Source organism: Floridaenema evergladense BLCC-F167, assembly GCF_041929205.2.
Taxonomy (GTDB): domain Bacteria; phylum Cyanobacteriota; class Cyanobacteriia; order Cyanobacteriales; family Aerosakkonemataceae; genus Floridanema; species Floridanema evergladense.
In genome coordinates this window covers 6,376,011-6,433,256 of sequence record NZ_CM171625.1, presented here as the reverse complement: position 1 = coordinate 6,433,256, position 57,246 = coordinate 6,376,011, and the positions used below count along the sequence as shown (strand labels likewise).

58 protein-coding genes and 1 pseudogene (1 of these 59 cut by a window edge) are annotated in these 57,246 nt (G+C 40.4%); 21 read left to right on the top strand and 38 right to left on the bottom strand.

The window, feature by feature from the left end; genetic code table 11:
* Nucleotides 1-127 precede the first annotated feature (127 nt).
* The 6 genes from crtB to ACE1CA_RS30605 form a co-directional block, all read right to left on the bottom strand.
* The gene (gene crtB, locus ACE1CA_RS30630; protein ID WP_413276500.1) at nt 128-1,057 is read right to left on the bottom strand and encodes a 15-cis-phytoene synthase CrtB; all 930 of its coding nucleotides are present in this window, start codon (nt 1,055-1,057) and stop codon (nt 128-130) included.
* Entirely contained in the window at nt 1,041-2,483 is a 1,443-nt protein-coding gene (gene pds / locus ACE1CA_RS30625; protein ID WP_413276499.1) for a 15-cis-phytoene desaturase, read from the bottom strand. Before pds ends, crtB begins: the two co-directional genes overlap by 17 nt.
* A gap of 127 nt (nt 2,484-2,610) precedes the next feature.
* Nucleotides 2,611-3,042: a DUF29 family protein gene (locus tag ACE1CA_RS30620; protein WP_413276498.1), complete on the bottom strand. Its 432-nt coding sequence runs from the start codon at nt 3,040-3,042 to the stop codon at nt 2,611-2,613.
* Nucleotides 3,043-3,101: 59 nt separating this feature from the next.
* Nucleotides 3,102-3,443 carry a DUF5615 family PIN-like protein gene (locus ACE1CA_RS30615; RefSeq protein ID WP_413276497.1) on the bottom strand — a complete coding sequence of 114 codons (342 nt, stop codon included), beginning with the start codon at nt 3,441-3,443 and terminating at the stop codon, nt 3,102-3,104.
* Nucleotides 3,444-3,446: 3 nt separating this feature from the next.
* Complete coding sequence (locus ACE1CA_RS30610; protein WP_413276496.1) at nt 3,447-3,773, bottom strand: DUF433 domain-containing protein; 327 nt, start codon at nt 3,771-3,773, stop codon at nt 3,447-3,449.
* A gap of 174 nt (nt 3,774-3,947) precedes the next feature.
* A complete protein-coding gene (locus ACE1CA_RS30605; protein ID WP_413276495.1) occupies nt 3,948-4,874 on the bottom strand; it encodes a DUF4351 domain-containing protein in 927 nt (308 codons plus the stop codon).
* A gap of 186 nt (nt 4,875-5,060) precedes the next feature.
* On the opposite strand from ACE1CA_RS30605, the gene dnaK reads away from it, so the two are divergent.
* From dnaK to ACE1CA_RS30580, 5 genes are all read left to right on the top strand, one after another.
* A complete protein-coding gene (dnaK, locus tag ACE1CA_RS30600) occupies nt 5,061-7,166 on the top strand; it encodes a molecular chaperone DnaK (protein ID WP_413276494.1) in 2,106 nt (701 codons plus the stop codon).
* A 124-nt stretch (nt 7,167-7,290) separates the two neighbouring features.
* Nucleotides 7,291-8,283 carry a DnaJ C-terminal domain-containing protein gene (locus ACE1CA_RS30595; protein WP_413276493.1) on the top strand — a complete coding sequence of 331 codons (993 nt, stop codon included), beginning with the start codon at nt 7,291-7,293 and terminating at the stop codon, nt 8,281-8,283.
* Nucleotides 8,284-8,349: 66 nt separating this feature from the next.
* Complete coding sequence (sufU, locus tag ACE1CA_RS30590; RefSeq protein WP_413276492.1) at nt 8,350-8,832, top strand: Fe-S cluster assembly sulfur transfer protein SufU; 483 nt, start codon at nt 8,350-8,352, stop codon at nt 8,830-8,832.
* A gap of 46 nt (nt 8,833-8,878) precedes the next feature.
* The gene (locus ACE1CA_RS30585; protein WP_413276491.1) at nt 8,879-9,394 is read left to right on the top strand and encodes a Ycf51 family protein; all 516 of its coding nucleotides are present in this window, start codon (nt 8,879-8,881) and stop codon (nt 9,392-9,394) included.
* Between the two features lie 407 nt (nt 9,395-9,801).
* Complete coding sequence (locus tag ACE1CA_RS30580; RefSeq protein WP_413276490.1) at nt 9,802-11,910, top strand: mechanosensitive ion channel family protein; 2,109 nt, start codon at nt 9,802-9,804, stop codon at nt 11,908-11,910.
* A 72-nt stretch (nt 11,911-11,982) separates the two neighbouring features.
* On the opposite strand, the gene ACE1CA_RS30575 is transcribed toward ACE1CA_RS30580, so the two are convergent.
* Complete coding sequence (locus ACE1CA_RS30575) at nt 11,983-12,435, bottom strand: hypothetical protein (RefSeq protein WP_413276489.1); 453 nt, start codon at nt 12,433-12,435, stop codon at nt 11,983-11,985.
* An 88-nt stretch (nt 12,436-12,523) separates the two neighbouring features.
* Nucleotides 12,524-14,536, bottom strand: coding sequence for a histidine phosphatase family protein (locus ACE1CA_RS30570; RefSeq protein WP_413276488.1), 2,013 nt, complete (start codon nt 14,534-14,536; stop codon nt 12,524-12,526).
* Nucleotides 14,537-15,082: 546 nt separating this feature from the next.
* On the opposite strand from ACE1CA_RS30570, the gene cysK reads away from it, so the two are divergent.
* Both cysK and ACE1CA_RS30560 read left to right on the top strand, forming a co-directional pair.
* Nucleotides 15,083-16,042, top strand: coding sequence for a cysteine synthase A (gene cysK, locus ACE1CA_RS30565; RefSeq protein ID WP_413276487.1), 960 nt, complete (start codon nt 15,083-15,085; stop codon nt 16,040-16,042).
* 223 nt (nt 16,043-16,265) lie between these two features.
* A complete protein-coding gene (locus ACE1CA_RS30560; RefSeq protein ID WP_413276486.1) occupies nt 16,266-17,936 on the top strand; it encodes a DUF3352 domain-containing protein in 1,671 nt (556 codons plus the stop codon).
* 188 nt (nt 17,937-18,124) lie between these two features.
* Here the strand turns inward: ACE1CA_RS30560 and ACE1CA_RS30555 are convergent, their stop codons facing one another.
* Together ACE1CA_RS30555 and ACE1CA_RS30550 are read right to left on the bottom strand one after the other, a co-directional pair.
* Nucleotides 18,125-19,357: an acetate kinase gene (locus ACE1CA_RS30555; RefSeq protein ID WP_413276485.1), complete on the bottom strand. Its 1,233-nt coding sequence runs from the start codon at nt 19,355-19,357 to the stop codon at nt 18,125-18,127.
* Between the two features lie 74 nt (nt 19,358-19,431).
* Nucleotides 19,432-20,070, bottom strand: a complete 639-nt coding sequence (locus tag ACE1CA_RS30550; RefSeq protein WP_413276484.1) for a histidine phosphatase family protein — start codon at nt 20,068-20,070, stop codon at nt 19,432-19,434.
* A gap of 554 nt (nt 20,071-20,624) precedes the next feature.
* Here ACE1CA_RS30550 and ACE1CA_RS30545 point away from each other — a divergent pair.
* From ACE1CA_RS30545 to ACE1CA_RS30520, 6 genes and pseudogenes are all read left to right on the top strand, one after another.
* On the top strand, nt 20,625-23,063 hold the full coding sequence (locus ACE1CA_RS30545; RefSeq protein WP_413276483.1) for a phosphoketolase family protein: 2,439 nt from the start codon (nt 20,625-20,627) through the stop codon (nt 23,061-23,063).
* Between the two features lie 171 nt (nt 23,064-23,234).
* Nucleotides 23,235-24,416, top strand: a complete 1,182-nt coding sequence (locus ACE1CA_RS30540) for a transaldolase (protein ID WP_413276482.1) — start codon at nt 23,235-23,237, stop codon at nt 24,414-24,416.
* A 100-nt stretch (nt 24,417-24,516) separates the two neighbouring features.
* On the top strand, nt 24,517-27,048 hold the full coding sequence (locus ACE1CA_RS30535; RefSeq protein ID WP_413276481.1) for a glycogen/starch/alpha-glucan phosphorylase: 2,532 nt from the start codon (nt 24,517-24,519) through the stop codon (nt 27,046-27,048).
* A 54-nt stretch (nt 27,049-27,102) separates the two neighbouring features.
* The gene (locus tag ACE1CA_RS30530; protein ID WP_413276480.1) at nt 27,103-27,747 is read left to right on the top strand and encodes a histidine phosphatase family protein; all 645 of its coding nucleotides are present in this window, start codon (nt 27,103-27,105) and stop codon (nt 27,745-27,747) included.
* Nucleotides 27,748-27,832: 85 nt separating this feature from the next.
* Nucleotides 27,833-28,004 (top strand): annotated as a pseudogene (locus ACE1CA_RS30525) (ATP-binding cassette domain-containing protein); the annotation flags it as partial.
* A 183-nt stretch (nt 28,005-28,187) separates the two neighbouring features.
* Entirely contained in the window at nt 28,188-28,427 is a 240-nt protein-coding gene (locus tag ACE1CA_RS30520) for a hypothetical protein (protein WP_413276478.1), read from the top strand.
* 63 nt (nt 28,428-28,490) lie between these two features.
* Here ACE1CA_RS30520 and trpD read toward each other — a convergent pair whose 3' ends face one another.
* The 3 genes from trpD to hisG form a co-directional block, all read right to left on the bottom strand.
* Nucleotides 28,491-29,585 carry an anthranilate phosphoribosyltransferase gene (trpD, locus tag ACE1CA_RS30515; RefSeq protein WP_413276477.1) on the bottom strand — a complete coding sequence of 365 codons (1,095 nt, stop codon included), beginning with the start codon at nt 29,583-29,585 and terminating at the stop codon, nt 28,491-28,493.
* Between the two features lie 232 nt (nt 29,586-29,817).
* On the bottom strand, nt 29,818-31,665 hold the full coding sequence (locus tag ACE1CA_RS30510; RefSeq protein WP_413276476.1) for an ABC transporter ATP-binding protein: 1,848 nt from the start codon (nt 31,663-31,665) through the stop codon (nt 29,818-29,820).
* 141 nt (nt 31,666-31,806) lie between these two features.
* A complete protein-coding gene (gene hisG / locus ACE1CA_RS30505; RefSeq protein ID WP_413276475.1) occupies nt 31,807-32,451 on the bottom strand; it encodes an ATP phosphoribosyltransferase in 645 nt (214 codons plus the stop codon).
* 138 nt (nt 32,452-32,589) lie between these two features.
* On the opposite strand from hisG, the gene rppA reads away from it, so the two are divergent.
* Entirely contained in the window at nt 32,590-33,276 is a 687-nt protein-coding gene (gene rppA, locus ACE1CA_RS30500; protein ID WP_413277962.1) for a two-component system response regulator RppA, read from the top strand.
* A gap of 42 nt (nt 33,277-33,318) precedes the next feature.
* Here the strand turns inward: rppA and ACE1CA_RS30495 are convergent, their stop codons facing one another.
* From ACE1CA_RS30495 to ACE1CA_RS30455, 9 genes are all read right to left on the bottom strand, one after another.
* Nucleotides 33,319-34,578 (bottom strand): serpin family protein, encoded by a 1,260-nt coding sequence (locus tag ACE1CA_RS30495; RefSeq protein ID WP_413277963.1) that lies wholly within the window; start codon nt 34,576-34,578, stop codon nt 33,319-33,321.
* An 83-nt stretch (nt 34,579-34,661) separates the two neighbouring features.
* A complete protein-coding gene (locus ACE1CA_RS30490) occupies nt 34,662-35,660 on the bottom strand; it encodes a 1-acyl-sn-glycerol-3-phosphate acyltransferase (RefSeq protein WP_413277964.1) in 999 nt (332 codons plus the stop codon).
* A gap of 27 nt (nt 35,661-35,687) precedes the next feature.
* Complete coding sequence (locus ACE1CA_RS30485; RefSeq protein WP_413277965.1) at nt 35,688-35,993, bottom strand: (2Fe-2S) ferredoxin domain-containing protein; 306 nt, start codon at nt 35,991-35,993, stop codon at nt 35,688-35,690.
* Nucleotides 35,994-36,110: 117 nt separating this feature from the next.
* The gene (locus tag ACE1CA_RS30480) at nt 36,111-37,259 is read right to left on the bottom strand and encodes a serpin family protein (RefSeq protein WP_413277966.1); all 1,149 of its coding nucleotides are present in this window, start codon (nt 37,257-37,259) and stop codon (nt 36,111-36,113) included.
* A 152-nt stretch (nt 37,260-37,411) separates the two neighbouring features.
* Nucleotides 37,412-38,623, bottom strand: a complete 1,212-nt coding sequence (locus ACE1CA_RS30475) for an aspartate aminotransferase (RefSeq protein WP_413277967.1) — start codon at nt 38,621-38,623, stop codon at nt 37,412-37,414.
* Nucleotides 38,624-38,934: 311 nt separating this feature from the next.
* Complete coding sequence (locus tag ACE1CA_RS30470; protein ID WP_413277968.1) at nt 38,935-40,026, bottom strand: iron-containing alcohol dehydrogenase family protein; 1,092 nt, start codon at nt 40,024-40,026, stop codon at nt 38,935-38,937.
* 189 nt (nt 40,027-40,215) lie between these two features.
* The gene (locus tag ACE1CA_RS30465; RefSeq protein ID WP_413277969.1) at nt 40,216-41,064 is read right to left on the bottom strand and encodes a hypothetical protein; all 849 of its coding nucleotides are present in this window, start codon (nt 41,062-41,064) and stop codon (nt 40,216-40,218) included.
* A gap of 229 nt (nt 41,065-41,293) precedes the next feature.
* Nucleotides 41,294-41,641: a hypothetical protein gene (locus ACE1CA_RS30460; protein WP_413277970.1), complete on the bottom strand. Its 348-nt coding sequence runs from the start codon at nt 41,639-41,641 to the stop codon at nt 41,294-41,296.
* A 167-nt stretch (nt 41,642-41,808) separates the two neighbouring features.
* Nucleotides 41,809-42,564 carry a peptidylprolyl isomerase gene (locus tag ACE1CA_RS30455; protein ID WP_413277971.1) on the bottom strand — a complete coding sequence of 252 codons (756 nt, stop codon included), beginning with the start codon at nt 42,562-42,564 and terminating at the stop codon, nt 41,809-41,811.
* 392 nt (nt 42,565-42,956) lie between these two features.
* Here ACE1CA_RS30455 and carA point away from each other — a divergent pair, with 392 nt between their 5' ends.
* From carA to ACE1CA_RS30430, 5 genes are all read left to right on the top strand, one after another.
* Nucleotides 42,957-44,120, top strand: coding sequence for a glutamine-hydrolyzing carbamoyl-phosphate synthase small subunit (carA, locus tag ACE1CA_RS30450; protein ID WP_413277972.1), 1,164 nt, complete (start codon nt 42,957-42,959; stop codon nt 44,118-44,120).
* A gap of 225 nt (nt 44,121-44,345) precedes the next feature.
* Nucleotides 44,346-44,702 (top strand): STAS domain-containing protein, encoded by a 357-nt coding sequence (locus ACE1CA_RS30445; protein WP_413277973.1) that lies wholly within the window; start codon nt 44,346-44,348, stop codon nt 44,700-44,702.
* A gap of 111 nt (nt 44,703-44,813) precedes the next feature.
* Nucleotides 44,814-45,233 carry a Mini-ribonuclease 3 gene (locus ACE1CA_RS30440; protein ID WP_413277974.1) on the top strand — a complete coding sequence of 140 codons (420 nt, stop codon included), beginning with the start codon at nt 44,814-44,816 and terminating at the stop codon, nt 45,231-45,233.
* 206 nt (nt 45,234-45,439) lie between these two features.
* On the top strand, nt 45,440-46,495 hold the full coding sequence (gene rlmB / locus ACE1CA_RS30435) for a 23S rRNA (guanosine(2251)-2'-O)-methyltransferase RlmB (RefSeq protein WP_413277975.1): 1,056 nt from the start codon (nt 45,440-45,442) through the stop codon (nt 46,493-46,495).
* Between the two features lie 69 nt (nt 46,496-46,564).
* Complete coding sequence (locus ACE1CA_RS30430; protein ID WP_413277976.1) at nt 46,565-46,846, top strand: DUF1816 domain-containing protein; 282 nt, start codon at nt 46,565-46,567, stop codon at nt 46,844-46,846.
* A gap of 66 nt (nt 46,847-46,912) precedes the next feature.
* Here the strand turns inward: ACE1CA_RS30430 and ACE1CA_RS30425 are convergent, their stop codons facing one another.
* The 3 genes from ACE1CA_RS30425 to ACE1CA_RS30415 all read right to left on the bottom strand — a co-directional run bounded on the left by ACE1CA_RS30425 (nt 46,913) and on the right by ACE1CA_RS30415 (nt 48,957).
* Complete coding sequence (locus ACE1CA_RS30425) at nt 46,913-47,773, bottom strand: alpha/beta fold hydrolase (protein ID WP_413277977.1); 861 nt, start codon at nt 47,771-47,773, stop codon at nt 46,913-46,915.
* Between the two features lie 40 nt (nt 47,774-47,813).
* Nucleotides 47,814-48,548: a DsbA family protein gene (locus ACE1CA_RS30420; RefSeq protein ID WP_413277978.1), complete on the bottom strand. Its 735-nt coding sequence runs from the start codon at nt 48,546-48,548 to the stop codon at nt 47,814-47,816.
* A gap of 157 nt (nt 48,549-48,705) precedes the next feature.
* Entirely contained in the window at nt 48,706-48,957 is a 252-nt protein-coding gene (locus ACE1CA_RS30415; protein WP_413277979.1) for a UPF0175 family protein, read from the bottom strand.
* Here ACE1CA_RS30415 and ACE1CA_RS30410 point away from each other — a divergent pair.
* On the top strand, nt 48,956-49,465 hold the full coding sequence (locus ACE1CA_RS30410; protein ID WP_413277980.1) for a CdiA C-terminal domain-containing protein: 510 nt from the start codon (nt 48,956-48,958) through the stop codon (nt 49,463-49,465). The two genes, ACE1CA_RS30415 and ACE1CA_RS30410, sit on opposite strands and share 2 nt — an antisense overlap.
* Nucleotides 49,449-49,691: a hypothetical protein gene (locus ACE1CA_RS30405; RefSeq protein WP_413277981.1), complete on the top strand. Its 243-nt coding sequence runs from the start codon at nt 49,449-49,451 to the stop codon at nt 49,689-49,691. Before ACE1CA_RS30410 ends, ACE1CA_RS30405 begins: the two co-directional genes overlap by 17 nt.
* Nucleotides 49,692-49,736: 45 nt before the next feature.
* Here ACE1CA_RS30405 and ACE1CA_RS30400 read toward each other — a convergent pair whose 3' ends face one another.
* From ACE1CA_RS30400 to ACE1CA_RS30340, 13 genes are all read right to left on the bottom strand, one after another.
* Nucleotides 49,737-50,084, bottom strand: a complete 348-nt coding sequence (locus ACE1CA_RS30400) for a type II toxin-antitoxin system PemK/MazF family toxin (RefSeq protein WP_413266657.1) — start codon at nt 50,082-50,084, stop codon at nt 49,737-49,739.
* Nucleotides 50,081-50,323, bottom strand: coding sequence for a hypothetical protein (locus tag ACE1CA_RS30395; protein WP_413277982.1), 243 nt, complete (start codon nt 50,321-50,323; stop codon nt 50,081-50,083). The genes ACE1CA_RS30400 and ACE1CA_RS30395 overlap by 4 nt, the downstream gene beginning before the upstream one ends.
* Before the next feature lie 136 nt (nt 50,324-50,459).
* Nucleotides 50,460-50,603 (bottom strand): type II toxin-antitoxin system HicA family toxin, encoded by a 144-nt coding sequence (locus tag ACE1CA_RS30390; RefSeq protein WP_486517592.1) that lies wholly within the window; start codon nt 50,601-50,603, stop codon nt 50,460-50,462.
* Nucleotides 50,603-50,695, bottom strand: coding sequence for a hypothetical protein (locus ACE1CA_RS30385; RefSeq protein ID WP_486517989.1), 93 nt, complete (start codon nt 50,693-50,695; stop codon nt 50,603-50,605). Before ACE1CA_RS30385 ends, ACE1CA_RS30390 begins: the two co-directional genes overlap by 1 nt.
* 78 nt (nt 50,696-50,773) lie before the next feature.
* Nucleotides 50,774-51,124: a hypothetical protein gene (locus ACE1CA_RS30380; protein WP_413277983.1), complete on the bottom strand. Its 351-nt coding sequence runs from the start codon at nt 51,122-51,124 to the stop codon at nt 50,774-50,776.
* 243 nt (nt 51,125-51,367) lie between these two features.
* Nucleotides 51,368-51,739 (bottom strand): DUF2283 domain-containing protein, encoded by a 372-nt coding sequence (locus ACE1CA_RS30375; protein ID WP_413277985.1) that lies wholly within the window; start codon nt 51,737-51,739, stop codon nt 51,368-51,370.
* A 4-nt stretch (nt 51,740-51,743) separates the two neighbouring features.
* On the bottom strand, nt 51,744-51,878 hold the full coding sequence (locus tag ACE1CA_RS30370; protein WP_413277986.1) for a hypothetical protein: 135 nt from the start codon (nt 51,876-51,878) through the stop codon (nt 51,744-51,746).
* Between the two features lie 48 nt (nt 51,879-51,926).
* Nucleotides 51,927-52,073, bottom strand: a complete 147-nt coding sequence (locus ACE1CA_RS30365) for a hypothetical protein (protein ID WP_413277987.1) — start codon at nt 52,071-52,073, stop codon at nt 51,927-51,929.
* 265 nt (nt 52,074-52,338) lie between these two features.
* Nucleotides 52,339-53,262 (bottom strand): RpnC/YadD family protein, encoded by a 924-nt coding sequence (locus ACE1CA_RS30360; RefSeq protein WP_413277988.1) that lies wholly within the window; start codon nt 53,260-53,262, stop codon nt 52,339-52,341.
* Between the two features lie 220 nt (nt 53,263-53,482).
* Entirely contained in the window at nt 53,483-53,749 is a 267-nt protein-coding gene (locus tag ACE1CA_RS30355) for a hypothetical protein (protein WP_413277989.1), read from the bottom strand.
* Between the two features lie 345 nt (nt 53,750-54,094).
* A complete protein-coding gene (locus ACE1CA_RS30350; RefSeq protein ID WP_413277990.1) occupies nt 54,095-55,690 on the bottom strand; it encodes a hypothetical protein in 1,596 nt (531 codons plus the stop codon).
* A gap of 214 nt (nt 55,691-55,904) precedes the next feature.
* Nucleotides 55,905-56,804 (bottom strand): S1 family peptidase, encoded by a 900-nt coding sequence (locus tag ACE1CA_RS30345; protein WP_413277991.1) that lies wholly within the window; start codon nt 56,802-56,804, stop codon nt 55,905-55,907.
* A 57-nt stretch (nt 56,805-56,861) separates the two neighbouring features.
* Nucleotides 56,862-57,246 carry the 3' portion of a S1 family peptidase gene (locus ACE1CA_RS30340; RefSeq protein WP_413277992.1) on the bottom strand. 326 nt of this gene lie beyond the right edge of the window, so the window shows 385 of its 711 coding nt (coding positions 327-711); its start codon lies off the right edge, out of view — the gene reads right to left on this strand; its stop codon occupies nt 56,862-56,864.

Here is a 57,246-nt window from a genome sequence, read left to right as displayed (position 1 = left end):
TTTAGTCGTGCATTCTCTGAATGGAAGCACTGAAGTGCTGACAACGAACCTTCTAGTTATTGGTGTATTTGTGTCGGTAAAATAGCAAATATAAGCTCAACCAAATTAACTGGTTGAGCATTGACTTTTAGAGGACTTTTGAGCGTATCCCGGCGATCGGCAAACATAGTAGCTTTGTGGGATTAGAAACATAAGCTCTTTGCCGGAAAACATCGTAGTTATTCCGTTCGATCGCATTTAAGATTCTTTGATATAGCATCAAAGCTGCCCAAATAGGCCAACGAGAATCAGCACTGAGGGCACGAATGCCCTTTTCTGCTAATACAAAATACTTGCGTGCCCGTTGAATTTGGAAACGCATTAATTCTCGCCAACGATCGTCAACTACGCCATTCAATAAATCAGCTTCGGTGTAATTAAACAAAGCTAATTCTTCTAAGGGTAGGTAGATGCGTCCCCGACGGGCATCTTCTCCAACATCGCGGAGAATGTTAGTTAATTGGTTGGCTATTCCTAATGCGATCGCTTCTTCTGTAGGAATATAAACTTCCCGATCTTTGTTCCAAGGAGCAGTGTAATTCGTAGTATCAACACCAATGACAGCCGTAGACATTAACCCAACTGTACCAGCGACCCGATAACAGTAGAGATTGAGTTCTTCAAAAGTCTGATATCGACTGCGGTATAAGTCCATTCGTTGACCTGCAATCATATCCCGAAATGGTTGAATGTCCATCGGGTAACGTTGCAGGGTATCAACTAAAGCCACATCTTGATCGTCTTGGGGAACGCCAGCAAAGACTGATTCTAGCTTTTGTTCCCAGCGATCGAGAGTTTCGTCGGTAGTATTAACTGATTGGGGGCCGTCTACGAGTTCATCTGTCCGACGGCACCAAGCATAAATAGCCCAAATTGCCCGACGCTTGGCCTCCGGCATTAGTAATGCGCCTAAATAAAATGTCTTAGCGTATTTAGCTGTAATTTGACGACAGAGTTCGTAGGATTGCTCCAAAGAGGCCAGCGTTCTCATGCGAGGATATTTAGACAGTTGCAGCATTGGTCGCAGGCTGGGAGGTGATTGGGGTTGTTTTTACCTTTTTTGCTGTTTGCGGGTGTGCTTCAGCGATCGCCTGCGCTGTCAGCTTACCAGAAAGTGTTGCACCTTCCATACTGCCTAAATAACGTTGCATGGTGTAACTACCTGCAAGATAAAAATTACTAATAGGTGTAGTTTGGGAAGGACGGTGCTGTTGACGACCTGGAATTGCCTTGTAGACTGAGCGAGGCGTTTTTACAATGTGATATTTCAGCAATTTGGCTGGCTTATCACTATCAAAGTGGTGGGGGAAGAGTTTTTTCAACTCTGTCATTGTTGCGGCTACGATGTCTGCTTCGGAGCGATCGATCCAATCTTTTGCAGGTGCTAAAACAAGTTCTAGCATCGAGCGATCGGGATTTGCGTATTCCCGGCAGGTGTTACTCATGTCAGCGTAGACGCTGAGTAAATCGGAACGGGAAAATAGCAGTTGATCGATGTCTGTGAGTTTGCGATCGAACCACAAATGTAAATTAATTACAGGCACACCTTCTAAACCTTCCAGCTTTTGGAAAAATTCCATTTCTTGCCAAGGTTTAGGTAACAACACTTTTACCACATCCACCGACATCGCAGAAACATAAACATCAGCGGTCAAAATTTCATCAGGTGCGCCGTTGAGTCCGCGAATCACAAAATGTTTAACTGTACCATCTCCGTTGAGGACAATTTCCTTAAGCGGCGAGTTAACCCGAATTTCGCCCCCACGTTGGGTAATATAGTCCGCTAGAGGCTGACACAGCCGTTCGGTAGGAGATCCATCCAAAAAGGCGATTTTCGAGCCGTAGCGCTCTTGTAGGAAGCGATTAAGCGCCGTTAATGGAATGGTAGCGGAAACTTCATCAGGATTAATGAAGGTGAGAGCTTTGCAAGCCGCGATAAAGATATCAGTGTTTACTTTTTCGTCAACACCTTGTCTTCTCAGCCATTCCAAAAGCGAGTATTTATCCATTTCCTCGACGTACTTTTGTCCCCGAACTACAGCCGGAAGTAGTCCAATGGCAAAGCGAATTTTCTGCTCCCAAGTCAGCATATCGTTGTTCCGCAGAATGGACAGAATCACATTGAAGGGTGCGGGGATATCGGGAACATCAAAACGGGAATATGTTCCAGGTTTTTCTGGTTGATTGAAAATTAGTGTATGTTCTTTCCATTGCAGCCGATCTTCGATGTCCAATTCCTTGAACAGTTGAAGCATATTGGGATAGGCTCCAAAGAAAGCGTGTAATCCAGTTTCGTACCAGTCGCCGTCTTTGTCTTTCCATGCAGCCACTAATCCTCCTAGTACGTCTCGGCTTTCTAGGACGATCGGGGTGTGACCGACATCTGTGAGATATTTAGCGCAGGACAGTCCTGCTAGACCTGCTCCAGCGATCGCAACTCGCATTCCTATAGTTTTACCCTTAATTTTGCTTGCGTCTTTATCGCTCTCATTATACTTTACAGTCCGTTACATTTGGCAAAAATTGTGGCGATCGGGGACTGGGGACTGGGCACTAGGATTTTTTATCTAATTAATTAGCCTTTTCAATTATCAAATCCATTGCTTGTTTAATTATTTCTTTTTGATTAACTAAATTGCCTAATTCTTCTGTTTGATATTGTCCTTCAAAAGCCTCTAACGCTGCTTTTTCCAAAGCTAAATCGTAAGCTTCTTGTAAAGTTTCTTTTAATTCATCTTCAGTTAGGTAAGTTCCTTTAGCTTTGTGGCGGCGATTGGTGCGTTGAATTTGCGTAACTGAATTACGAATTGACAAATTCCAAGACCTAGTAGTGCGATTCTCTGCCGCTTGTTTAATCAGGTGCAATAATAAAATGATGCCATAACTAAATATTTTGTTTAATTTATCAGATTTGCTCATTTCTTCGAGTTCTTCTACGATTAACAAAGCTTCTGCTATATTGCCTTGGTGTAGTAGTTTTTTCAGAGTGATTAGTTCTTCCATTAGCTCGATTACTCCTGTATTAATGGAAATTAGACAAACATTTTGATATCGCTTAAGTTTCATCTAGGTGGACGAATCACGCGAATCAATTTACCTCTCAAATCTTCTTCATTAGAAATAGCTTCATTAATTCTTGTAGCCTGTCTTTCCGTATCTAAGTCTTCTTTGCAGATAATAATCCCTGTGTGTTCAGGTTGTAAGCGATGTAGTCGAATAAAATCAGTCCAGTTTCGGGTTAAAACTGCCCGTTGATTGCTAATAGCAAAAGCTAATACTTCCTCATCAGGAATACGTAATCCAGATTGTCCTGCGTCCCTAGCTGTTAAAACATCGTGACCAAAAGAACGTAATAATTCTACAATTGGCAATGGAAAGTTTTCATCAGCATAAAGACTTGCCATTTTTCAATCTTCCTCATTTCTTTGAATTGCTGCTTCAATTTCTTCTGTATGTGCTTGAGCATAATTCCAAGCATTCACCAAGTCTGCTGCACTCAAATGCGGAAAATCTTGTAAGATTCGGGCATCACTTGCACCCAAACGGCGATAATTAATCAGCGACCAAATGGGAATGCGAGTTCCAGCAATTGTGGCATCACCGCCACACACACCAGGAGTCTTTTCAATGCCTTGCCAAGTGTTACTTAGACTTTGGGCTAATAGTTGAATTGCTTGGGCTTTTTCGACGGGTGTTAATGCCAGGAGTTTTGGTTCTAATTCTTTGAGTGACATAGATAGAATTGTTTGAGAAATTAGGGAGTATCTGTTGATTATTTTAGATGGTTGGGGATGGTGATAATTGGTGGTAGTACGGGATTGGCGATCGCATTTCCCAAATCCCCAAAAATGCAATTAATAAAGAAAAGAATCAGGGTGGATATTGCCCACCCTTAAATAAATTTTCGATTACAGCGTTACCTCTCTATCCAACCAATCAACCAAATCAGCAACTTCCGAAAAATCTAACAACGCCTCACCTAAATCTTCCAATTTCTCAACAGATAAACTGCGAATTTTTGCCTCTAAATCAGGAGCAACGCCACCAACACGACGGTTAAGCAGGCGTAGAATTAATGATGCTTCTCGCTGTCGTCCTTGTTCTAGTCCTTGCTCTATTCCTCGTAGTTCCCAACTGGTAACAATCTCCATAACTACCTCCCTTGTAGATGGTTCAATTGTATTAATTTCAGCTTGGAGAAGCCGTTCCTCTTCAGCTGTCAGACGTAGATAAGTGTCAATAAACCCGGAAATCAGCTTCATTCGTGCTTTATCTAACCGTAAGGTAGCCATCAAGCACAAACATTCAAATTTCACGCGCCGACGATCTTTTGGTGCTATTTTCATTTTTGCCATTAATGCACTAGCTACCGGATTTTGGTAACGCAGAAAATCTCGCCAGTTGAGGCGATTTAGCTGAATTACTCGATAATTAAATTCCAATACCCGAAAATCGGGGAAATCAACTCGATGAAAGGTTGTTTCTGGGCGTTGGGGTACGTCGTAGGAAAATAGGGCAATGGGATAAATTGGCAAAGCGTGTTTTTCGTACAATCGGGCAAAGTAGCGAAACATTCTTTTGCTGAAGTCGCCTCTTGCTTCTGATTGGTGTTCGGTATGAATCAAGAAAAATGATTCTTCACCTCGAAATCTGACTTTTGCCACTAAGTCGGCTTCGTATTGTTCCCCTGCGGTAACATCGGTGAAAATCTCTTTATCCAGAAAAGTCAGCGAGTCACGTTCCAGATATGTTGCTACTTCGGGGAAAAATAACTCGATGAACTCGAAAAAGAAGGTTGTTAGTAGTTCTTTGAATAAACGATCGTGGTCAATCATCGCGAGATGCTGCGCCTAGATGTGAAAATCATATAGCGATCGCTAAAGGAGCCCACACATGAGTGCGCCCCTACAAAACTTTTGTCCGCCTCAGCCTTTCCCCGATGTATCTGCCGTTGTCGAGATAGAATAATTTCAGCAATAGTTCTCAACATTATTTAATAGAGGCGAGGAGAACATTAACGCATGGGAAAGGTAGTCGGCATTGACTTGGGTACAACAAACTCAGTGGTAGCTGTGATGGAGGGTGGCAAACCCTTGGTAATTGCCAATGCCGAAGGAATGCGGACTACTCCCTCTGTAGTTGGCTTTAACAAGGACGGGGAACGTCTGGTAGGGCAAATGGCGCGGCGACAAGCTGTGCTTAACCCGCAAAATACGTTTTATGGGGTGAAGCGGTTTATCGGGCGTAAGTATGCGGAAACTAGCCCAGAGTCGAAGCGAGTGCCTTATACTATTCGCAAGGATGAGATGGGAAATATTAAGATTAAGTGTCCCCGTCTGAGTAAGGATTTTGCGCCAGAGGAAGTTTCGGCAATGGTGCTTAAAAAGTTGGCGGATGAAGCCAGTCGTTACTTAGGACAGCCAGTTACAGGGGCGGTAATTACGGTTCCGGCATATTTTAACGATTCGCAACGGCAAGCGACAAGAGATGCGGGGAGAATTGCGGGTTTAGAAGTTAAGCGCATTCTGAATGAGCCTACGGCTGCGGCTTTGGCTTATGGTTTAGATAAGCGGGAAAATCAAACTATTTTGGTGTTTGATTTGGGTGGTGGCACTTTTGATGTGTCGATTTTAGAAGTTGGTGATGGGGTTTTTGAGGTTAAGGCGACTAGCGGTGATACTCAGTTGGGGGGGAATGATTTTGATAGTAAGATTGTTGATTGGTTGGCGGAAGAATTCTTGGAACAGGAAGGGATTGATTTAAGACGCGATCGCCAATCTCTGCAAAGATTAATGGAAGCAGCAGAAAAGGCAAAAATTGAACTTTCTGGCGTTAGCGTTACTGAGATCAATTTACCATTTATTGCGGCAACGGAAAATGGCCCTGTACATTTAGAAACTCGGTTGACGCGATCGCAATTTGAAGGTTTATGTACCGATTTAGTTAGTCGTCTCCGTAGACCTGTAAAAAGAGCTTTGGCTGATGCTAATCTGTTGCCTGAAGATATCGATGAAGTGGTACTTGTTGGCGGCGGAACGCGAATGCCAATGGTGCAAGATTTGGTGGAAAGTATTATCGATCGCGACCCCAATCAAAACATCAATCCTGATGAAGTTGTTGCTGTTGGTGCTGCAATTCAAGCGGGAATTTTGGCAGGAGAATTTAAAGATATCCTGTTATTAGATGTGACTCCGCTATCTTTGGGACTGGAAACGATCGGCGGCGTAATGAAAAAATTAATTCCTCGCAATACGACAATTCCAGTTAGAAGATCCGATACCTTTTCTACTGGAGAAAACAACCAAACAATGGTAGAAGTTCACGTTCTCCAAGGGGAACGGGAAATGGCAAAAGATAATAAATCTTTGGGTCGATTTAAGTTGTTAGGAATTCCACCTGCGCCCAGAGGAATTCCTCAAATTCAAGTTGCTTTTGACATTGATGCTAACGGAATTTTGCAAGTTACAGCATTAGATAGAAGCACAGGTCGAGAACAAACTGTCACGATTCAAGAAGCTTCGACTTTAAGTGAAAGTGAAGTGCTACAAATGATTCACGAAGCGGAGGAATATGCGGAAGTCGATCGCTTGCAAAGAGAAAGAATTGAAAAGCGAAATCGTGCAGAATCTTTAGCGACTCAAGCAGAAAGACAACTGCGAGAAGTAAGTATAGATTTGGGAATGCAGTTTGCTAATGAATATCGTTACCGCATCGAAAGTTTAGTTCGCGAATTGCGCGATTATTTAGCTAAAAATGATGATGCAGGAATTGATAGAAGTCAAGCAGATTTGCAGGATATTCTCTATGAAATGAATCGGGAAGTGCGTCTGCGTTATAGCGAAGAAGAAGACGATTTATTCGGATCGATTCGTCGCGCTTTCTCTGGAAATGATGACGATGACGACTTCGATTTTAGAGATAGAGATCGATCGTACTACGGGAATAATAATCGAGATTATGACGATCGGCGTTATGACGATCGCCGTAATACAATTCGTGACGATCGCTCATACTATGATACCGGGTCTAATCGTCGCAATACTTCTGATGGTATTGGAACAGGTCGAAGAAGCCAACAATCTCAAAAACAAGATTGGGATGAAGATGACGATGATGATTGGTTCTAATTTGTCATAGTAAATAGTCACCTGTCATTGGTCAATGGCGATCGACAAAAAACAAATAACAATTGACCAATGATAAATGACAAATAACCAATGACAAATGATAAATAACCAATGACAATTAACTATGGAAAACTTTAGAAACTATTACGAAATTCTGGGTGTTCCCAGAGAAGCATCAGCAGAAGAAATCAAGAAAGTCTACCGGAGATTAGCTAGACAATATCATCCCGATCTAAATCCGGGAAACAAAGAAGCGGAAGAAAAATTTAAAGATATTGGTGAAGCTTACGAAGTACTTTCTGATATCGATAAACGTGCAGAATATGACCAATTTAGTCGCTATTGGAAGCAAAGAGGATTTGCCGGGGGTCGATCGACTCGTGGTAGCAAAAGTTGGTTTAATGGTAATCGTGATGATAAAGATGATGACTATTACAGCCAGTTTACCGAGTTTGGTCAATTCATCGATGAACTACTAGGACGCAGTAACAAAAAAGTCCGGGTAGCGACAGAAGATGATGTGAATTCCCGCGATCGAGTCACAGATGATGAATTTCGTCCCGGAAATACTAAAGTTAGTTATACCGTCCCTTCTCGTTCAACTCGCAAAGATATTGAAGCCCGATTAACTTTGCCTTTAGAAAGAGCTTACACTGGGGGAGTAGAAAGAATTCGCTTGGAAGATGGGCGCAGTTTAGAAGTAAATATGCCCCCTGGAATGGTAACAGACCAACGCATTCGTTTGAAAGGTCAAGGCATTGGTGGTGGCGATCTTTACCTGAAAATTACTGTTACACCCCATTCATTTTATAAGTTGGAAGGTGCAGATATTGTTTGCCAATTGCCCATTACTCCCAGTGAAGCAGTTTTAGGCGCACCAGTACAAGTGCCAACTTTGGACGGAAGGGTAAAAATGAATATTCCTCCTGGTGTAAAATCAGGTCAAAGATTGCGCCTTGCTAATAAAGGTTATCTGATGGAAGATGGCAGTCGGGGAGATCAATTGTTGGAAATTCAAATAGTGATTCCAAAAGAAATTAGTGCTAGGGAAAGAGAACTTTATGAAAAAATTCGCCAAATTGAAACCTTTAACCCGCGTGCTGATTTACCAATTTAACAATTGAAAGGTTTGATTACCGTTACAATCAAATAGGAAGATAAACAACATAATATCAGTCGAATTATGACTTTGGGCAATCTGCGTGACCTGTATCAACAGGTAATTCTAGAACGATATAAAACACCCAGGCACAAGGGTAAAACTAATCCAGTGCATCGATATCAAAAAGGGCATAATCCTTCCTGTGGCGATACGATCGAATTGACGTTGCAGCTAAGTGATGCTGGCGACACAATTGTAGATGCCAAATTTGAGGGGGAAGGTTGTGCAATTTCGATGGCTTCCGCTGATTTAATGGCGGAAGCTTTAAAGGGAAAAACTGTTAAGGAAGCTTTGGAAATGGTGGAACGTTTCCAACAAATGATGAAAGGCGAGGCGGAGTTTCCCAAGGAGTTGCGAAAGTTAAATGTTATGCAAGGGGTTGCCCAATTCCCTGTACGAATTAAATGTGCTAATCTGACTTGGCACGCTTTAAAAGCGGCGTTGCAATCAGCTGATAATGCTGAGTCAAATGGCTTTATCAGCAATGAGAAAGAGGAAGCTTAATTAAACAGAAATCTAGAATCGAAAATCGAAAATCTCAAGGGGGTTTATGTTAACAACAACTGATTTTTTAATTGCTGGTAAGTGGGCGGGAATTCTAACTTTAGGTTGTGCGGCGTTGACTTTAATAGCTTTTGTTTTTAAGTGGGGTTTTCGCTTTCGATTTGTTGGTGCTACTGGGTTTATGGGTGTGTTAACTGGTGGTTTATTTGCTTTGGGTTTGGGGTTGTTTACTCATACTACTATTCCGGGTGCGATTCGCTATTCGGTTGTGTTTGATAATGGGGCAACTTTGGCTTCGATCGCAGTTCCCCCCACAATCACTCAGTCTGAATTAGATGCAACTTTGCGTCAAGCCGCAGCAGATTTGTTTTCTTATGGCAGATTGGGTGGTAGTGATAGTTTAGTGATTCGTGCTAGAACAATGATTCATCCCGAAGCGGGAGTTTCTCAACCGTTGATTTTGGGTGAGGTTAGGCGATCGCTAACCAACCGCGAAGATGATAATTTGGCAGTAAACATCTACGCCGAAAATGTCGCTAAATTACCCAAACCAACTGCTTAATTTAAGTTCGCTGCAAAGTCAGTTGTCAGAATTTTAGTTCAATCAATACAAAATTTCCAAAGAACGGGGTTTTTGACGATAACTAAGTCAATAACCCCATTTTTTCCTGAAAATAGCTAGTTTTTGGACAAATTTCTCCATACTTAGAGTTACTTTGTAGATTTTTCGTCATAAATACTACTAACCTTGGAATCTTGTTTAGTCTAAAAAGCAGAAACGTAATTGCCTTTTTTAACCTTTGAGTTTATGGGTGTAACCGGAATAGCACGAGAATAAATATTCATTTCATCTATCAAAAGTTACAAAAATAAATTATTTACCTCAAAATAATATAAATTTTGAAGCGAACTAATGGGTATCCTAAAAATAAGTGATTAGTAAAAATACTGAACGGAGGGATGTGATAAATGTGGCGTTACAGAGTTCGAGCGATTATCCTGGTAGGAGTGATTGGTGTTTTCACAGTTTCGGTTGCACCTGTGCGATCGCAGGAACAGCAGGAACCAGCACCAGATGCTAAAACGGAAAAGGTGGAACCAGCAAAATCAGCAAAACCACCAGATCCCAAAGCAGCAACAACCATCAAACAGCTTGATATTCCAGTTGATGAACTGAAACTACTCGTCAAGCCGCTGACATTAGATGAACTGCAAAACGAAGCAGCGGCTTGGATGCAAGCACTGCAAGATAAAGCCAAAGAAATCAGCGAAGCTGAAGTTACAATTAAACGTCAGAATTTAGCTATTGCCAAACAAAAAGAAGGTGCCGAAGCCCTAGCAACAGCTAAAAAAGCTCTGGAAGAAGCCCAAAAAATTCAACAAGGTGCTACCGTTGGTTCGCCGCAATATCAAGAAGCAACAAAAAAGGTAGAAGAAGCCCAAGAAAACTTAAAAAAAGCCCAAAAAGCTGTTGATGAAGCCCAAACAACTAAGGCTGAATTAAAAAAAGACGAAACAGCACAAGAGGCATTAGAAAAAGCTAAAAAAACAGGTAACTTAGACACAGCTAAACAAACACTCGATCGCACAAAAGCCGATCGAGATAAATTAACAGCAGGCACTTTAGCTTATCAAGATGCAACTAAAAAAATCGAAAAACTAGAAGCTGCAATTAAAAAAGTAGAGGATGCCCAAGAAGCACAAAAAGGCGCGAAACCTGATTCACCAGAATATAAAAAAGCTACCGAACAGCTAGACAAAGCGGATGAAGCCCTGAAGAAACTACTCCAAGAATTAGGGGCTAGTAAAGGCGACAAAACTGAACAGTCATCCCAGAATTTAAACAATGCTACAGCGACGTTGGAAAAAACTGAAATTAAAAACAATCCAGAGGAGAAAGTTGCGGGTGTACCAGGAGTAGTTAACAACGAACAGAAGTTGCAAGAAAAGAAACAAGAGGTAGAACGAACGACGCAACAACTGGAAAAGAGTGCCGATGCTGAGTCGGAAGCGAAAAATCAACTCGTTACCACTGTAACTGAACTTCAAGGACAGCAAACTGCAATTATCGATCGCCTTAACGCAGTCTTAGACGAACTCGAAAAAAAAGGTGGCGATGTTAAGTCCTATCGCCAGTACATTAAAGCAGTTAGCACCGTCGAAGTGGATACCAAAGACACTGAAGGGCTGGGCTTACGGCTGATCAGCTGGGCACAATCTAGCGAAGGAGGTTTGCGCTGGGCTGGTAATTTCGGCAAGTTTACTGGGATAATTCTGGCTTCGATCGTAGTTTCTCAAATCCTGGGCGCACTACTCAATCAAATACTTTCCCGATTTGGCGGTACATCAGCAATTATGCGCCAATTTATCGTCATGCTCGTCAAGCGTGGCGGAGTTGTAGTCGGTTTCCTGTTAGCTTTAACAGCGCTGGAAGTCAGCCTTGGCCCAGTTTTAGCCTTAGTTGGGGGTGTAAGTTTTGTTCTAGCATTCGCGCTGCAAAGCAACCTTGGTAACTTAGCCAGCGGTTTAATGATCATGGCTTACAAACCCTTTGATGTGGGCGACGAAATAAAAGTAGGTGAACTCTGGGGATGGGTGGAAGCTATTACCTTAGCCAACACCAAAATCAAAGGCTTTAGCGGTCAGATATTTACTATTCCTAACAATAATATTTGGAATGATACGATCGAAAACTTAAGCCACGATAAAAACCGCAAAATCATGCTCTCGTTCCGCGTCGCCTTTGACGAAGACCTCAAAAAGGTAGAGCAACTACTTATAGACACCTTCAAATCTCACCCCAAAGTTCTCACCAATCCTGCTCCCAGTACTTTTGTGTGGCAGATTGAAGAGTACTATATCAGCCTGTTTGCTGGTGGATGGACGAAGAAAGATGATTTTTGGGATACCTACGCAGATATTATTCGCCTAATTCAAAAACGGTTCAACGAAGAAGGAATTGAACTCGCTGCTATCCCGAAAGCAATTGAAATCGGAGTTGAAATGAACGAATTAAATGGCAAAAACCACAATTTCCCTGCGGCGATCACCCCGCAACAAGTTACTGTAGAAAACTAATCTGAATATGTAGAAGGCAGAAGCTTTTTCACTGGTTTTAACCTTATAGTTACTTCTGCCTCACTGCATTAATTAGCTACTAGATGAAGTCTTCTTTTGTTCGCTTTCTAAACGGCTAATTTCTGTTAGTAATCCTCGTAAAATTAGGTTAACACTACCACTACTTGTTCTGACCATATCCCAATCTTGGATATGGTTTTTTAATGTCCCATTTTGGAAAGCTTGCAAAAGTTTTTGTTCTACTGCTTCATCTGCTTGATATTCTCCTAAAGTTGGCCCAACAATATCTTTCCACATTAATTCAACTAAAGTGGTCGGAGCTTCTTTTTCAATACAATCAAAAAACCATTGAACTATATCTAATAAGCGTATCGATTCCTTAACTGCGGGAGGAAATAAGTAATCGCATCCTTCTTTACATTGACAGTAAAACTCAATAAAAGTAGTAGAAACAGGATCGGTGAATTTAGATTTTAGCTGTTGAACTTTGCTGTTTAAGTTTTTGGTAGCTTCTGTAATGTCCATGATTTTTTAACTCCTTAAATTAACAATAGGTAAGAGAGGTCAGCGAAAATTTGTGCTAACCTCTCTTTGTTCAATCAAAAAAACCGGATTAAGTAGCAGCGTTAAGGTTGGCAACTAACCCATACACTGATACGTAATCTTCTAACTCTTGTAAGTCAACTGTGCCATTTTTGTCGCTGTCGAGAATGTTGAACAGATAATCAGTGATGTGTCTTCTGACTTCTTCGGGGCTACGTTCGCCTACTGTTACATCTTCAATCATTCCGAGCAGTTCTAAAATCTCGTCTTTATCCAGTGATTTACTGCCATCTTTATCCAATTCTAGGAACAGTTTTCTGATATCTTCTGATGCCATTCTTGAGGATTGCAATGTTTCTCGCAATATGTCATTGCTAAAGAAATTCATGAACAAAATTTGCTCAATTAATGGGATGCAGAAGAAACCTAATGCTGCCCAAAAAGCGGCATATCTTAGAGTGTCTGGGTTAGGAACTACGCTAACTGCGCTCATGAATAGTGCAGCCCAGAGGAAAAAGTTGGGATTGACTAATAGAATGTAAGCGTCTTGTGCTTCTGCTTTGATGATTTTTCCGTTGGAAAATACATAAGTTAAGGTAGCAAACAGACGCATGAAGACAAAGACTAATACTGCTAATGCTAGTTGTTGTAAACAGGCTAGCGATCGCTCAGGCGCAGCTGAAGTAAATAAGTCGGAAATAATAGTATGTGGGGTAAACTGAAAACCTGTAAATAAAGCCATAATTGCCACAGCTAAAACCCCGATAAATTTCCAGTTTTTACTGTGGTGGTTTGATTCTACAGGAGATTTCCCTCGCCAATATTGTGCGATCGCAGCGGGAATTGCTAAACCTACAATTAAGATGACAAAAAAAAAGTTCAAACTGTCAACTTTAATTGGTAAAGGTGCAATAGCAAAAGTCCCTAGAAGCGCTAAAGGAGCAACTATTGATAATAACCGAGACAGCACCGCAGAGGGATAAAGATTACCGCCCCAAAGTACTGATAAAACTGGCGAAGTCAAAGCTGGTGGCACCATCCAAAATAGCACCCACAAAATTTTGTATAAGTCTGCCGGACTTTGATACAAAATTCCCGAAAATATTAAAAATAGTCCGATCGCCCATCGAACTATCATCCAACCATTGACTATCCACTTAACAGTAGGAGTTACTTTACCCCTAGTCCCAGCAAAGTCAATATCTAAGTAAGTGTAAAAAGTTGAAACTGCCAAACAAGCAACAATTAACCAAGTAAAAACTGGCGGAAGCAGTTGATAATCAGAAGCACTAAAAGCTCTCGCCAAACTGCCAACTAAAAATGACACAGCATAGAGCAGAATCGCCCACATAATCGAAAGATCGTTGAACTTTTTCCGTAACTCTGCACTAGCACTAGACTCTTTATCACGGAACTTAGTCAATTCTTCCTTACTAAGAGCCTTACCATTTGGCAATTTCAAATGTTTATAAGCCGTTGGTGGTAAGCCACTTAAATAAAGCGCTAAAGGCTCCAATACATATTGATGGCACACTACCAGAACATCTTCGCCTCGTTCCAAATGAGGAACAACTTTTTCCCGGTAAAAACTAGCAGCCCTGGCATAAACTTGGTCTATTTTTTCTCCAGCCGGAGGTGCTTCGTTATGGGAATGTAACATTTCCTCGAAGCCTTCATAGCCCAGAGCAAGACGCAATAAATTTAGATTTCTCCCGGCAAAAATCCCAAAAGATTTCTCACCAATGCGGTGATCGATATTAATCGGAATATCGGGTGACTTAAGCGATTGACTCACATCAACTGCTATTTGACAAGTTTGCCGCGCCCTTCTCATGTGCGAAACATATACAGCATCAAATTTGATGCCTCTTTTTTTAATATCCAGTCCCGCCCGACGTGCTTGCAACTTACCAAATGCCGTCAATCCAACATCCAGCACCCCCGCAAAAATATTGCGTTCGTTGCTAGTACTCTCGCCATGTCTGATAAAGTAAACTTGCCCTGTTTTGCGTTCTTTTTCTACTAGCCCATCAGATTTTTCTGCGGGTGTATTTAGATTTAGAGAATTCTCAACTTTTCCCATGTTTTTTTAGCTCGCGATCGAGACTTTGAATTTAATGCAAAAATTCACTTTGCAACTGCAAATAAATTTATTAATTTCTCAACTAAATTAATATTTCTATATAGACTAAAAATTGCTCATTAACAAAATTTAATATAAAAATTCATGAATTTTAAAGCATTACTTCCTACTTATTTTCACTGAAAATGTTCTAGTGGTTTTCACTTAGGAATATTTACTTAAGAATGTTCATTAAGTAGGTAAAAACCGCAAGTGGGTGGATGGTACTTAAGAATTTATACTGATTTAATTACTTAAAAAAGCTAAAATTATCGAAAAGTAGATTTTTGTTGCAACAAGTACAATAATCCAATCGGCTAACCGTAGTATAATGGTAAGTCATACTTTGGAAGAGATAAAACTGTCCAGTTAGGTGCGAAACGCTTGATTAGCTCTTTTAGAACCAGGTAGCAATTACGAGCAAGGAGCGGCATACCTGACAGGACTTCTCTAACCACTGAGATGAAAGCCAAAAGTCAACCTCTCAAGCGCGTTAAGGAGTAAAAAATGCGAATTGCTCGTAATGTCACGGAATTGATTGGACGCACTCCGCTAGTTGAATTAAATAGAATTCCTCAATCAGAAGGAAGTTTAGCGCGAATTGTTGTCAAATTGGAAGGGATGAATCCAGCTGCTTCTGTGAAAGACCGCATCGGCGCAAGTATGATTCAAGTAGCAGAAGAAGCGGGATTAATTGAGCCAGGAAAAACCGTTTTAGTTGAGCCCACTTCTGGTAACACAGGCATCGCTTTAGCAATGGTAGCAGCTGCCAAAGGTTACGAATTAATTCTCACCATGCCAGAGACAATGAGCACCGAAAGACGCAATATGCTCAAAGCTTATGGTGCCACATTAGAATTAACTCCAGGCATGGAAGGAATGCGGGGAGCAATTAAACGTGCTGAAGAAATTGCTGCCAGCATTCCTAATGGTTATATGTTGCAACAATTCCGCAATCCAGCTAATCCCAAAGTTCACCGAGAAACCACAGCCGAAGAAATTTGGGCTGACACAGATAGAGAAGTAGATTTTTTAATTGCTGGTGTGGGTACTGGTGGTACTTTAACCGGAGTAGCAGAAGTAATTAAGCAGAGGAAACCGAGTTTTAAAGCGATCGCAGTTGAACCTGTAAATAGTCCAGTGCTTTCAGGAGGAAAAGCTGGTCCTCACAAAATTCAAGGTATTGGTGCGGGGTTCGTTCCCGAAGTTTTGCGAGTGGAATTAATTGACGAAGTAATTCCAGTTGCAGATGATGAAGCGATGTATTTTAGTCGTCGTTTGGCAAGGGAAGAAGGTTTGCTTTCTGGAATTTCTTCTGGTGCAGCTTTAGCAGCAGCTATTAAAATTGGCAAGCGGGAAGAAAATGCAGGTCGTTTAATTGTGATGATACAACCAAGTTTTGGCGAACGTTACTTAAGTACACCGTTGTTCCAAGACCCTCAAGTTTTGGAAACTGCCAAGTTGTAGGAGGCAGAGAGGTTCCAAGGACGGACATTTTTCGTTACCAGGTTCAACCTGGTAACGAGATCTAAGAGGTTCTACCTCCCCTGCTGCCCAGATCTGAGTAATGCCTTCTGGAATAACTTATTTTCAGGTTGAAGGATTTGGTAGAAAATTAGTAAGTCTAGAGATGCTCTCAGATGAGAGCCAATTTTTTAACTTAGTAATAACTATCTAAATCAAACTAAAAATGCCTGCAAAAAAATCAAATTGGCTAGTTCCAGTAGGGATTGGTGCTGCTGCCGTTATCTTAGGTGGCGCGACTCTTGGTTATCTTTATTTAAGAGGTACTTTCAGTGATGTTAGTCCTCTGGCTAGTGCGAAGATTGTCCCGGATGAAGCTTTGATAGTAGGTTTTGTTTCTCCAGATACAAAAAGTTGGGCAAAATTACAACAGTTTGGTACTCCACAAGCGCAACAATTAATTGGTAAAAGTCTGGCTGATTTGAACCAGGAAATGTTTCAGGAGTCAACAATAGATTATGACAAAGATGTGAAGCCTTGGTTGGGTAGTGTCATGTTTGCGGTGTTGCCTACAAGTACATCTCCGACACCCCCAACACCTCCAACACCTCCAGCTGTTAATACACCAAATGTACTATTTGTTGTGGGTACAAAGGACAAAATTAGCTTGTTTAATTTTGCCAATAAACTCAATAAATCAAAGGAAAAAGTTGTCGAAAGCGACTATAAGGGAGTGAAAGTCTTTGAGTCTACAGGTAAAAACGGGAAAATTTATACGGCTATTTTAGGCGATCGTTTGGTAGTTGCAGAGAACAAAAAATCTGTAGAATTGGCGATCGATACTTCTAAAGGCGAACCTTCTTTTGCTAGTCAAGAAGGTGTAAGTTCAATGCTGACAAAGGGAGTAGATGTTGAAAATCCGGTGGTGCAAATTTATGTACCTAATTATGGTAGTTTAATGCAGCAATTAATTGCTGGTAATCCTAATGTTAATCCATTGCCTCCTACAACTTTGAATCAATTGAAATTGATTAAGGCTTTGGTGGCTGGGGTAGGAATTGATAATTCTGGAATTAGGATGAAGGCTGTTGCTAAAATCGATCCGGCTTTAAATTTGGTGGAATACAAACCTACTCCTGGGAAAGTAATTGCTCAATTTCCGTTGGATACTGTAGCTTTGATTAGCGGTTACGGAATTAATCGTGGTTGGTCAGCATTTGTTAAGGAAACAAAAACTAATCCAGCATTTCAACAACAAGTTGACCAAATGCGAGAACAAGTTAAGACTAATCTGAATCTGGATTTGGAGAAAGATATTTTTAGTTGGATGGATGGGGAATTTGCTGTAGGGGCGGTTTCGGCTAACCAAGGAATTTTAGCACCGTTAGGTTTTGGTGGGGCTGTGGTTTTAAAAACTAGCGATCGCAAAACTGCCGAAAACACCCTAGCAAAAATCAGTGAAGTAGCCAAGACCAATGCAGTTAATGTTACCCAAAGAAATATTCAGGGCAAAAATATTACCGAATGGGCAAATCCTGGACAACCAGCCTGGTTAGGTTATGGTTGGTTAGATGGAGAATCACTGTTTATTGCTACAGGTGGTTCGGTTGTTGATGCGATGGCTAATAATTCGCAATCTTTGGAAAATAGCCCATCATTTAAGGCGGTTACTAACAGCTTATCTAAGCCAAATGCGGGATATTTTTACTTGGATATGGACAAAACAATGGCTTTGGTAAATCGCAATTTAGCTGGTAATCCCCAAAGTACGATCTCTCCTGAAGCTAGTGCTTTTCTGAATTCAATTCGGGGTATTGGGATCTCTGGGAATCAGCCAGATTCATCAACTAGTCAAATGGAAATTTTGTTGGCTTTGAAATCTAAATCAGGAAATTAGAGTTCTCATGCTGAAGTTATTTTACAGTAGAACTTGGTTTTAAAAGTAGTGAAGACGGGATAACCGTCTTTTTTTTAGTTCTTTGTAGTGACTTCAATCATATAATGTCCGATCGATTACCCGCACTGTAGAGACGTTGTATACAACGTCTCTACAATCTTTTTTGTATATTGCAATAGGTATTACAACTAACTGGGAACAGTGGATAGTTGAGTTAAGCGGATACATTCTTGGGCGATCGCCCAATCTTCTTGGGTGTGAATTACTAATACTTTGATAGGGGAATCAGGTGTAGAAATATCTCGATCGACAGGTCTATGATTATTTTTTTCTTCGTCAATTTTCAGCCCTAAAAATGCAAAAGATGTACAAACATCAGCACGGACATTAGCTGCATTTTCTCCCACTCCTGCTGTAAATACTATGGCATCTACACCTTCTAAAGTGGCAATCATTGCGCCAATAAAAGAGCGTAATATGTGAATATAAACATCGTAAGCGAGTTTAGCACGGCTGTTACCTTGGCCGATCGCTTCCTCAATTTTTCGCATATCCGCAGATATTCCCGAAAGTCCTAAAAATCCCGATCGACGATTAAAAATATCATCGATTTGTTCGCCTGTATGACCCCTTCGCAACAAGTCAATAATAATTCCCGGGTCGGTATCTCCCGAACGAGTTCCCATCATTAATCCAGCAGTGGGAGTAAATCCCATTGTGGTATCTATGCTGTATCCATTTTTTACAGCTGCTAAAGAACAACCATTTCCCAAATGACAGGTTACTAACTTTAATGAGGTTAAATCTTTGTCTAAAATTTGGGCTGCACGTTGGGAAACATATTGATGACTAATGCCATGAAAACCGTAGCGACGAATGCCATGTTCGTAAAATTCGTAAGGTAAGGGATAAACAATAGCTGCTTCTGGCATTTGGGCATGAAAAGCCGTATCAAAAACGGCAACTTGAGTTACTTTCTCGCCTAAAATATGTTCGATCGCGACAATTCCCTCTAAATTAGCTGGGTTATGTACGGGGGCAAATTTGGCAAAATCTGCGATCGCATCCTTAACTTCTTTGGTGATTAAAGTGCTGTCGTGATACTTATCTCCCCCATGTACTACCCGATGACCAACACAATCAATTTCGGCTAAACTATCGATTACTTTAGTCTCTCCTTGTTGAAGAGTTTGTAACATATATTCAACAGTTTCTAGTCGAGATTGGGTATTTAATTCCTCTTGGAAAACCACCCCATTAATTGTTTTTACCTTCAGTTCTGCTACACCTTGATGGTGAGTCCAATCTATTTGTGCTTCCCAAAGTGGTGCTGGTGGATGTAATGGTATCGCATCTTCTTTGAGGGAATAAAGGCAGCTTTTTTGACTGCTAGATCCGGCATTGAGAACTAATATTTCCATCTGGATGAATTCCCATGTTAAATTAACGAATGTTTTCTGGTTAATCTAACTGTAAATAACCAGAAGATAACAGCTTAAGTACCGGGCAAATTGCGTAAATGTTCGCTTAGGTGAGACCGATCGCCCAACGCATGAAGTAAGGGGCCATGCACTCCGTATTCGATTACACTGACAGAAGCTACGGGTGCAGAAATGCGATCGCGAAACCTCCCCACATCAATTCCCAACAACCAACAAAGCATAATTCTAATGGTCGCCTTGTGGGAAACAACCAAAATATTACCCGTTTTATAAGTTTGTTCGATCTCCTCAAGTACATTAGAACTGCGTTGAGCAATATCAACCGCCCTTTCTCCGCCCGTTGGCGCATTCCAACCCGGATCTGCTAAATAGCGAATGTAATCATCATGAAATTGTAAACTAACCTCTTCAGGAGATAAACCTTCCCACTTTCCATAAGCAATTTCTTTAAGTCCATCTCGCAATTGCATTTCCATGCCGATCGCATCACACAATGGTTTCGCTGTCGCTATAGTACGACGCATCGGACTACAAAAAATCGCAGTCCAAGGAAAAGATTTATACGCCTCACCAAAAGCCTTCGCCATCTCCATTCCTTCATCAGTTAACTCTGGATCGAGCGAGCCACAGTAACCATTAGCACGACTATAAGGGGTTTGTCCGTGTCGTAAAAAATACAGCATTAAGCTCATACAGTAACCTTTAAAATCTTATTCCCCACTATATTCAAACTTTATTTTAATACCATAAATATTTGCCAAACTGAGAAAACTTTAGATTTTATTTTAAAAAGTATTTTTATTAACAAAATTTGCACTGCTCTTACACTATCCTACTTAAGATAAGATAATTAACACATTAACAAAATATTAAATTATTTACTAAGAACCGTATTTAATTTTACAATAGTAAACTTTAATGATAAATCTTATACAAAAATTCAAAATTTTAAAATTTATTTTATAGTTGCAGTGATGAATTGATAGCAATTTAGATGGTAAACTACCTGGGAAAGTTATCTCAATCAACAAGATAAAGATAAAAATGCTTATACAAAGCTAATCGCGATCGAGAGAAAACTTCACCACCTAGAAAAATAATCATCAATTATCTATCCGTTAATAGGGATTATTTTCTAGGAATTTTGCCCAACTGAAATGATGAGTTAAGCAGAAACTCACTAGTTATAGAACTAGATCTGCGTACTAATTGTATAAATTCAAGAAAACTTTGAGAATGAGGAAATATGGTAGCAACTCCTCCGAAACCAACCAGTGATATTGCATCGATTAGCGCCTTTGGCACAGCACGATCGACAGTAGAAGGCGCACCCCTTAGTAGTGAAGAACTTCGCAAAGTCCACGCTTTTTGGCGAGCTTGTAACTATTTAGCAGTGGGAATGATTTACCTACGAGAAAATCCGCTGCTCAGAGAACCATTAAAAATAGAACAGATCAAAAAACGCTTGTTGGGACACTGGGGATCGAGTCCAGGGATTAGTTTTGTTTATACTCACCTAAACCGAGTGATTAAAAACCAAGACCTAGACATGATTTACCTGGTAGGCCCCGGACACGGCGCACCCGGTTATCTTGGCCCTTGCTACTTGGAAGGCACTTACTCAGAAATTTACCCAGAGAAAAGCGAAGACGAAGAAGGCATGAAAACCTTCTTCAAAGAATTCTCTTTTCCGGGCGGTATTGGTAGTCACTGCACCCCAGAAACTCCCGGTTCGATTCATGAAGGTGGCGAACTCGGTTACAGTATTTCCCATGCTTACGGTGCAGCTTTCGACAACCCGGACTTAATTGTTACTGTTTTAGTCGGTGACGGCGAATCGGAAACAGGGCCTCTGGCAACTTCTTGGCACTCCAACAAGTTTCTTAACCCAGCGCGGGATGGTGCGGTGTTGCCGATTCTGCACTTGAACGGTTACAAAATCAATAATCCAACGATTCCGGCAAGGATTAGCCACGAAGAATTGGAAAACCTGTTTAAAGGCTACGGTTACACTCCTTACTTTGTGGAAGGGTCCGATCCCGATACAATGCACCAAGCAATGGCAGCTACTTTGGATCATTGTATTGGCGAAATTAAAAGAATTCAGTTGGAAGCTCGGAGTACAAGTAAGATCATCCGTCCCCGTTGGCCGATGATTGTGTTCCGTAGTCCTAAAGGTTGGACTGGCCCAGCAGAAGTTCACGGACACAAGGTAGAAGGTTTCTGGAGAGCGCACCAAGTACCAATGGCAGATGTGGTGAAGAATCCAGAAAGCTTCCATTTGTTAGAACAATGGTTACGCAGCTACAAACCAGAAGAGTTGTTTGACCAAAATGGTAGATTAATTCCCGAACTTAAGGATTTGACACCGAAGGGAACTCGGCGGATTGGTGCGAATCCTCATGCTAATGGGGGTTTGTTGCGGAAAGATTTACGGATGCCTGATTTCCGACAATATGGGATAACATTCGATCGGCCCGCCCAAATTGAAGCAGAAAATACCAGACCTTTGGGTGTTTTCTTGCGGGATGTGATGAAATGGAACATGAATAATTTCCGGGTGTTTGGGCCGGATGAAAATACCTCGAATAAACTTCAGGCGATTTACGAGGTTAGTAAGAAGTTCTGGATTGCTGAGTTTTTCCCGGAAGATTTGGATGGTAGCGAACTGTCTCCCGAAGGTCGGGTGATGGAGATGCTCAGCGAGCATACTTTGGAAGGTTGGTTAGAAGGTTATTTATTAACTGGAAGACATGGATTTTTCTCAACTTATGAGGCTTTTGTCCATGTGATTGATTCGATGTTTAACCAACACGCTAAGTGGTTGGATATTTGCCGTCATCTTTCTTGGCGGGCGGATATTTCTTCGTTGAATTTGTTGATTACTTCAACGGTTTGGCGGCAAGATCACAATGGTTTTACGCACCAAGATCCGGGCTTTTTGGATGTGGTGGTGAATAAGAGTGCTGCGGTGACTCGGATTTATTTGCCTCCAGATGTGAATTCTTTGTTGTCTGTGGCAGATCATTGTTTGCGGAGTAAAAATTACGTGAATGTGATCGTGTCTGACAAACAAATGCACTTGCAGTATATGACTATGGATGCGGCGATCGCACACTGCACCAAAGGTATTGGTATCTGGGATTGGGCAAGCAACGACCAAGGTTGCGAACCCGATTTAGTGATGGCTTCTGCGGGTGATATTCCCACATTGGAAGCATTAGCAGCAACGGTAATGTTGCGTCAGGAATTCCCGGATTTGAAGATTCGGTTTATTAATGTGGTCGATCTGTTTAAATTGCAGCCAGAAACGGAACACCCTCACGGTTTAAGTGATGCTGATTTTGACAGTTTGTTTACCATTGATAAGCCAGTTATCTTCAATTTTCACGGCTATCCTTGGTTAATTCACCGCCTTGCTTATCGACGGACAAATCATAACAATATGCACGTCCGGGGTTACAAGGAAAAAGGTAACATTAACACTCCTTTGGAATTGGCGATTCAAAACCAAATCGATCGCTATAGTTTAGCAATCGATGCGATCGATCGCATTCCTCAGCTGAAAGTTGCAGGCGCTCATGCTAAAGAAAAATTCAAAAATATGCAAATTGATTGCCGCAACTACGCTCACGAATATGGCACTGACAAACCAGATGTGATGCACTGGAAATGGCCCTATTAATTAGGTGATTAGGGACTGGGAAATGGGGAAATGGGGAGATGGCGAGATGGGGAGAGATCTAGAACTAGAAATTCCCCCCACCCCCCTACCTCCCTACCCCCCCAATTCTTCCCAGTCCCTAGTCCCTAGTCCCCAGTCCCCGATCGCTAAACAAAAAAGGATAGACAAAAAATGGCTAAAACTTTGTTGGAACAACTGCGAGAAATGACAGTTGTGGTTGCTGATACAGGTGATATTCAAGCAATTGAAAAGTTTACCCCTAGAGATGCGACAACTAACCCTTCTTTGATTACAGCAGCGGCACAAATGCCTCAGTATCAAGAAATTGTTGATGAGACTTTGTTAACGGCAAAAAAAGATGCGGGTGCTGGTGCGCCTGATTCTCAAATACTTTCTTTGGCGTTCGATCGCTTGGCGGTTGCTTTTGGGAAAAAGATTTTGGCAATTATTCCCGGTCGCGTTTCTACAGAAGTAGATGCGAGACTTTCTTATGATACAGAAGCGACAATTGCTAAGGCTCGTTATTTAATTTCAGAATACGAATCGGCGGGGATTTCTAAACAGAGAATTTTAATTAAAATTGCTTCAACTTGGGAAGGAATTTGCGCCGCTGAAGTGTTAGAAAAAGAGGGAATTCATTGTAATTTAACTTTGTTGTTTGGGTTGCATCAAGCGATCGCTTGCGCTGAAGCTGGAGTTACTTTGATTTCGCCTTTTGTGGGGAGAATTCTCGATTGGTACAAGAAAGAAACTGGGAAAACTAGTTACGCACCCGCAGAAGATCCAGGAGTACTTTCTGTTACCCAAATTTATAATTATTACAAGAAATTTGGCTACAAAACAGAGGTGATGGGAGCTAGTTTCCGTAATCTTGACGAAATTACTGAGTTGGCAGGTTGCGATTTGCTGACAATTTCTCCGGCATTGTTGGGAGAATTGCAAGCAGCTACCGGAGATTTACCCCGCAAACTCGATCCCGAATTAGCGGCAAAATCAGAGATAGAAAAAATCTCGATCGACAAAGCAACCTTTGATAAAATGCACGAAGCCGATCGCATGGCTAACGAAAAACTCGATGAAGGTATCAAAGGATTCACCAAAGCTCTAGAAACTCTGGAAAAATTATTAGCAGACAGACTGGCACGCTTGGAAGGTGCAGCTACCCTCAGCCATGCAGCGGAAGATATTTTCCATGTCTATGACTTAGACGGCGATGGATTTATTACCCGTGAAGAATGGATGGGAAGTGATGCAGTATTTGATGCCTTAGATATCAACAAAGACGGCAAAATCACTGCTGAAGAAATGGGTGCAGGAATTGGAGCAGTGTTACAATTAGCAACCAGTAAATAAGCCAAAGATTCTTGGATTTTAGATTGGCGATTTTTCATTAGGGAAATCGCCAATCTAAAATATAAAGTCTAAAATCTAAAAATCGGTGGGAATTTGATTTATGCAAACATTGCCGAATTCATCAGAAACAGTAACAGAAGTTAGAGTAGAAGACGATCGCACTGGGTTAAGTGTAGAAACGCTAAAAAGAGCCTTTGCCGATAACCTGTTTTATATTCAAGGGAAATTTCCCCAAATTGCCAGTAAAAATGATTTTTACATGGCATTAGCTTACACGGTGCGCGATCGCTTGCTGCGCCGTTGGTTAAACACCGCCGAAACCTACAGCAGAAACGCCTCCCGCACAGTTGCTTATCTGTCAGCCGAATTCCTCATGGGGCCACAATTAGGCAACAATCTAATTAACCTGGGAATTTATGACCAAGTTAATCAAGCAATGCAAGAACTCGGACTAGACTTGCGAGAATTGCTAGAAGAAGAAGAAGAACCTGGGTTAGGTAACGGCGGTTTAGGTAGATTAGCAGCTTGCTACCTTGACTCCCTCGCCACCCTAGAAATTCCCTCATTAGGTTACGGCATTCGCTACGAATTCGGCATCTTCGATCAAGATATCAAAGACGGTTGGCAAGTCGAAATTACCGACAAATGGTTAAGTGCTGGTAATCCTTGGGAACTCCCCCGTCCAGAATGGTCTGTAGAAGTTAAACTGGGCGGACATACAGAAAAGCGTGCTGACGAACATGGAAACTTTAAAATATATTGGGTTCCTAACCAAGTAGTTAAAGGCATTCCTTACGACACACCAATTCTGGGTTACAAAACTAACACCGCTAACACCCTACGTTTGTGGAAAGCAGAAGCAGTGGAATCTTTTGATTTTTACGCTTTTGATTCAGGAGATTACTTAGGCGCAGTTCACCAAAAAACGGTTTCGGAAAACATCTCGAAAGTACTTTATCCTAACGATAACTCGGCTCAAGGTAAGGAACTGCGTTTAGCACAGCAAATCTTTTTTGTTTCCTGTTCGCTCAAAGATATGATGCGAATTATGGAACAACAAAAAGTTCCTTTGGAACAATTCCCCGAAAAATTTGTTATTCAGTTAAATGATACTCACCCATCAGTTGCTATCCCAGAATTGATGCGGTTATTGGTTGACGAATATGATATGCCTTGGGAGAAAGCTTGGGGGATTACTAAGCAAAGTTTTGCTTACACTAACCATACTTTATTGCCAGAAGCTTTAGAGCGTTGGCCGATCGGTTTATTTGGCAAAATGTTACCCCGTCATTTAGAAATTATCTACGAAATTAACAAACGTTTCTTAGATGAAGTCCGCATGAAGTTTCCCGACGATACAGATAGATTGCGACGGATGTCATTAATTGATGAATCCGGGGAACGCTACGTTCGCATGGCATTTTTAGCTTGTGTGGGTAGTTACTCAATTAATGGTGTTGCAGCATTACACACTGAATTGTTGAAAAAAGATGTGTTGCACGACTTCTACGAAATGTACCCAGAGAAGTTTAACAACAAAACTAATGGTGTTACTCCGCGACGTTTTATGGTGTTGAGTAATCCCAGACTTTGTAGATTGCTAAATAGCAAAATTGGTGACGAGTGGATCAAAAATCTGTACGAACTGAAAAAGTTAGAAGCTTTTGTTGAAGATCCAGAATTTCGTCGCCAGTGGCGGGAAATGAAGCTAGAAATCAAACAAGATGTGGCAGATTATATCAAGAAAACCACAGATATTGATGTCAATGTTAATTCAATGTTTGATATTCAAGCGAAACGTTTTCACGAATATAAACGTCAACACTTGAATGTGCTGCACATTATTACTTTGTACAATCGGATTAAAGCTAATCCTGACATTGATATTACACCGCGAACATTTTTGTTTGGTGGGAAGGCGGCACCGGGTTATTACATAGCAAAATTAATCATTAAGTTGATTAATTCTGTGGGAGATATCGTTAATCGAGATCCTGATGTGCGCGATCGCTTGAAGGTAGTTTTCCTGAAAGATTTCAATGTGAAATTTGCTCAAAGAATTTATCCTTCGGCAGATCTTTCGGAACAAATTTCGACCGCAGGTAAAGAAGCTTCCGGTACAGGTAATATGAAATTCGCCTTAAATGGCGCAATTACGATCGGCACTTTGGATGGTGCAAATGTGGAAATTCGGGAAGAAGTAGGGGCGGAAAACTTTTTCTTGTTTGGATTAACAACGGAAGAAGTTTATGCTTTGAAAAAAGAGGGTTATCAACCTTGGGAATATTACCAAAAAGATCCTGAGTTGAAATTGGCGATCGATCGGATTGCTTCTGGATTCTTCTCTCACGGCGATCCAAAATTGTTTAAACCTTTAGTCGATCATCTATTAGGTAACGATCAATATATGCTATTAGCTGACTATCGTTCCTACATCGATACTCAGGATCGAGTAAGTGAAGCATACCGCGATATCGATCGCTGGGTGCGGATGTCTATTCTCAATGTGGCAAGAATGGGTAAGTTTTCCTCCGATCGTTCCATCCGCGATTATTGCGAGGATTTCTGGAAAGTTCAACCAGTAAACATTGAGTTGAAAGAATACGTCCAAGCAACTGCAATTTTACATTAATTCGAGACCCCCGACTTCTTAAAGAAGTCGGGGGTCTGTAAAATCGAATGACAAATGACTTTACAGCTTTATTTTTTGCGTCACGGTCAAACTGCTTATAGTATTACTGGTGGTTATTGTGGCACGATCGAAAACGATCCGGGACTCACACCAGAGGGAATTTTAATGGCAGAAGCTTTTGCGAAAGCTTATTGTGATTTACCTTGGAAAGCTGCGTTTGTCAGCCCTTTATATCGCACGATCCAAACAGCAACGCCTTTTTGTGAAACTGTGGGTTTAAAAATGCAATTGCGAGACGGATTGCGAGAAGTTTCTTATGGTTGTTGGGAAGGTTTACACCCATCAATAGTTAATCAGGAATTTCATGATGAATTTGTACATTGGTTAACAAATCCTGCTTGGATTGCGCCGCCAAATGGGGAAAGGGCGATCGATATTGCCCGTCGTTCTTCTTTAGTAATTCAGGAAATTCAAGAAAGATATTCTGATGGAAATGTGTTAATTGTGTCGCACAAAGCAACAATTAGAATTATGCTTTGTCGATTGTTGGGAATAGATGTGGGTAGATATCGCGATCGCTTGGCGATGCCTGTAGCCGCAGTTAGTATTGTGGAAATGGCATCTAGGGGGCCAAAATTTCATGTAATTGGCGATCGCTCTCATCTTAGCGAATATTTGCGATCGGTTCCTTGTACTTAGGGCTGGGGATTGGGGACTGGGGACTGGGGATTGGGGATTTAAGCTTGTTAAAATATTCTCTATCAAGCGATGCGGAAAAGTTTTTATGCGTTTACTACGAGTGCAAGTTCCTGACTTTCGCGTTTTACAAAATGTTGATATTACATTTGAAAAGGATTTTTTCCCTAATATTTTTCCCCTTGGTAGTCAAAATGGTGGTGGGAAAAGTACGCTTTTACAACTGATTTTTGGATTACTGCATTGTGCTGGGAATCCCGATCGGGTAGATTTTTTAAAAAATTTACTTGCTGGTTTTAAAATTGATGACAGGATGAAACATATTGCATTAATTGATATTTGGGATGGAGAAAAAGCTGTCACACTTAAGTTTTTGCTTAAGCATAATAAGAAAATTATTACAACAACGACTGAAGGATCACCTGGAATTATTTGGAATGACGATGATAATCGATTTTCTAGCTGTAGATTTACTAATTGAATCCTTTAAAGCAGCTAGAGATAAAGATTTTAGAAAAGCCATAGAAACTGGCAAATATGGTAATAACTATCAAGAACTTATTAAAAATATGAACTTATTACTGCTTAATAAAAAAATAAATGTATCGTTTAATAATAACAAAGATGAGACAGAAAAAAAAGAGTTAATCCTTGCTTTGCTTTCTTTACATGAATTTGTATAAGACACAATTCTATTAAGCTCAGATCTTGCACCAAGAGACACAAGATCTGAACCTGAGTTTGAGTTATTTAAGAAACTCAACTAATTGTTCTAATTTTGTCCAAGCTGCGCCACTAGATAAAATTTCCCTCGCTACTGCAATTCCTTTTTGATAATCACCAACAGGAATTAATTCACCAACTTGGAGTGCGATCGCTGCATTTAATGTTACTACATCCTGTTGAGCAGTTGTACCTTTTCCTTGCAAAACATTGCGTAAAATTTCCGCATTTTCTGCAACGTCGCCACCTCGAATTGCGGCTGTTAGTGCTGTTGTTAAACCTAATTCTTCAGGAGAAATTGTTTCTAATTTAATTTTTCCTGATGTCAATATTACTAAATCTGTTTTATCTGCTAATCCCGCTTCATCTAATTTTTCTCTGCCATGTAGGACGATCGCTTTTTCCATTCCCAACTGACTCAAAGCATTAGCAATAGTCAACATTAAATGAGGTTCGCAAACACCAATTACCTGACCCGTAGGACGCAAAGGATTAACTAATGGCCCTAACAAATTAAACACAGTTCTTACTTTTAAAGTCCGTCTTAAAGGGGCAACAACTTTTAATGCCGGATGCCATCCAGGGGCAAACAAAAAAGTAATTCCTACCTCTGATAATGCCGCTTGCACTTTTTCGGGATTAGCACTAAGATTGACTCCCAAAGCTTCTAAAACATCCGCAGAACCTACCCGACTAGAAGCAGAACGATTGCCATGTTTAGCCACTGCTACACCCGCTGCCGCTGCCACAAAAGCCACTGCTGTAGAAATATTAAAAGTTGATGCGCCATCGCCACCAGTACCGCAAGTATCAATTACAGAATTGGCTAAATTTTGGGCAGAATAATTTCCAGATGACAGAGATTTTGCCTGTAATACTTTAGCCATTCCTGCTAATTCTTCAGCAGAAACTCCTTTGGCTTGTAAGGCGGCTAAAATTGCGCCTGATAAAATAGGTTCAATTGCTTCATTTAGCCATCCCTGCATTAAATCTGCGGCTTGGCTATTAGATAAAGATTGTTTGTCGAGTAATTGTTGCAGAACATTTGACCAATTACTCTGATTATTAGAATCAGTAACAACGGTGTTTTTTGACAGAGAAGCTTCGGAAGTGGTCATTCTATTTTAGGCTTTAAATTGATTCGCCAGATTTATCTGGCGACTGGGATTAACTCATTTTATCAAAGGTTAGAAATTTTTTGAACCACTCCAGACACAGAGAAGAGAGAGGAGTTTACAATTCAAAGAGGATTGCTATTTTATTTACTGTATTGGGGATAAATGAAAGTAAGTTTCCTAGTCCCTAGTCCCCAGGCTTCGACGTGAGCGCTCAGCCGAACGTCCCCAATCCCTAAGCCCCTAACATTTGCAATTTATACAAGCTGGCATAAAGTCCATTTTTTGCTAATAGTTCGTCGTGACTTCCTGTTTCGACTAATTCTCCTCGTTTTAGTACCAAAATTCGGTCTACATTGCGAATTGTGGAAAGTCGATGAGCGATAATAATGGCAGTACGCCCTATTAGTAATCTTTCTAATGCTTCTTGAATTAAAGCTTCAGTTCTGACATCTAAATTAGCAGTTGCTTCGTCTAAAACTAGGATTCTCGGATTACGAATTGCTGCCCTGGCAAAGGCTAATAATTGTTTTTGACCTCCTGAAAGGTTGGTTCCTCTTTCTCTCAGTTCGGTGTCATAACCTTGAGGTAATTGTTCGATGAATTGGTCAACATTGGTGGCTTTAGCGGCAGCTTTGACTGCTTCTAAGGAATAGTTTTCACCTAAAGTAATGTTGCTTTTGACATCACCAGAAAAGAGAAATCCTTCTTGTAAAATTACGCCTATGTGACGACGCAGTTCGGTTTGAGGTAAGTCACGAATATCAACGTCATCAACAATAATTCGTCCTGATGTAGGTTCGTAAAGCCGACATAATAACCGAATAATTGAACTTTTTCCCGCACCTGTCGGCCCAACTAAAGCGACTTTTTCTCCGGGATTAATGGTAAAATTGAGGTTCTTTAAAACGTATTCGTTTGATTTATAAGCAAAGTCAACTTCTTCAAAGCGAATTTCTCCGATCGAGGAAACGCCATCATTATGAACATAGCTGATAATCGGCAAAGATTTTGGGGTTTCGGTATCGCGGATTTCGATCGGTTCATTGAGAATGTCTGTAATCCGTTCGACAGCGGTAAAACCTGCTTGAATTGAGGTAAATTTTTCGGCTAATTGTCTGAGGGGATCGAAGAGACGTTGAGAATACAAAATAAAGGTGGATAAGATCCCAAAAGTTAAATTTTCCCGCAATACAAGCCATCCACCTAATCCTAAAACGCAAGCGATCGCAACTAAAGAAATCCATTCTAAAGTAGCAGAAACAGCCGAATCATAGAAAATTGTGATGTCAATTTCCCGAATATAGCGTTTATTAATGTTGCGAAACATTTCAGAGTTAAACTTTTCTCGGCGGAACATTTGCACCACACTAATTCCCACAATGTTTTCTTGAAGTGTGGAATTTAGCTGCGAAAGTTCTTCCCTAGCTTTATAATTTGCTTTGCGAAATTGCTTTTGAAAATAAATGATTACTAGGGAAACCGGAATTAGCATTAATATCAGTATCATTGCTAATTGCCATTGCAGAGTTAACATGAAAATGGCAATTACTAAAATACTAAATAAATCGCTGACAATCCCGATCGCGCCAGTAGAAAAAACATCTCCTAAAGCTTCAACATCACTAGTCAACCGAGTAATCAATTTCCCTACCGGAGTTCGATCGAAAAATCTCACCGCTAAGGAGGTTACATGAGTAAATAAATCCTCGCGAATTGCGGCTGTAATTTGTTGCCCAATTCTCTGAACTGTGTAAGATTGAACGCTGACAACTACAATCCGAATGGCTACTGATACTAACAGTAAACCTGCCAAAATATTGATACCTTGATATAAAGGAATCCCTTGTAAAAAAGGAAAAGTTGTCTTTTCTCCTCGAATTAAAGAAACAGCTTGTCCAATTAGTAATGGCTGAATTGAACCAGAAATTGCTACTGGTAGTAAAAGGGCGATCGATATTAGTAATAATCTCTGATTTCGGCGTGCATAAGGGACTAGCCACAAAAATAATCGCCAATCACTTTCTCGGCGCGGCAAATTTTGGTGATCATCTTCCTTAGTTAGCGGTGATAAACGAGTCATTCTCAAACCTAATTCGCAACTATTCAGCTATTCCATTTTATATTTTAGATTTTAGAACAGGAACAAATTAAAAAGCGGTACACTAACTTTATTCCCTTCTACCTTCTACCTTTTTCTAGATGACAAATGACAAATAATTGATTAAACTTTCGCTAAAATTGCCGATCGCACTTTATCCAACCAGCCATGTAAATCATCAGAATTAAGCCGATAACTTAAAGGATTAGCAATCAGTCTAGCTGTACTTTCAAATAACACATCAGTTTCAATTAAGCCGTTTTCTTTAAGAGTTCGTCCGCTAGAAACCAAATCAACAATTGCTTCCGACATTCCTGTAATTGGGCCTAATTCCACTGAACCAGACAGCGGTACAATTTCCACAGGTAAATCTAAAGCTTCAAAATATTCTGCGGCACATTTAATAAATTTAGAAGCTACTCTTCCATGTGGCGGAAGTTCCAAAGCCGATCGATAAGGGCTAGACTGTTTTACAGCAACAGATAACCGACAATAACCAAATTTTAGATCGGCGATATGGGCAACTTTCGGCTGTTTTTCCCGCAATACATCATAACCGACAACTCCCAATTGTGCCTGTCCGTATTCTACATAAACCGGAACATCTTGCGCCCTCACTAACAAAGCTTGGGCGGTATTGCTGGGATCGGAAATTTGTAATTGGCGGTTGTCAGACTCTAAAAAAGCACTGAAATCTAACCCCACAGTTTGCAATAAACGAATGGTATCTTTTAAAAGTGCGCCTTTTGGTAATGCAACAGTCAACATAGCGATTTTTGATGTTTAATTAGTTGGATCTTAAAGTGTAACAGGTAGTGCCGCAGAAATAATTACTAGGTACGTTGTTGCGCTTTAGCGCTAGAATTTAGCGCTAAAGCGCAACAACATACCCTTCTCAAAAGTTCTATGAAAATTCTTCTAGTTGATGATGAAACTGAACTTGCCGATCCTCTCAAAGCAATATTAACTCGTGACGGTTACAATGTAGATGTTGCTTATGATGGCATTTCTGGAAGTCAGTTAGCAACACAGGGAAATTATGATTTATTAATTCTTGATTGGATGTTACCGCAAATCTCCGGGTTAGAAATTTGTCAGGAGTTGCGCCGTCAAGGAAAAACTACTCCGGTTTTATTTTTGACTGCTAAAGATACTTTAGACGATCGCGTACAAGGTTTAGATGCTGGCGCAGATGATTATTTAGTTAAACCTTTTGAATTACGCGAGTTATTAGCAAGAGTTCGCGCTTTATTGCGCCGAGTAACAGTGTTAGAATCGGCTACAACTCATCAAAGATTAAAAGTTGGGGATTTAGAATTAGACTTAGAAAATCAAGTAGCTTATCGTCAGGGAAGAACGATCGAATTATCAGAAAAAGAAAGTCAACTTTTAGAATTATTGATGAGTCATCCCGGACAATTATTAACTCACACAGAAATTTACGAATATTTGTGGAGTGGTGAGGAACAACCGAGTAGCAATGTATTAGCTGCTTTAATTCGTTTGTTGCGTCGAAAAATCGAAGCAAATAATGAAAGTCAGCTAATTCACACTGTTTATGGTAAAGGTTATCGTTTTGTAGAACATAGTTAAACTTGTCAGATGAATGGTGCGTTAGTAACGCACCCTACATGATTATTTAGGATCTACAATTGAACCCATAAATAAAATTGTTCCTGTTTGATTATCGCGAATCGCACAGAAGAAAGGGCGATCGACTACCATTTTAAAAGGTGGGTTTATTGGTACGGAAGCTACTCTAACACCTACAGAAGTTACTGCCGCTGCTTCTGTACCTTCTTCATTAACTTCCACAAAAGTTTTGTGCTTGACTTCATCAATTTGTACTTCCTTTGAAGTCATGTTAGAAAAATTTGCTTGGTTTTGGAAAGCTACCCCCATTCCCAATGCTTGCAGTGCTTCATTTAAAGTAATATCATACTCCAATTTGAATCGTGGTAAAACAATTTCCCCTTCTCTAGAAGAGAATTGTTTCATCCATTGTTGCCAGTTTTCCGCAGTCAAACTTCTGGAAAAATCTGTCAGTTTAACATTCGGTTTAGGCAGAAATACAAACATACTTAAACGTCCCGAACCGTAAGGCAAACTAATAGCTTGAAACTGAGCGTTTTCGTAGTAACGATATTTACCAGTTTGAGACATCAAAGGATGCTGTTTGCGAGTTCCATTAAGTAAGGTAAAAGGTTTTTCTTGGGTAGCAGATTTAGAAAACTCTTTTTGCCAATTACCTTTAAAGTAAATAGCATTAATTAAAAACAAAACGGCTGAACGATCGATACTATCAATGATTGTGGGGATTTTCGAGTTAGTGTTTTGGCTTACCCAATCATTGATAATCTTTACAGAATTGGGGTTGTTGAAATCTAAATTTGTCGCTTTTGCTTGGTAATATTTCTCTGTTGTTTGCAAGAATTCAGGTTTAAAAGGAAATCCTTGTTTTAACCAAAGAGAGTTAGCAATATCTAGCCGAACTTTCGGATCGATCTTCGTTAAACTTTCCATTAAAGCTAACTGAGATTGGTTAATTTCTGCTAAACTCATTCCTTGTAATTGTAAGGTTTGAGCCATTGCTTGTTGAGTAGAACCAGATGCACCATTGTAAGTCATTTGTAGTGCGATCGCCACACTACTAGGCGAAACAAAAATATTCTTCTCGGCATTTTTGGCGAAAATTTGGGAAAATAATTTAAACCCAAAATCAGTATTTGCTTGCACTAATTGGTCATTCATATTATTAGGCTTTTGTTTGGTAAAACTGTTGTTATTTAAGTTAGCTTTCACTTCTTTAGGTTGTTGAATCAGCGATCCTGCTAGTAAAATAATTACGATCGAACCTAAAACTAAACTCATGCGACTCAGTAGTTGCTTTTTCATAATTATCCTTAGTTAGTTGCTCTCTTAAAAAGCATTGACAGATCATAAGTCGATGTTTTAGCCGAAAAAGTTCCCGTCAAATATTAATTCTTAACATATTTTTTAATTAATTCAAAAATTTGCTTTTGCATATTTTCTTTTAGCTCTTGGGCGCGACGATAAGCATTAGTATGATTAGTATTAGCAGAATTTTCGGGGAAGCAAACAGGTTGAATATAATAAGACAATCGAGTTTTCATTGCCCAAACACCCATTGAGGGAAAAAGTGCAAATATAGGCATTAAAAACGAAATGGGTAGGAAAGGTAGACCAAAGATTTTACCTACTTTTCTGATGTTGATAGCCCAAGGATGGAGGAACTCACTGCCTAAACAAACTACGGGGGAAATAGGGATTTGATAGCGATCGCTTAAACTAATAAAACTAGGATGAAAAGTTTCTAACTGATAACGGGAAAACCAACCTTTGCCAGGGCCACGTATACCTTCAGGTGCATAAAGTAAAATAATTCTGTGGGAAACTGCATCTGCAAAATCATCTAATTCTGCTCGCACACCCCCTAAAACTTTTGACCATCCAGGTGGTAGCCACCAAATCATCCAAGGATGTTCAAATAAAGATATTCCAGCCAAGGGTTGCACAGTCCAATTGCGCTTTTCTCCCAACAAATAAGCTAATACTAAAAAATCCCAAGGAAAAGACATTCCTGCATGATTTATTGCCACTATTAATGGTGCTGTTTCTGGCAAATTTTCTACTTGATTTAACTCCCCACGAAAATAGTATTTAGCAATAGGAGCCAGGATTTCTTGACGAAAAGCTTGTTGATAATTCGGATTAAATTCCCTATTTTGCTGAATGGGAAAACTACAACCAAGACGTAACCAGCGAATTAATAATGCTAAATAAAAACCAGCGGGAATTAAAAACAAAATATATTCTAGCCAATTCCAACCATCAGGATCGGCGTGATATTTTTGCCAATGGCGGTTAAACAAAATCAACCAACCTGGTGGATACCATAGACAAAACCAGTCAAACCAGGAAAATTTATAATTTAATTTATCTTGTTTATAATCCATTTTTTTAGCTGGGGAAATATTAGAAAATTAAGGGGATAAAAACATTTCTACTCTCAAATGAATTCTAGGATTTAGTTTGGCTTGTACAGGTTTTCCTTCCTGAAGATGTTGTTCAACAATTTCAGGAACATCGCTAGGTTGGACGCGACAATACCAAATCTCATCAGGTAGAATTCTCACTGTAGGGCCAGAACTGCATTGTCCCAGACAAAGGCTAGGTTTTACTTCTACTTCTGCCATTTCTCTAGCTTTGAAGGCGGCTAATACTTCTGCTGAACCGTTTTTCAGGCAAGAAGTGTGTTGGCAAATCATTACACAACGAGGTTCTGACATAGAGTATTTGGGTTAACAAGCGCGATCATTTTAATTGTGAACGAAAATATCTTACTTTTGCTAAAAATTATTGATTTATTTCGCTGATCATTACATTTTATACTTTAAAATTACATCTTACTGAGGGTCTACAACAGATCCCATAAACAGTATAGTTCCGGTTTGATTGTCACTTATTACACAAAAGAAAGGACGATCGACAACTATCTGCATTACTCCTCCTCTACTACCTCCACTAAGAGTAACTGCTGCGGCTGTAGTACCCTCTTCATTTACTTCTACAAAAGTTTTGTGTTGAACCTTACTAATCCATAAAGGAGGAATAGACATTGCCGAAAAATCGGCTTTCTGACTAAAAGCTATCTGCATTCCTAAAGCTTTCAAACTATCGACTAAATCAACTTGATATTCTAATTTAAAGCGAGGTAATCCAATTGAAACTTGTTGAGAATAATCGCTATCTAGTTGATTACTATTAAATTTTTCCATCCATTTTTGCCAGTTTTTATGGCTTAAATTCTGATAGAAGCCGCTTAAACCTAAATTTTTATTAGGTAAGAAAACGTACATACTTAATCTATTATCAGCATAAGGTAAGTTAATTGCTTGAAATAATTCATTTTCATAATATTTTAATCCGGGTATTTGTTGGAACATCATTTTGACTGGCTTTTGAGTTCCATTTGTCAAAGTGAAGGGGTAGTCTTTAGTTAACTCTTTAGAAAAGGGATATTTCCAATTACCTAGAAAGTAAATTGCATTGAGTAAAAGAAAAGCAGTATTTGGTTCTATGCGCTCAATAATAGTATTTATCTTGCCGTTGGTACTTCTTTGCACCCAGTTATTAATAGTAACTGAAGCTTGTGTTTGTCGGAAGTCAATATTTTGAATTTCAGCTTGATAATGTTGTTGAATTCTTTGAGTAAAATCTGGGTTAATTTTTTCTTGCCGATCGAGCCACAGAGAATTAGCTATCTTAAGTTGAGATTTCAAATTAGATTCTTGTAGCTGATTTTTGATTAGTGCGTTCGCTGCATTAAGGTCTTGAATATTGATTTCTTGTAACTCTAAAGTCCGACCGATCGCTTGTCTAGTTTCACCATTACTCCCATTGTAAGCGATCGCCAAAACCATACTTACACTAGTGGGAGAAATAAAAACATTCTGGTTAGTTTGTTTAGTTTGCAACTGAGAAAATAACTTTAAACCAAATCGCGTATTAGCAGCAACTACTTGCGGATTAATCGCCGATTGATTAACTAACATTTTTAGATCCCCGACTTCTTTAAGAAGTTGGGGATCTGAGGAAGAATTGGGAGAAAAACTATATCCATTAGCAACAGATTGTTGCCACCAAATAATAGCTAAGCCAAAAATGACCCAGCAGAGAATTACGTAATTTGCGACAAATTTAACTTTCACTCTGAACTAGCAACTAATGCTTCTGATTGGTAACGGATGTTAGCCTGTTTAAAGCGTTGCAAAGCAGTAGCTAGGCGATCGCAATCAGCAATTAAACTGATTCGCACATAACCCTCACCAGCAACACCAAAGGCATTTCCCGGAGTAACTACAACACCAGTTTGTTGCAATACGGAAAGTGCGAAATCTGTCGAACCCACACCAAACGGACAGGGCACCCAAAGATACATCGTCGCCTTAGTTTTCGGCACATTCCAACCCAAACTCGCCAACCCATCAATCAAAAAATCCCGACGCAGGCGATAGCGTTCTTGCACCTCTTGTAAATATACATCCGGCAATTTAAGAGCAGTTTCTGCCGCTGATTGTAAAGCCGCAAAAATCCCATAATCCAAATTAGTTTTTAGAGTACGTAAACCTTGAATAATATGACGGTTTCCCACCACAAAACCCACACGCCAACCAGCCATATTATAAGTTTTAGACATAGTGTGAAACTCTACACCTATTTCCTTCGCACCGGAAATTTCTAATAAACTAGTCGGCTGATAACCATCAAAAGCCAACTCTGCATAACACAAATCATGAACTAACATAATTTCATGTTTACGGGCAAAAGCCACAATTTCCTCAAAAAACTCTCGTGGAGCAGTCGCCGCAGTCGGATTACTCGGATAATTAAAGTAAAGAATTTTGGCACGTTGGGCAACCTCATCAGGAATCGCCCCCAAATCAATTAACCAATCATTTTCCGGCTTTAAGATTAAACTATACACCTCACCACCAGCAATTACTGGCCCCCGAAAATGGGCGGGATAAGCAGGAGAAGGAACTAAAACCAGATCGCCTGGGTTGATGTAAGCGATCGCCAAATGAGTCAAACCCTCCTTAGAACCCAACAAAGGCAAAGCCTCACTACTTGGATCGAGTTCCACCCCATAACGACGCTGATACCAATCAGTAATAGTTCGCCGAAAACTAGCAGTCCCCTCAAAAGGCGGATAACCATGATTAGCCGGATTTTGCAAAGCCCGAATCGCCGCCTCCACCACAGGCTGAGGCGTTGCGCCATCAGGATTTCCCATTCCCAAATCAATCAAATCTAAACCCTGTTCCCTAGCCCGCGCCTTCAACTCATCCAACCGCGCAAAAACATAAGGAGGCAAAGCTTGTAAACGTTTAGCAGGCGTAATCCAATTTAAACTCATCTTATTAACTTATTGCACAACTGCCACACAAAAAGGGTGTTTGAAAAGTATGTCACCTTTTGGGGACTGGGGACTAGGGACTGGGGACTAGGAAAGTTTTGAGTTTTGAGTTCTGAGTTTTCAGTTAGGGAGAGTTTGGGGAGTGAGAGAATTTTGAGTTTTGAGTTCTGAGTTTTCAGTTAGGGAGAGTTTGGGGAGTGAGAGAATTTTGAGTTTTGAGTTAGTTTGGACACTTAGAGAGTTGTCCCCTTGTCCCCTTGTCTCCCAGTCCCCAATCCCCAGTCCCCAATCCCCAGTCCCCAATCCCCAACCTACTTCTTCCTCGCCTCTTCCTGAATTTTCGTAGACACCATAGCTGCCATCAAATGATCGGGCGTAACCTCAAAAGGTAAGCGATGAATATCAGAATTAGGAGAACAGGTAATTTCAGCAGCTTGGCGCAACTCAGCCAAAGTAATATTCCCCAAACCTAAATCATCTAGCGATCGCGGTAAACCAATTTCCCCATAAAACTTGAGTAATTGTTGTCTCGCCGTAGCCGCTAACTGATTACCTTGCAGCATTTCCTCCAAACGCAGTTGCACCAAAATCCCATAAGCCACCTTCTCACCATGCAGGGCATTATGTGCTGCCAGAATGTGAGTTAATCCATTATGTACAGCATGGGCGGCGACAGTGCGACATTGCGCCCCACCTAATCCACCAATCACGCCTGCTAACATGACTGTGGCATCAACAACTTCTCGCCAAACTTCGCCCCCCGGTTCTTGTAAAGCAGCATGAGACTTTTGGAATAAGATATCTCGTAAAACTCTCGCTTGTTGAACCGCACCAATAATAAAGGTTTGCTGAGAATTTCCGCTACTGACGGATGCTTCATACCATTTCGCCAAAGCATCACCTATTCCCGCGACTAAAGTCCGCTGTGGGGCAGTTTGAATTAAGCTGTAATCCAACAACAATAAATCGGGACAACGTTCCAAAGACACATCGTAGAGATAAGCGCCTTGTTCGGAGTAAATGTTAGAAAGGGCTGTCCAACCTGCACAAGTTGCTGCTGATGTGGGTATGGTAACAACAGGTATGTGACATTGCTGGGCTAAAAGTTTGGCAGTATCCAAAGCTTTGCCACCACCAACACCAATAATCATGTCAGCTTGATGTTGTTCTACCTTAGCTCTCAAGGAAGCCAAAGTAGATTCTGAACAATCTGGACTATAGTGGGCAAAGGCAGTAGTTAGCTGTTGTTGTTCTAATGCTAACTGTAACTGTGGCTGGACTACGGCAAGAGATTGTACACCCCCCACTACCAAGGGGTTTTTGCCTATCCGTGCGATCGCTTCCCCACCCTGAGCTAGGGTACAGCGAATTACTTGGCTTGGGGCAATAACAAGACGAGACACTGATGTAGTTGAAGTAAACACTTATGGCAAAGATTAATCGGTATTACAACAAGACTATGTTAGCTACTTAACATTCTGGCATTGTCTTAGGAAAATCATAATCATTAGAAGCCCGATTGTTACAAGATATTGATTTGTAGTGGTTAAGTCAGCACAAATTACGACTAAAGTCGTTACAACAAACAGATGTCACTCTGCTAAACCTGATTCTTGGAATGCTTGTGTTAATAAATCTGTTAATTGCAGTTTTTCCCCCCATTGGTTGAGATAGCTAAAATCTAGATTTTCTCCTTGTAGTTTTAGTACACCTAAAATATCACGCCATTGTTTTTGCGATTCTCTGGCAGTCATGCGAAACCAAAGAAGTTTTTGTAATACTGTATCTTCAGGGGAACAGACATAAAACGATTTACTAACATCATTGTCGGGAATATGTAACTGGCGGCGAGACATTTGAGAATGAGAAAAATCATCGTCACGCATCACAAATAAATCAGCTTTTTCGGTTGTTGCTAAATGAATCACATTAAACGATGAAGTTCTCCCATTAATCGCTTCTATCACTGCTACTTCGCTGATGTAAAATTGTCCTGCCATTGCTTGAATTAGTGGTTCTACCTGGGCAAATTGAATGTCGATCGCTAAATCCAAATCTTCAGTATATCTTACTTCTCCTTGAAGGGAACTGGCAACGGAACCGCCAACATAATAAGGAATATTCAGAAAGTTGAGGATAGTTGCTAATTGGTGTGCCAACCAAATTGGATCTTCTAGCATTAATTCTCCTGAATATTCTAATCTGCTGATAAAATCAGCCCATTCTTGTCCTAAACGTTTCCTCACATATTGCTGTTTAATTTTCGTTGGTGAGGCATGAGGAAATTGGTTTTGAATTCCCAATAAAGCTAAGACTGAACCTTTTTTAGCTACTCGTTGAAACAAAGCTTCTTTTTGCTTTGGTGTCATTTTGCGCCAAAGGGCAAATTGAACTTGCTCTGCTTCAATAGAAGTATCGATCGCCTGAGTCCGATAACCCATCTTAAACAATTTTAGATTTCACATTAAAGATGACTAACCAACTAGTTACAGAAAAAGTGAAAAACACACAGCTATCTAGCAACAAACTCACTGGGATATTCGGTGGCTTATTTCAGAATTATATCTTGGTTAGCGATCGGGGAAATTTCAATTATCAAACCTGGGGGCAGAAAAAAAAGAGAAAGATACTAGTAAAAGTAACTTATCTGCCCCTAACATTTAACAAGCTTTAATCTTTTTTTACTTGATGATGTAACTCATAAATCTCGCTATCTAACCCTAGCCGTTGCATTACAGCTTTAGCGTGTAGCACCTTATCAGCAGCAGACATCACATCGCTGAGTATACCGAAAATAGTAAGAGCAGCATCTACATCTTGCAATTGTTTGATCAATTCCTGCTCATTCTCACCAGAAGTCGCGTGTAAATCGCTGACAATACGACTTCGTTTTACCTGAAAATGAGAATAGGAATTCTTAAAATATTCTTGCAATTGCGATACCAATGAAGCGACAGATTGATTGTCAGCTAAAAAATTCAACTTTTCCGTTTCCATGTTAACCAGAGTGATGAACAACAGTTTTCTTTAAGATACACTGTAAATGCAGATTTCTCTTACTTCTGGTAGAAAACTTTCGTTTTAGAGATTAGGTAAGTTTTGAGGATTCTCGAATCAGCATAGTCTATTTTGAATTGCTCTAGAGGTAGAGACGTTTGATGAAACGCCTCTACTGGCGATCGAGATTAACTAAGCAATTTTACATTTAGCTTTTGTAGTCTTTCCCCTAACCACCGTTCAAACAACTCATTTTGCAATGCTTGTCTTACTTGGAAATCTTCCAAAGAACTAGGTAAAAACTGCTCAACCCGAAACAAACCCCAACGTCCTTCCACTTGTAAAGGCCCTAAAATAGTTCCAGCTTCAGCCTTTATTACCTCACTCTGAAGAGGTTCTGGTAAAGTTCCCATACTAATAGCGCCCATCATTCCATTAGCTAAACGCTCCTCAGTCAAAGAATGTTCTCGCGCCACTTGTTCAAAACTATCACCTGTTTCAATTTGTTCGCGCAGTTTTTCTGCTTCATCGGGATTATCGACAATAATACGCGATAAAACTACACGGTCTAGAAAAATTTTGCGCTCATTGTAATAATTTTGCAAGTGGGATGAAGTTACTTGAGCCTTCAGTTTGTCTAGCTTAAAATTATAAGCAAACTGATTGTGAAAAGTTGGGTAATCTATACCCTTACTATTTAACCATTCTTGAAAACGCTTAGGATCGGTCAACTGACTTTGAATGCGAAAATCAATTATTGCCTGTTCCACAAGTGCATTTTCAATTTGAGGGTCGCCCAGCTTGAGTTGTTCTTGCTCAATAATGTGCTGTCGCAGAATATCCCCGATAAAAAGCCCTAGTTTGCCACAACTTTGCAGATATCGCAAAGCTTGTTCTAAAAAAATGGGCTGGTCATCAACTATCAGAAATGATTGGGAAGTCATGAATTAGCCAGAGTTTACACAATTAATTTCCTTGCCCCTATTAATTTTATGGCTCTTGTGACCATCTTTTAAGAAGGCAGAGGAGTTGGGGACTGGCGAGGTGGGGAGATGTAGCTACAGAATCTCCCCACCTCGCTACCTTTTCTTCCCAATCCCTAGAACACCAATTCAGTAATCCCAGAAACCGGGTTTCTTTGACTTGGGGTAACGAAATATTGACTGTGCGAGCGAAAGAAACCCGGTTTCTCATCGCCGACGACAATACTGAATCGATGTTCTAGTCCCCAAGTCAGGGAATGTAATCAAATCCCAACATTAATTTAGAAGAAAAATCTCACAACTCTTGGAGGTCGTGTAAGATTGACATCGCTACGAATCAAAGACAGGAATTTATGGCACTTTTAGATGCTCAACCAGCGCTGCTTGTTTTAGCAGATGGCACAACTTTTCGGGGTTGGTCATTCGGTGCGCCAGGAACGACTATTGGGGAAGTAGTGTTTAACACTGGCATCACTGGATATCAAGAGGTTTTAACCGATCCTAGTTACTGCGGTCAAATTGTGCTTTTTACTTATCCCGAACTGGGTAACACGGGTATTAATCCTGAAGATGAAGAATCAGAACGTCCCCAAGTTCGAGGTGCTATTGCGCGTAATATTTGCACTCGTCCGAGCAATTGGCGATCGACCCAATCTTTACCAGATTATTTGAAACAATACAATATTCCGGCAATTTACGGTATCGATACTCGTGCTTTAACCCGGAAAATTCGAGAGTTTGGGGCAATGAACGGGGGAATTTCTACGGAAATCCTCGATCCATCGGAGTTACTTGCTAAAGTAAAAGCGGCTCCGAGTATGGCTGGATTAAATTTAGTGAAAAATGTGACTACTCGGAAGGTTTATGAGTGGTCTGAACCTACTAATCCGGTTTGGGAGTTTAAACCAGTAGAAAAAACTGAGGAATCTTTTACGGTTGTGGCACTAGATTTCGGTGTGAAGAAGAATATTCTTCGCCGTTTAGCTAGTTATGGTTGTCGGGTGATTGTGGTTCCGGCTGATACGCCAGCAGAAGAGATTTTAAAATACCATCCTGATGGGATTTTCCTTTCTAATGGCCCTGGCGACCCAGCGGCTAATATTGAGGGGATTGAAACTACGAAGGCTTTGCTGAAGGCGGAAAAGCCTGTGTTTGGTATTTGTATGGGACACCAAATTTTAGGTCTTTCTTTGGGTGGCGATACTTATAAACTGAAGTTTGGTCATCGGGGTTTGAATCAACCTGCGGGGTTAACGGGAAAGATTGAGATTACTAGCCAAAATCATAGTTTTGCGATCGATCCACAGACAATTCCCGATGCTGAGGTGGAAATTACTCATCTTAATTTGAACGATCGCACCGTCGCTGGCTTACGTCACAAATCCCTACCTTTGTTCTCTGTCCAGTATCACCCAGAAGCCAGTCCCGGCCCCCACGATGCTGACTACCTGTTTGAACAGTTCGTCGAGTCAATGCGCCAAAATCGCCAAGCTCAAGCTACCTCTGTTAAAGGGTAGAGGGACAACTTTAGGGGCAGGGGTGCAGGCTTTCACTCACAATTCAAGTACGGACAATTCATGAATTGTCCGTACCACTCAAAACTTTCCCAACCTCAAATCCCCAATCCCCTATTTTACAAATCCATCCTCAAATATGTAGACAAAATTCCAGAAACTATATATACTGGAGCCTCTAGTGAAGGACAAAGGAGCTAGGAGGGAACTATTCCTGACCCACTTAACTTGACCGTAAGTCTTAGGGGCACAAAAGATGTCCAAGATAATTACCAGTTATTTCGTCTTACAGGCTTATTAGATGCGTTTTCGGAACCGAATTTTCGTAAAGCGATCGCAAATTGTATTGAAGAAGGGCCAAAAAATATTATTTTGGATCTTTCCCAAATCGATTTTGTCGATAGTTCAGGTTTGGGTGCTTTGGTACAAATAGCCAAGCAAGCTCAAAATAACAAGGGCAGTCTACAGATTGTCTCTAATCCCCGTGTTACTCAAACAGTTAAGCTAGTACGTTTGCAAGAGTTTCTATCTTTGCAACCAACGTTAGAAGCTGCCTTAGAAAACCTCAAAGACAAAAAACAATAAGCTGGCAAGACGAAATATTTCTCCTGCTATCCGGTGAATTTCTGGATAGCTAATTTGTTGTAAAAATTTTTAATTATTCTCTATGAGTATTTATGGTAAAATTCAGAAGCGATGTTTCATCAGCCGCTCTCAGGTATAAATTGTTCGTTGTCAGAAGTTAATCAGCTTTCTCCTGTTGCTTTGGCATATATAGGAGATGCAGTTTTTGAGTTGTATGTTCGGAGCCGTTATCTTTTCCCGACGAAAAGGATAGACAATTATCATCGGCAGGTGGTGTGTCAAGTGAGAGCAGAGAGTCAGGTGAGACATTTGCGATCGCTCCAACCCCATCTCACAGAAGCGGAGAGCGAAATTCTCCGGCGCGGTCGAAATGCTGCTGGCTCCGGGCCAAAGCGATTATCTGCAAAAATCTATCAAGAAGCTAGTAGCCTGGAAACTTTGATTGGATATCTTTATCTCACTGATTCTCAGAGGTTAGCTCAGCTGTTAGCTAAATTAGACTTTGATTTCCCTCAAGGGGAAGAGTCTTAAAATAGAACTCAAGACAGCTGAAACTACCAATTTGGAATATGTACATTAAGATCAGACACTTGATCGAAAAGCGGATTGGCTATTGGCGATCGGATTGGTTAAAAGACTGATGAGTAGTTGTTTGCTTTTTCCCTACCACTCTAGTTAAGACTTTTTGAATCACCAATTAATCATTCCCTAAACTAACTGAAAATCCCTACAAAATAATGAGTAAAAATTACCGCCCGGAAAATCCAGGTCAGTCCAAGCGCAGTAGACCTCTCAAAGGCAGGTTAAACCGACCATCGGTAAACCCAATTCGTAAAGTAAATAATAATGTTCCCTTGCCTGAATTACGAAATGAGTCTCGCCATGAGTCTGGTGATGAACCGCGACGGGAACCGCGACGCGAACCTCGAAAGATATTGACTCGACAGGTAAATACTCGACGAGAACCGCAACAGGTAACTTATGAAGTCAATGGAGAATCTGAAGATACGGATTTGATTTATGGTCGTCAGTCCGTGTTAGCTGCTTTAACGAATCAGCGTTCTTTGAATCGAATTTGGATTTTACCGCAACTGCGATACGATCCCCGGTTTCATACGTTGTTAACCCAAGCGAAAGCAAATGGTACCGTAATTGATGAGGTAGAAGCGAAGCGTTTAGATTACATTACTCACAGAGCAAATCATCAAGGAATAGCGGCACAGATTGCGCCTTATGAATATGTGGAGTTAGGAGATTTAATTTCCCAAGCTAAAAGTGTTTCCGAACAACCAGTAATTGTGGTTTTGGATAGCGTGACCGATCCCCATAATTTGGGTGCAATTATTCGCACATCAGAAGCACTGGGAGTTCATGGTTTAGTAATCCCACAACGACGTGCGGTCGGAGTTACGTCAACTGTGATTAAAGTCGCGTCGGGGGCTTTAGAAAATCTACCAGTGGCGAGGGTGGTTAATTTGCGATCGGCCCTAGAAGAATTAAAGGCGGCAGGTTTTTGGATTTACGGTACAGAGGCTAATACCGATCGACCAATACATACGGTTCAGTTTACTGGCCCTATAGTTTTGGTGGTTGGTTCTGAAGGGGAAGGTTTAAGTTTGTTGACTCAACGTTGCTGCGATTTTCTAGTTTCTATTCCTTTAGGAGGAAAAACACCAAGCTTGAATGCTTCAGTTGCAGCAGGAATGGCTCTTTATGAGATTTTCCGCCAACGTTGGTCAAGTACACTACACCTAGAAAAGTTAAAAAAAGATACTTTGAAAAAAGAAAGGTAACAGAGTATAAAGAAATTTAAATAAAGAAGCTCACTAGATAGCGTTTATCCTAAAGGACAGGTTGAGGTCATGAAAGAATTTTTGCTCAGCATTCTAAATTTCTTCGGGTTGGCTTGGTGGCTGGAAGTTATTACCCAAAAGCCCCAATGTACTTACTATTTCGGCCCTTTTTTGACTGCTAAGGAAGCTCTAGCTTCTAAGACTGGTTATTTAGAAGATTTGGAAATGGAAGGGGCGATCGGTATTGAAGTGTATATTAAACGCTGTAAGCCAAATAAACTGACAGTCGATGGCGATTTGGGGGAGAGAATTGACCGCAAGGCTTCACCAGCTTTTAGCGGTCAGTTTTAGGGCAGATTTTGCTAGGAGGAAGGCAGAAGGTCAAAATTCCCCTTGTCCTCTTGTCTCCTTGTCTCCCTATCTCCCTATCTCCCCACCAGCTACTACTGCGGGACGATCTGCAATCCAGCGATCGATATCTCTAATTACCTGTTCGGGAATTTCCCAAGGAAAAAGATGGGCGGTGTTGGGATAACATTGCCATTGTGAGTTTTTCAGATGTTGTGCCGTTTCTAAACTAGATTCAGGGGTAATGTGGCGATCGGCTGCTCCCGCTAACACTAAAGCGGGGCATTGAATTTGCCATAGGTCTTGAAGTCGGTTATAACCTGTTCTAATCGCTGTAGTTAAAGCCTGTGTAGCGGCTGACGATGTTCGTAAATAAGCTGCAACTGCTTCTGTGGCAATAAAGTTGTAAGTCGCTGGAGTATGTTGTTGAATCAAGTAGCGAAACAGCGATTTTTTGCCGAAATTTTCAATATTCCATTCCCAACCCGGTTGTAATTGATTTACGATCGCCGCTAGTCCAGTATAAAGATTATCTTGCCAACTAATAGGCGGATGACTACCACGAGGACGGGCAGCGGTGGCAATTAAAATTAGTCCGCTCACTTTTTCCGGGTTTCTCAACGCTAATTCTAAAGCCAGAATTCCTCCTAACGACCATCCCAGTACTAGGCAACGATCAATCTGTAAGCGCTCTAGCAGGCTTTCTAAGTCGATTAAATGGTCTTGCATGACAAAATTGCCCTGGCAACGACTTTGACCATATCCGCGCAAGTCAGGGGCGATGGTTTGAAAGCGTTGGGAAAGGTGTTTGGTAAAAACGGACATACTGTTACTAGAACCAGGATGTCCGTGTAAACAAAGAATAGGAAATCCTTTGCCTTGAATGTTAACGTTGAGTTGCATTGTTGTTTGTCCTTTGTCATTAGTCATTGGGCAGAAATTTTCGCTAATGACTAATGACTAAACATAATTAGCTTTTAACACGGGTTAAAACATCTTCTACGTCTGATAATTGTACTGCACCGGAAAATGTTGCGCCGTTCATGATGAAAAAGGGAGTGCCGGAAATGCCAACGCTTTCTCCTAAAATTAGATCTTCGGTGATGGCTTTTTCGGCGTTTTGGCGATCGCTATTAAACTTATCCAAATCCAAATTCAAATTTTTGGCAGTTTCTAAATAAAAGTCTTCCCCAAGTTTATTTTGCTGAGCAAATAAGGCATCATGATATTGCCAGAATTTACCTTGTTGCCCAGCTGCCCAAGCTGCTTTTGCTGCTGGCAAAGCTTCGGGATGAATGCTAGATAAAGGGAAATGTTTGTAAACTAAAGTGACTTCATCCTGATGTTTTGCCATGAATTCTTTAATAGTTTTGTGTGCTTGGGCACAGTAGGGACATTGAAAGTCAGAAAATTCTATTAAAATAATTTTTTTGGCAGGCGCTCCTGTAATTGGAGATTGAGCAATTATAGCATCAGGATTAGTTTTCATTTGTTGAACAAATGCCTGTTGTGCCTGAACTAATTGATTTTGAATTTTCTGTTGGTATGCTTGGACAGATTCAACAATTGCTTCTGGATGTTGGCGGATAATTTGTAAAACTTGTTCTTCTAATTGTGGGGAAATTCTAGTAGCTGCTTGGGCGGGTGATGTCCACAGGAAGAATGTTAAACTCAGTAGCAAGAGTAAGGCGCGGATTATCGGCATAATTCACCTCATGAGTTGGTTATTTTTTAGATATTGTTATTGTAATAGGAATCCGATCTGTGCGCTCCTAAAGCTCGCATCAGGAGGCTTCTTTGCTAGTAGCTGTCCTACTTGATGAAGGTAGAGCAATGGTGATGTGTTAACTATGACTGTAGTTTCAGGCATTATGTACATCTCGCTCTAATTCTTCTGTGGTTAAAGAAAAGGGCGATACCTGATATTTTCCTAGTAAAAGAAGGAATTGTACTCGTGACATTCCGGCTAACTGTGCCGCACGTCCTGATGATAATTTGCCGAGTTCAAATAATTTAACTGCGGCTAATATTTGCAGTTCTCTAGCAATTGTTTCGGGTGTTTCTTTAAGGCTGATTAATACTTCTTCGGGAATTTGGAGTTGAACTGTAGTCATGTTTATTGTGTCCCAATATATTGAGGAAAGTTGGGAAATTTATAACCAAGCTGCACCAGAATATGAAAGATATTTTTCTAATGAAAATACTGGTGGATTTGTCCTCATCCATAAAAATCACAATATTACAGATTCAGAAAGATTTGTGGCTGAAGTTTTTGCTCGACAGGGAAAAAGGGTGACGTTATTGAGCGAACAAGCTGCATCTGGGATTAGAACACCTGATGCTGAAATAGATGGAGAGTATTGGGAGTTTAAGCAACTGAGTGTAGAAGCAATCAATGTTAGCAATGCAGTTCAGCGAGGTGTGGCTGTAGCTAAGAAACGCGCTCCTAATGTGGCTTACCATATAGATAAAGATGTTGATATTGGAGATATAAATAGAGGGATTGCTAGAGCTATGGTTTGGGATACAGAAAGGCTGTTGCAAAAAATAGCTTTGGTTTTTAATGATGGTAGAATTCAGGTTTTAACTAGGGAGGAATTGGATAATGGAGAAAAATTTTAATAGTATTAAACAAAGGATCGAACTGGGTATCAGAAATAATATTCCTGTGGAATCAAAGTTAATTATGCTTGGGGAAATTGTCTATGCAACAGAACGGCAAGATTTAACTCCAAAAGAAGCACGAGAATTGGAAGCTTTGCTAAATTTAGAAGAATCTATAGGGGATTATAAAATTATTAGAGAACTAGCAATTTTTGGGGAGTTAGTTTCAGTAGAAACTGTTTAGCGATCGCATAAATAACAGAACATAGTCCGATCGCATAACCTTTTCCTATAATCCTAAAAGAATGCGTAGTCTTTCTTCTACCATATTCATTGTTGTTGCAGAAACTATACCCAACTTTTGAGAAAGCCTTTCTACACTAATTGAGCGTACATCTTCACATTTAATAAAACTTTTTTGTATTAGTCCTCCTTCAGGAGGATTAATCTCAACATGAAAAGGAATTCCTTTGTCTTTTGAAGTAATTGGTAAAACCACTGCTAAACCAGATGCACCTTGATTGAATAGGTCTACAGATACGACTAAACAGGGGCGTTTACCCGCCTGTTCTCGGCCTTTGGTAGGATTTAAATCAACGAGCCATATATCGCCGCGAGATGGTTTAATTGAAGTCATTCTAATCCATCAGTTAAAGTTACATCCCAGGCTTCTCTTTCTTCTATTTCGTTAGCCCACGCTTCTGGATTATTGCGTAAAGCGGCGTAAGCATTGTTTGCTTCTTCCAAAAACTTTTGTCTTCGGTATTGTTCGATCGCTTTATCAAGAATTTCTTGGATTGATTCCCCAGAACGTGCAGCCATTTCTTGCAGGGTTTTGTAAGATGTGCTGCCGATCGCAACTCTACAGTTTTCCATCCTGCTACCTTATTTATTTGCCTACAAAATAGGAAATTAAAAATTATTTTAACACATTTTTATAATGATTCTTTAATTTGTTTGTCTCAAGCGATCGCATAAATAACAAAACATAGTTCGATCGCCTTTCCTAAACTTATTCATGAGGATTTGGGATTGTGATTCGCTGGGTATCTCTTAACATGAATTGGTGTTTTTTACCGGAATAGGGACCTTCAAATCCCAACTGTCTCAAATAATAAATTAAATCCTGACGTTTAATCGGGCCTAAAGGTGGCATCAGGCGGCTTCCTTGCTAATAGTTAGATCGATTCCATCTATTACGGGTAAGGGAAGGTTTAGGGTAAGGCTGAGTAATATCCAATCTTCCAAAATTTCCTGCAATTCTTCTCGACAGGCATCAAGAGAGCACGCTACGCGATCGCATTTTTTTCTGGTAGTGCGCTACCTTCACTCTTCTTGCCTACCAAATAAATGCTCTAAAATACGTTGACTTTCAGTTCTCAATCCTCTAATTTCCGCAGTCATTGTTTCAATATGACGCTGAATTGCCTCAAAGTTACGTTGGCTGACTTCATGATTGCGCTGATGAATTTCAACTATTTGCACAAGCGAACTTACTGTCGATCGCAATTCGGTGATCGCGGCTCTTTCTGCTTGCCATTCTGATCGCAATTCGGCAATCTCTGCTCTTTCTGCTTCCTGCGCTGAACGCAATTGAGCGATCGCTACTGTATTTGCTTGTATTTGAACTGCATTAGCCTCTATGGTAGCTTCAATTCTGTCTAGTCTTTCAGTCATGATAATTTAGTTTTTTATAGTCTATTTTCCAATTTTGCCACAAAAAGAATTGACTAACGATCGCAAAATCATTAACAAACAAAAAGCGATCGCATAACCAAAAACAATCCATCGCACTTTTTCCCACCAACACAAAAAAGAACGATATGCAAGAGAACACGCTACGCGATCGCATTTTCCAAACTTAGCTGAAAAAAGCGATATGCAAGAGAGCACGCTACGCGATCGCATTTAATATTAGCTTTAACCTTCAATCCCAACGGGTATTGATCGCACGGATACGATCGGAATTGTTTCGACGATCGACAGCGTGTAAGCTGAAAGATGTAAATATTTGCTGACTGGTTCGTTGAGCAATATATCAAAGACAATTTCTTGCATTTCCCTTGATAGTTGAGCTAATCCTGCGATCGGGAAACTGCGGGTTCCCATTTCTGTTTTTTGACTTAATACGGAGTATTCAAAAATATTGATACTTATTGCTTTTCGTTGGGATTTATTAATGCGTAACAGAATATGTTCTGTCAATTCTATGCCTGTTGCTTCCACCCCTGATTTAAAGGAGATGGTGAGAGTATCGCTGATTTCATCATATTTTATATTTGGGTTGCTCATACAATTAACCAATGAATTTTTGATAGGCTGTCACAATATAGTTATTTGGTACTGGTTGACCGTCTTTACCTTGAGTATATCGACAGAGAACGATCGCAACAATATGGGTATTGCTTGGTTCTAAATCTTCAAAAGCCATTATATAGCGATATTTTTGGGGGTTTAATGAATCTTGGGTACGACGACCTCAACGAATCGTTTGCTCAAGAGATTCTTCACAATCTGCCATTTCTGGATGATTTTCTGGGTCGATGATGTGTGACCATCGTTCCTCACTCAAATATATATTATTTCCATAGCGATCGCGAACTATCCAGCGTTTCTCAACCTCCATAATATTTGCTTTATTGCCGTTAAAAAGTTTAGAAATTAGATGAATTATATCAGAGAAATCATCGAATGAGTAAATCTAGTGGCGATCGCCTTTTTTTCTGGTAGTGCGATCGCATAACCAAAAACAACCCAATCGCACTTTTCCCATCAACACAAAAAAGAGCGATCGCCTAACTCAAAACAGTTCGATCGCACTTGCTAAAGAAACCCAGTTTTTCTAAAAAACCGAGTTTCTGAAAAGGTTATTAAGAAAATCATTATTAATTCTATCTGCTAAACCTAGCCAATAATTCATCACGGGATAATTGCAACAGCAACAAGGTAAACTCTTCAGGCGGTAACTCTAACAACGACTCAACTATTGATCGTAGTTCCTCATCCAATACACCAAAGCGAACTCGAAGCAAATTTTCGACAACAATGCTTTCTCCTTGTTGTATTCCTCGTTCAATACCTTGTTGTATTCCTCGTTCAATACCTTGTTGTGTAGCTTCATTTAACCTCTCTAAATAAAGCGGTGATAATTCCATAATTAACTCCCTGTCTTCTGCATCTAAGTTTTGATTTGTTTCGAGAATGACGCGCAGGTTATACAATAACTCTAGCGCATTTGCTCGTAATGAGTTATCTTCTGGTAGTGCGGTCAATTCATTAATTGCTTTTTTTTGGACTGTTCCCTTACCCAAAATTCTCAGCCAGAGTGTTTCTGGAGTAGGTGGTAACTGATGAATGGCTACGATCGCAGTTTTCAGGTTTTCTGGTAGTAAATAAACTCCTTGCGCCCAGTTTTCGACATCAATACTTGCTCCAAAACTATCTAATAACAATGGTGATGCTGTAGGGGAAAGAATCCATAATTTTGGTAAGTCAGATTCGTTAATTTTTGTATTTTCTCTTTTTGCCTGACGTTCTATATCTGCATGAACGTCAAATAATTTACTCATGCAACTGCGAATTTGGCTGCTGGTAACTGGATTACGGAATGGTTCAATAATGGCGGGTGCGGTGGCAATCTTACCTAATAATCCCAAGATTTTTGCTGTACTTGTTTGTGTTGATGATGGGGTAAATAAAACATCGATTTCTCGCACTTCTCCGGCTACGTTGCGGCTAGTTTCTACTTGTCCTAATGGTGTTAATAATTCTTTCAGGTATTCTTTGGCAAATTGATCGTGGGGAAAACGAGTCATTAGGGATTTTCATACTCTATGTATTAATTATATTATTTGGTGGTTCATCTATTTCAGTTAATCACATTAATCAGGCCGATCGCATAACCAAAAACAACCCAACCGCACTTTTTGCCATCAACACAAAAAAGAACGATCGCCTTTCCTAAACTTAGCCGAAAAAAGCGATACGCCTACGGCACGTTACGCGAACGCATTTTTTGCTAGTAGTGCGATTACCTCACTCTTCTTGCCTACCAAATAAATGCTCTAATATTCGCTGATTTTCCGTGCGAATGCCTCTAATTTCGTTCATAATCGCTTCAAAATTACGTTGACTTACTTCATGATTGTGCTGATGGATTTCGACAATTTGCACTAGTGAATTTACTGTCGATCGCAATTCGGCGATCGCGGCTCTTTCTGCTTCCTGTGCTGAACGCAATTCGGCAATCGCTGCTGCATTAGCTTCTATAGTAGCTTCAATTCTGTCTAGTCTTTCAGTCATGATAATTTAGTTTTTTATAGTCTGTTTTCCCATTTTGCCATAAAAAGAAGTGACTAACGATCGCAAAATCATTAACAAACAAAAAGCGATCGCATTTTTTTCTGGTAGTGCGATCGCATATCGTAGGAATTAGCGATCACGCTCGAACTTTTCCAAATTCAGATTCAGGTTTTGAGCAATATTCAGAGTTAACTATCTGAAATTGTATAGCGTTTCCCAATTGGATGAGGTACAGACGAATACCAATAACTTTGCTGTCAAGAAATTCTGCGTACTTCATTCAATTGAGAAACGCTATAGTAAGGCAAAAAAATCATAGAGATGAGAGAACGGATTATGCTTAACCTAGTTTGAACGCCTTTCAGGAGAGCCATTTTTCATAAAATCTTCACAACTAAGCACAAAAGTTGCATTCCAAACACCACAATATGAAATATAAGGTGGTGGCCCTGGCTTAACCCATTGTTGAAGTCTTATACGGCAAACTTCTCTAACTTTGTCCTCTTCTTCCGGCAACTTGAAAGTATTAGGAGCACAAGTACCAGTTCCTTGTGGTAACTGTGGTTGTGGTTGTGGTGGAGGTAAAGGTTCTTGATAGTCAAGTCCAGCACAATAGCCTTGTAAGGAAGCACCGCAACCTAAAGCAGCATTGGATAGAGCTTCAAGGAAATCTTTAAGTGGATTTAACATTAATTTATCAGTTAAAGATTCAATTGCCTTCCAAGATGCTGATTCCACAGCACCCGTAAAGTCTCTACTAAACATCTGCCAATATATGTCAATTGCACCCGGAATTTCACCAGTTTGATTATTGAACAAGTCTATTGTAGCCTTAAGTTTTTTAATTACTTCTGACACCATTTCACAAGCTGGGCATAGAACTAAATGGATTGGATCTATAGCTGCTATAACTTGATTTTTATAAGTGTTTGTTTTCTTGGTCATCAATGAAGTTTGAAGCTTGGACGAATTCCTAGACTTTTCTACTTTGAACAGCCACCTTCTACCTTGGCAGTCTGTATAGTCCATTGCTATTAAGCGAGGACTAATAATTTCAAGTAACATCTTTTCGTTCAAGTTACTCTTCCCCTCTATTCTCTTTTTATCAGATGAAGAGCTAAAGTTATAGGTTCTAGGAACACTTGCCGTTGATGGACAGGAATTTTGATTACCACCTTTTCGTGTTGCAGTGAAAGGCAAAATTACCCCTTGACAGTCCAATTTTCCAGTGATTTGATTACCATCACTGCTAAGTGTTCCAGTCACAGTCACGAAGTCTGACTGTAAATTTACTTGATTACCGGATAGAGTACCCTCACCTACAAAGGTAATATTTACTATTGGATTAGATGCTGATTGCATCTCAAGTTTGTTGCCATTCTGATTCAGCAAAGTTGGTTGAATCATTTCAGCGTTAGGCACCGGAGTACAAGTAAGTTTGGAACCGTCATAATTTAACTTAAAATCTTGTGTTTTAAAAGTCCATTCACCAGTGAGATTACCTTGACCACGACCAGTTATGTTAGGTTGTGATGGCGGAGAATTACTAGGGTTAATAGGATTGGTATTAGGATTATTAAACTCAGGACGTACAGGAAAATTTGGCCCTGGATCTTGGGGAAATGGTGGTGCTTGTGGATTACTTTGTTGTGGGGAAGGGGTACTTGGTTGAGGATCTCCAAATTCATTGGGATCTCGCTGTGCTAACAAATCACTAAAACCATCAAAAATAGTGTTTTCTATAGCAGGGGGAGTTGCTGCTACTACTCGCTGAGAAGATTGTCCCCAATTTGCTGTACAAACCATTGAATTGAAACTGAAAATCCCACAAACTAAAGTGGAAAAAACGCGATTTACCCAAGTACCAGGAACGAGTAAAGCACCAAAAATAGCGGCAACAAAACTCACCAAACCTAGAACTAAAAAACGAATGCAACGCATAAATTACCTCGTTTCAAAATTGTTGAATGTCAAGAAAACTCAAAAATGCCTTCAGTCAATTTGTAGGGACGGGTTTAGCAAATATTCTTTGTTTGTTACAGATAACCTCACAACAAAACCCGCCTCTCCCAACCTTGTAGAGACGTTGTATACAACGTCTCTACAATATGTGTAATCGATCGCAAATCATCCAACAGTTTTTTGCAATTACCTCCTAAAATCCAAAACCAGGAATTCTCACAGGGATAACTCGCTGAATAATTCCAATGCCAACATTAAGGGCAAAATTGTTATACCAACCCTTAACTTCTTCGCGGGAAGGTTGAGTTGCAGCGACATTATCTGCTGGTTTATTATCCCTAGTGATACTAGAAGAATTCATCCCAGCTTCAGGCATTAAAGCGACAAAAGTATTAATCGGAACTGCGGCATTAAATCCAGTTTTAATCTCTTCTTGTCCACCTGATTCTGTTTGTACAGCACCAGTGCGATCGCCCTGTCCATGAATTCCAATTACTCGTCCATTCACATCAAAAACAGGGCCACCACTCATTCCCCGGCGAGTCACAGCATCATAACGAATCGTATAACCTTGGGGACGACTACTAGGACGACTGCTAACTTGTCCAGCAGTAAATTCAAATTCTCTTTGTCCACCAGCTTCAATTGACTGCGGATAACCAGCAATATAAATTCCCGATCCAATTCCCGCCTCATCGGAATTACTAATTGCCGCAACAGCTTGTGGTTCGGGACTTTCAAAAGTCACAATTGCTAAATCGGGATCGTTGGGATTTTTCGCCAAATTAACCACAGATTTTGCCGTATAAGTTTTGCCTTTACTGGTGTAAATCTGGTATTCCAAATTGGGATTTTGTACCACATGATTAGCGGTCAAAACTGTATAGGTATTGCCACTTTTCGCAATAATTACTCCAGAACCACCCAAATCATTACTCAGCGGATTGTCAATTCTCACCGTTGTAGGAACAGCAATTTGAGCCACATCTTTTGCAGTTTTAGCCATAACAGGTTGGCTAATTACCACAACAGCAACAGCTGTACCTGCCAAAATTCCGGGAACATAATTAAACCGAGAAAAACCTAAACTCATAACAAACTCCTAAAAAATACAGGTACGTTGTTGCGCTTCAGCGCCAAATCTTTAGCGCTAAAGCGCAACAACATACTTACTAATGGGAATTCCCCAACTCGAATTCATCATTTGCTGTAACATTGCAGGTGAAGGTTCGCTGCCATCTTCAAAGGCATAAACGCCAAAATCTGGATCGCGATTTTTCACCCTGCCATTAATCCCAATTAACAAACCATTGGCATTAAAAATTGGCCCCCCACTCATCCCCACCGCAATATCATTGGTGTAGCCTAAGCGATAACCTTGATACAGAGATTTCGGCAACAATAAAGACACTTCTCCAGAGGTAAATTGAAAAATTTGAATACCTCGATCGAATGTCGTATTGATAGTTCCTGGTTGATACATGGGAAAACCAGCCGCAAAAACCTTTTCTCCCACCATTGCAGGTGCTTGGCTA

Coding starts and splice junctions, on each gene's coding strand:
- ACE1CA_RS30380 (WP_413277983.1), bottom strand. CDS start 51,124: ATGACTGAAAGACTAGACAGAATTGAAGCTACCATAGAGGCTAATGCA.
- ACE1CA_RS30535 (WP_413276481.1), top strand. CDS start 24,517: ATGCAAACATTGCCGAATTCATCAGAAACAGTAACAGAAGTTAGAGTA.
- ACE1CA_RS30595 (WP_413276493.1), top strand. CDS start 7,291: ATGGAAAACTTTAGAAACTATTACGAAATTCTGGGTGTTCCCAGAGAA.
- ACE1CA_RS30355 (WP_413277989.1), bottom strand. CDS start 53,749: ATGACTGAAAGACTAGACAGAATTGAAGCTACTATAGAAGCTAATGCA.
- ACE1CA_RS30430 (WP_413277976.1), top strand. CDS start 46,565: ATGAAAGAATTTTTGCTCAGCATTCTAAATTTCTTCGGGTTGGCTTGG.
- ACE1CA_RS30550 (WP_413276484.1), bottom strand. CDS start 20,070: ATGAGCTTAATGCTGTATTTTTTACGACACGGACAAACCCCTTATAGT.
- ACE1CA_RS30420 (WP_413277978.1), bottom strand. CDS start 48,548: ATGCCGATAATCCGCGCCTTACTCTTGCTACTGAGTTTAACATTCTTC.
- ACE1CA_RS30440 (WP_413277974.1), top strand. CDS start 44,814: ATGTTTCATCAGCCGCTCTCAGGTATAAATTGTTCGTTGTCAGAAGTT.
- ACE1CA_RS30605 (WP_413276495.1), bottom strand. CDS start 4,874: ATGATTGACCACGATCGTTTATTCAAAGAACTACTAACAACCTTCTTT.
- ACE1CA_RS30365 (WP_413277987.1), bottom strand. CDS start 52,073: ATGGAGGTTGAGAAACGCTGGATAGTTCGCGATCGCTATGGAAATAAT.
- ACE1CA_RS30390 (WP_486517592.1), bottom strand. CDS start 50,603: ATGCCACCTTTAGGCCCGATTAAACGTCAGGATTTAATTTATTATTTG.
- ACE1CA_RS30560 (WP_413276486.1), top strand. CDS start 16,266: ATGCCTGCAAAAAAATCAAATTGGCTAGTTCCAGTAGGGATTGGTGCT.
- ACE1CA_RS30455 (WP_413277971.1), bottom strand. CDS start 42,564: ATGACTTCCCAATCATTTCTGATAGTTGATGACCAGCCCATTTTTTTA.
- ACE1CA_RS30570 (WP_413276488.1), bottom strand. CDS start 14,536: ATGGGAAAAGTTGAGAATTCTCTAAATCTAAATACACCCGCAGAAAAA.
- rlmB (WP_413277975.1), top strand. CDS start 45,440: ATGAGTAAAAATTACCGCCCGGAAAATCCAGGTCAGTCCAAGCGCAGT.
- ACE1CA_RS30475 (WP_413277967.1), bottom strand. CDS start 38,623: ATGAGTTTAAATTGGATTACGCCTGCTAAACGTTTACAAGCTTTGCCT.
- dnaK (WP_413276494.1), top strand. CDS start 5,061: ATGGGAAAGGTAGTCGGCATTGACTTGGGTACAACAAACTCAGTGGTA.
- ACE1CA_RS30540 (WP_413276482.1), top strand. CDS start 23,235: ATGGCTAAAACTTTGTTGGAACAACTGCGAGAAATGACAGTTGTGGTT.
- ACE1CA_RS30585 (WP_413276491.1), top strand. CDS start 8,879: ATGTTAACAACAACTGATTTTTTAATTGCTGGTAAGTGGGCGGGAATT.
- pds (WP_413276499.1), bottom strand. CDS start 2,483: ATGCGAGTTGCGATCGCTGGAGCAGGTCTAGCAGGACTGTCCTGCGCT.
- ACE1CA_RS30610 (WP_413276496.1), bottom strand. CDS start 3,773: ATGTCACTCAAAGAATTAGAACCAAAACTCCTGGCATTAACACCCGTC.
- ACE1CA_RS30620 (WP_413276498.1), bottom strand. CDS start 3,042: ATGGAAGAACTAATCACTCTGAAAAAACTACTACACCAAGGCAATATA.
- ACE1CA_RS30370 (WP_413277986.1), bottom strand. CDS start 51,878: ATGGCTTTTGAAGATTTAGAACCAAGCAATACCCATATTGTTGCGATC.
- ACE1CA_RS30360 (WP_413277988.1), bottom strand. CDS start 53,262: ATGACTCGTTTTCCCCACGATCAATTTGCCAAAGAATACCTGAAAGAA.
- ACE1CA_RS30575 (WP_413276489.1), bottom strand. CDS start 12,435: ATGGACATTACAGAAGCTACCAAAAACTTAAACAGCAAAGTTCAACAG.
- ACE1CA_RS30395 (WP_413277982.1), bottom strand. CDS start 50,323: ATGGAAAACTGTAGAGTTGCGATCGGCAGCACATCTTACAAAACCCTG.
- ACE1CA_RS30545 (WP_413276483.1), top strand. CDS start 20,625: ATGGTAGCAACTCCTCCGAAACCAACCAGTGATATTGCATCGATTAGC.
- ACE1CA_RS30465 (WP_413277969.1), bottom strand. CDS start 41,064: ATGGGTTATCGGACTCAGGCGATCGATACTTCTATTGAAGCAGAGCAA.
- ACE1CA_RS30350 (WP_413277990.1), bottom strand. CDS start 55,690: ATGCGTTGCATTCGTTTTTTAGTTCTAGGTTTGGTGAGTTTTGTTGCC.
- ACE1CA_RS30490 (WP_413277964.1), bottom strand. CDS start 35,660: ATGGATTATAAACAAGATAAATTAAATTATAAATTTTCCTGGTTTGAC.
- ACE1CA_RS30495 (WP_413277963.1), bottom strand. CDS start 34,578: ATGAAAAAGCAACTACTGAGTCGCATGAGTTTAGTTTTAGGTTCGATC.
- ACE1CA_RS30410 (WP_413277980.1), top strand. CDS start 48,956: ATGTTTATTGTGTCCCAATATATTGAGGAAAGTTGGGAAATTTATAAC.
- ACE1CA_RS30555 (WP_413276485.1), bottom strand. CDS start 19,357: ATGGAAATATTAGTTCTCAATGCCGGATCTAGCAGTCAAAAAAGCTGC.
- cysK (WP_413276487.1), top strand. CDS start 15,083: ATGCGAATTGCTCGTAATGTCACGGAATTGATTGGACGCACTCCGCTA.
- ACE1CA_RS30530 (WP_413276480.1), top strand. CDS start 27,103: ATGACTTTACAGCTTTATTTTTTGCGTCACGGTCAAACTGCTTATAGT.
- hisG (WP_413276475.1), bottom strand. CDS start 32,451: ATGTTGACTGTTGCATTACCAAAAGGCGCACTTTTAAAAGATACCATT.
- sufU (WP_413276492.1), top strand. CDS start 8,350: ATGACTTTGGGCAATCTGCGTGACCTGTATCAACAGGTAATTCTAGAA.
- ACE1CA_RS30510 (WP_413276476.1), bottom strand. CDS start 31,665: ATGACTCGTTTATCACCGCTAACTAAGGAAGATGATCACCAAAATTTG.
- carA (WP_413277972.1), top strand. CDS start 42,957: ATGGCACTTTTAGATGCTCAACCAGCGCTGCTTGTTTTAGCAGATGGC.
- ACE1CA_RS30425 (WP_413277977.1), bottom strand. CDS start 47,773: ATGACTAATGACAAAGGACAAACAACAATGCAACTCAACGTTAACATT.
- ACE1CA_RS30615 (WP_413276497.1), bottom strand. CDS start 3,443: ATGGCAAGTCTTTATGCTGATGAAAACTTTCCATTGCCAATTGTAGAA.
- ACE1CA_RS30520 (WP_413276478.1), top strand. CDS start 28,188: ATGATAATCGATTTTCTAGCTGTAGATTTACTAATTGAATCCTTTAAA.
- ACE1CA_RS30480 (WP_413277966.1), bottom strand. CDS start 37,259: ATGTTAGTTAATCAATCGGCGATTAATCCGCAAGTAGTTGCTGCTAAT.
- ACE1CA_RS30400 (WP_413266657.1), bottom strand. CDS start 50,084: ATGACTTCAATTAAACCATCTCGCGGCGATATATGGCTCGTTGATTTA.
- ACE1CA_RS30405 (WP_413277981.1), top strand. CDS start 49,449: ATGGAGAAAAATTTTAATAGTATTAAACAAAGGATCGAACTGGGTATC.
- rppA (WP_413277962.1), top strand. CDS start 32,590: ATGAAAATTCTTCTAGTTGATGATGAAACTGAACTTGCCGATCCTCTC.
- ACE1CA_RS30580 (WP_413276490.1), top strand. CDS start 9,802: ATGTGGCGTTACAGAGTTCGAGCGATTATCCTGGTAGGAGTGATTGGT.
- ACE1CA_RS30375 (WP_413277985.1), bottom strand. CDS start 51,739: ATGAGCAACCCAAATATAAAATATGATGAAATCAGCGATACTCTCACC.
- trpD (WP_413276477.1), bottom strand. CDS start 29,585: ATGACCACTTCCGAAGCTTCTCTGTCAAAAAACACCGTTGTTACTGAT.
- crtB (WP_413276500.1), bottom strand. CDS start 1,057: ATGCTGCAACTGTCTAAATATCCTCGCATGAGAACGCTGGCCTCTTTG.
- ACE1CA_RS30485 (WP_413277965.1), bottom strand. CDS start 35,993: ATGTCAGAACCTCGTTGTGTAATGATTTGCCAACACACTTCTTGCCTG.
- ACE1CA_RS30345 (WP_413277991.1), bottom strand. CDS start 56,804: ATGAGTTTAGGTTTTTCTCGGTTTAATTATGTTCCCGGAATTTTGGCA.
- ACE1CA_RS30415 (WP_413277979.1), bottom strand. CDS start 48,957: ATGACTACAGTTCAACTCCAAATTCCCGAAGAAGTATTAATCAGCCTT.